This window comes from Ectothiorhodospira lacustris, from assembly GCF_022227845.1.
Taxonomy (GTDB): domain Bacteria; phylum Pseudomonadota; class Gammaproteobacteria; order Ectothiorhodospirales; family Ectothiorhodospiraceae; genus Ectothiorhodospira; species Ectothiorhodospira lacustris.
Genome location: NZ_JAJNQN010000023.1, coordinates 1 through 55,936, shown reverse-complemented (window position 1 = coordinate 55,936; position 55,936 = coordinate 1). Strand labels below are relative to the sequence as shown.

The window sequence follows — 55,936 nt, the reverse complement described above, 5'->3', positions numbered from 1 at the left end:
CGCACCGCCCGGGTCAGCGGGCCATCCGCCCAGCGCGTCTCGCCGTCGATCAGCAGGTGGCGGCCGGTCAGGTCGGCGGCGGTCAGGTCATCATGGCAGGAGACAGTAAACAGCGGCCGCCCGAGCCGGGCGGCCATGTGCGCCACGAAGCGGGTCTTGCCGCAGCCGGTCGGCCCCTTGAGCAGCAAGGGTAGACACTGCTCAAAAGCCTTTTCAAACAGTGTGCATTCATAGCCGGTTTCACGGTAGAACGGGATCCCGTTATCCGCTGCGGGCTGCGCGAGCTCGGTACTCATGGATTGCCTTTGACGCCACCCCCGGCAGCCAGGTGCGGGGCACCGGCGGGCAATTGCTCGCGCGCGGGCCCAAGCATCGCGTAGATGTACATCAGCACCGCGATGGCCACGACCACGCCGGCCCCAAGGCGCATGGTATAGAACAGGCCCAGGTCGTCCTGGACATCCATGTAGCGCTGACCGACCACACGCTGCATGTGGGTCTGGATCACGCCGGCGAAGGTGAGGACAAAGGTCATGAACGCCATGCCGCTGGTCATCAGCCAGAAGCTCCACATGTTGAGCACTTGGTTATACGGCTGCTTGCCGCGAAGCTGCGGCAGGGCGTAGGAAAAGATCGCCAGGTTGAGCATCACGTAGGCGCCGAAGAACGCCAAATGAGCGTGGGCCGCGGTGATCTGCGTGCCGTGACTGTAATAGTTGACGAACGACAGGGTGTGCATGAAACCCCAGACGCCGGCGCCGAAGAACGCCATCACTGCGCAGCCCAGTGTCCACAGGATGGCTGACTTGTTGGGATGGTTCCGGCTGCCGCGCCAGAACATGTAGAAGACGAAGATCACCATGGCAAACAATGGCAACACTTCCAGCGCCGAGAAGAAACTGCCAACAGGCTGCCAATAGCCCGGCAGGCCGATCCAGTAGTAGTGGTGGCCGGTCCCCAGCAGCCCGGAAAACAGCACCAGCCCGACGATGACATACAGCCATTTCTCGATGATCTCGCGGTCGACGCCGGTCATCTTGATCACGAGATAAGCCAGCAGCGAGGCCATGATCAGGCCCCACACGCCCTCGACCCACAGGTGTATCACGTACCACCAGTACATCTTGTCCAGGGACAGGTTGGCCGGGTTGTAGAACGCGAACAGCCAGAAGATGGCCGCCAGCCACAACCCCATCATCAACACCACCGAAATGGCGGTCCTGCGACCGTTGATCAGCGTCATGGTGCCGTTGTAGAGAAACATCAGAAACGAGATGGTCATCAGGATCTTGACCCACAACGGCTGTTCCAGGAACTCGCGCCCCTCATGGATCCCGAACTGGTAACCCACCAGCGCCGCGGCACCGGCAAAGACAAAAAGCCCGAGCTGGACATAGGCCAGATTCGGGCTATAGATCTCGGTTTCCGCCTCTTCCGGCAGGAGGTAATAGGTTGCGCCGAAGAAACCGATCAGCAGCCACACGATCAGCAGGTTGGTGTGGCTCATGCGAACGATGTGAAACGGCATGGCTTCGCTGAGCAGGTTGGGCCAGACGTAGATGGCGCCGGCGACCACACCGAAGATGACCTGCGCGGCAAACAGCACCAGCGCGGCAATAAAGAATGGATAGGCGACTTTCTGGGTTTGATACCTCATTTCCTGCCCCCCTGGGTGCGGTGAGATTCTCGTCAGCGCTCAACCGGAAATATTCGGCGGCCAGCCCTGCGTATCGATTCGGCTGGTCCATTCCAGGAAGTCGATCAACGCATCCAATTCTTCTTCGGTGAAATCGTACCCCGGCATCTGTCGTCGTCCCTCGATGCCGGTCGGCTGGATCCGCATCCAGATCTTCAGTGCATTGCGCGCACCGGCTGGGCTGTGTTCGCCACCGTAACGCTTCCACACGTTTCCGAGTTCGGGCGCAAAGTAGGCCCCCTCACCGAGCAGACTATGGCAGTTGATGCAGGAATTCTGTTCCCAGATATGTTTGCCATGCTTGACCGAATCAGTCAGACCGGCATGGTCGGTGGATGTCGTGACGACGTAGTAGTGGCTATGCGCGGTCAGGCCGATGAAGACCAGGAAGAAGAACAGCGACCCGCCGAAGAAGATGTTGCGAGCGGCATTTCGAGTGAGACCCTCAATCATGTCCGACTCCCGTGGGGCATGAGTTCGTAGCAACGCCTCAGCGCCGCAGGCTTTGCAGACGGCGAATCGGGGACATAGGAGACAATGTGCGTGGTGCACTGTCCGGGACATGGCGTCATTGTCAAGCGCATTCCACACAATGCTCTGGTGCATTGTCTGTGCGTTACACCACAGAACCGGCCGTTTCAGGAAGCCTGCCTGCATCTCCGTGGTGGCACGATCGTCGCGGTGTGACAGATGATCGGCACCCAGCAGGCATTCAGGGCACCTGATGGCATTCATCCATGAATTTTGAGCCCTTCCGCATTCCATGACGGCGTCCATCGAGGGGATATGTCCCGCAGGGGAGTCACCCCGGCCTGCCACAACCCGGTGAGCAGAAGACAGGTGTCCACCACATGAGGGAACGGTCTACACTCACCCGAGGCGTCCATGAAAAGCCCTTGGCTGGAGAATCGGGATCAAGGATGAACCAAGATCAAGCGTATTGCCAAGCGGCGCGGGTGTGAGTGGTGATGAAGAGGTGAAGTCCCTGGGGCGACTCCCCCCGGCTATCGGGCGCAGTGCGGGATTGAAACAATTTGCCTTATTGGAAGGTTAGGTCGGTCAACAGGGTGGGGGTGCCGATCCGGGTGCGAGGCCGATTGTGCCCCCGGCGGCGTGGGGATTCTGTAGGGGGAGTGGAGGACGTGCGGATGCGCATAGACAATTTCCGGAAGCAGTCCCATGATCCGGCTTGGCTTGGCTTGGCTTGGCTTGGCTTGGCTTGGCTTGGCTTGGCGACAAGATCAGACCTCACCTGAGGTGCTATCCCGTGAACACTCGCCAGCAAATCCCTTGGGAACGGCCATGAAGCTTGCCCAATTTCTCCAGACGCAAATGGATCGGTTGCTTGAAGACTGGGAAGAGGCCGCGCTGGAACTCGCCCGGGAATCTTTAGGCGAAGAAAGCATCTCCCTGAGGGACCATGCCCGGGAGATGCTGCAGTTCATCATCCAGGACCTGTTGACGGCCCAGACCACGGAAGAGTCGACCCGCAAGTCCCTTGGCAACGCCGTAATCCCCGTTTCCTTCGCCGGTGAGCAACATGGCCTTGGCCGCCTGGAGCAGGGCATGACCCTCCTACAGGTCATACTGGAACTGCGGGCGCTGCGGGAGCGAGTAACCCGGCTCTGGGGCGATGAGCAGCAGGGCCTCACCACCGAGGACATCTACGATCTGGTGCGTTTCAACGAGGCCATCGACCAGTTGATCGCCAACTCGGTGTCGAGCTATTCCGCTCGCAAAGACCAGGACAAACGCCTGTTCGAAGCCGTACTGAACGTCTCCCCCGACCCCTTCGCCCTATTCGATCCCGACGGCAAGCTCCTGGTCCTTAACAAGCCGATGGCCAATCTGGTCGGTACGCCGGCCCAGGACCACGTTGGCAAAACTGCGCTTGAGTTGGGTCTGGCCTTTGCTACCCAGGTACACGATGCGATTGCCGCAACCGTTGCCACCAGTCAGCCCCAGCGCGGGGATTTTCATGGCCATTTGCCGTCAGGCCGAGAATTGTACTTTGACTCACAATTTATCCCGGTGTGTAACGACCGGGATGAAGTGGAAGCCGTCGCCCTGATGTCACGGAACATCACTGCGCGCAAAAAGGCCGAACATCAGGTCTGGCGAAGCGCTAATTTCGATTCGCTCACGGGCATCCCCAATCGGCGTCTGTTCCAGGATCGGCTCGGGCAGTGCTTGCTGGAGGCCGAACGAGGTGATCGCTCCTTTGCGCTGCTGTTCATTGACCTGGACCGCTTCAAGGAGGCCAATGACCGGCTGGGCCATAAGGCCGGCGACCGCCTGCTGGAGCAGGTGGCCAAGCGGTTAGCCAAAAACGTCCGGACCGTGGATACCGTGGCTCGTCTCGGCGGAGACGAATTCACCGTCATTCTCAAAAACACTGGCAGGGAAGGTGCCATGAGGGCGGCCAAGGCACTGCTGGCCGATCTTGAACGGGCGTTTGACGTGGATTCCCAACGAGTTCACCTTTCCGGTAGCATCGGCCTGACCCTGTTCCCCGATGATGGCAAGGATGGCGACCAGTTGATGCACAATGCCGATCAGGCCATGTACGCCGCCAAGAAGCAGGGGGGCCACCAGATTCAGATCTATCAGTCCTGGATGGAGCCGAACGAGTCAGAGCGCATGCGGCTGCACAGGGAACTGGGCGATGCCATCAGGGAGGACCAACTAGAGGTTTACTACCAGCCCATCATTGACATCCGCACGGGAGCCATATCCAGGGCGGAGGCCTTGCTCCGATGGAATCATCCGGACAAGGGGCAACTCACTCCGGCCACCTTTCTCATCATTGCCGAACCCGACGGCATGATGGACAGTATCAATAGCTATGTCCTGAAGCAGGCTGTGACCTGCTCGCTCCGGTGGCGCAACCAGGAGGACGAGCCCTTTCCGATCCACATTAACGAGTCACCCGCCTCCTTTTTCACCCCAACCCTCGTGGAACAATGGTGGGCGCGGTTGATGGAAAGTGATCTCGAGGGCAGCCGGATCACCATTGAACTGACCCCCATTTCCCTGAGCAACCTCGTCGCCTGCGGTATCGATCCGGTCGAGAGCTGTGGTTTGGCAGATTTGCGGCTACGCTTGGCTATCGACGATTTTGGCATTGAGCCGTTCTCCATCGCCGCGCTTCAAGACTGCCAAGTGGGTAGTATCAAGGTGGGCAGGACACTGATCAATAAGACCGGCCAGGATGGTGATGCCGACCGCATACTGAAGGCCATTATCGGTATGGCTCACGCCATAGACATTCAGGTGGTTGCTGAGGGTGTGGAAAGGGAGGCACAGTTGCAATTCCTGGCCCGTGAGGGCTGCGACTACGCCCAGGGCTACCTGTTTTCCAAACCCCTATGCCAGGACGATTTCGAGGCATTGCTAGGACGGCTCCGTCAGTAAAGGCGCTACTACTCGTGATGGCGCGTTTTATGGTGTCAATAATTCGACGGCACGAGCCCCAGTGCTGGCTTGTGTAAAGTTGCGGGTTAACCATGCGACGTTTGGGCGGCGGGCGGTTTGGAACAATGTTTGTGCAGAAACGCAGGCACTTGTTCTGGTGGCAATGGCCGGCTGATCAGGAAGTCCTGCAACTCGTCGCAGTGCTAACGCCTCAAGGAAGCCGCCTGATCCTCGGTCTCCACGCCCTCGGCGATGACCTTCACATCCAGTGAATGAGCAAGAGAAGTGATCGTCGAGACGATGCTCATCCCCTTGGGGGCCACCGCCATCGTGGCAATAAACGATCGATCGATCTTCAGTGCAGTGAGTATCCGTCCGGTAGCCCCCGATATCCGCCCCTTCGTCGCAGGAGGCCACCGTGGGCCTCAAGAATGGTCGAATCCGTCACCGCTTCAGCTTCCGCATTCGGCTCGTGACGATCGCTCAAGCCCGACACGCTTCCGGTCTTTCGGTGTCCCCAGGGCGGCCGGCGAGTGAAGTCATACTCAATTGGCTCATTCCGAGTATGGCAGGCATCCCGCGTTATGCCCGACTAGAATTGTAGGTTAAAGGCCTTGCAACAGCTTTCCCTCGCCCTTTCATTTCCGCCTGGACACCTGAAGAGCGACTGGGGCGACCGCTGTCGCTGCGGTAGCATGCATTGGACCTTGGGCCGGACGGAAAAACGGTGTTTATTCGTCCTGTACTCCGGCTTGAGATTCCGATAGCCCCAGGTAAACCGGGCCTTGAGGGCGTACAATGGAGAGATTTACCCCGCTATGGGGTCGCGAGGTTTCCAGTGACCAGCAGCCGCTTGCAAACCAAGGCCATGGGTGCCCTGCTCGTGGTCATGCTCGCCATGATGCTGGTCATCGGTCTGTCCAGCATGGCGCTGATCCGGGATTTCTCCATGCGCTCGGCCACCGAGCACACCCGCACGGCGGCGGAGATGATCCGTGTCTCCCTCACCGAGGCCATGCTCAATGGCACCATTGACCGGCGGGCCTCCATGCTGCGGCGGTTGGCGGAGGTGAACAGCCTTAACGAGGTGCGGGTGATCCGTGGGGAACGGGTCATCGCACAGCACGGCGAAGGCCTGCCGATGGAGACCCAGGCCGATGATATCGACCGCCGGGTGCTGGCCAGTGGCGAGCCTTACTTCGGGTTGATCGGCGGACTGCTCGGCGATGAGTTCCGGGCCACGATTCCCTACATCGCTTCCTCCAATGGAGACATCAACTGCATGGCCTGCCATCAGGCCCCTGAGGGTGTCGCCCTGGGCGCTGTCACACTGACTGTCTCCGTGGACCACATGAAGACCGCCGGCATAGGCGCGGCCCTGTTCCTGGTGGTCATCATGGGCCTGTTCGCCGTGCTGTCCATGATCTTTCTGGGGCGTCTGCTTCGTCCTCTGGTGGAGACCACCCAAGAGGTTCGCAAGGCCGCCAGCCTGGCCAGCGGTGGAGACTTCAGTCAACGGGTGCGCAGTCGCAGCCGTGACGAGATCGGGCAGATCGCGAACCACTTCAACCAGATGGCCGACGCCATCACCCACAAGTTGACCGAGATCCGCGACCATGTGGCCCAGTTGGTCAATACCATTCCGGACCCCAAGGCCAATCTGCTGGAGGAGACCGCCGCCACGGTCTCGGGCCTGGTGAAGGTGGCCCAGTTCAAGCAGGCCATCGAGGAGGACCAGAACACCGAGGAGGTGTTCGTCCGCATCAGTGAGGTCCTGCACACCGAATTCGGCATGGAGCATTTCTCCATCTATCAGGTGGACCGGGACAAGCGCTTGATGGATACGGTGATCGTGGACGGGGTGACTCGCGACGACATTCGTTGGTGCCACCCCGACATCCTGGAACACTGCACCACCTGCCGGGCCGTGCGCACCGGTCATGCCATCGATGGCGTCGAGAACCGCCACCTGTGCCGTGCCTTCGCCAGCGAGGCCTTGGCCGACGGGTACAGCTATCTGTGCCTGCCCATCATCCAGTCCGGCGGCGTGGGCAGCGTGGTGCAATTGGTGGTGGCGCCCCAGAACATCCCGGCGCTGATCCGTGCCCGCCCCTTGATCAGCGCCTATCTGCGGGAAGCGGCGCCGGTGCTTCAGGCCAAGGGCCTGATGGCCAGCCTGAGGGAATCCAGCCTCAAGGACGCCATGACCGGCCTGCACAACCGCCGTTTTCTGGAGGAGTATTCCGACAGCCTGGTGGCCCAGTGCAAGCGCCGTCAGATGCCCATGACGCTGCTGATGCTGGACTTGGATTATTTCAAGACCGTGAATGACACCTACGGGCACGATGTGGGCGACGAAATACTGCGGGAACTGGCCCAGATTTTCCAGGCCCACCTGCGCGAATCCGATCTGGTCATCCGCTACGGCGGCGAGGAATTCATGATCATCCTCCTGGACACCGGCGCCGAGGCGGCGATGGATGTGGCCAACAAGATCCGCCGGGCCGTGGAGGCTCACCCCTTCAAGGTGGCCGGCGGCGAGCTCCACAAGACCCTCTCCATCGGCCTTGCCGCCTACCCGGACGACGCCCAGGCCTTCTGGCAGGTGCTCAAATACGCCGACGTGGCCCTATACGCGGCCAAGGAGAACGGTCGCAATCAGGTGGTACGCTTTGCGCCGGAGATGTGGCCGTCGGGTGGTGAGTATTGATTGAACATCGGCAAGCCAGAGAAACATTCGCCAACCACGGCGCGTCCGGCCGCGGCACGCGAAGCCCGGATGTGGCAGGCCAGAAACAGCGTTGCAGGAATTATAGAACTCATCCGCCGATGCGTACGGTTCCTCCTGGGTGATTCTCCGGCCGTGCATCATCACCCCATGCTTAATTTTCCCGGCGCCTTGGGTTACATTGCCTCCACCACCCAAGGAAGCAAACCGAATAACGTTATCTCCGCCCGGTCCCTGTCGGGCGCGGGGATGGCCGACAATAACGAGGCAAAGACCCATGGCAAAACCTGATCTGATCGCGCCCTCCATCCTCTCCGCCGACTTCGCCCGGCTGGGTGAGGAAGTCACTCAGGTGCTGGCCGCCGGTGCGGACATCGTCCATTTCGATGTGATGGACAACCACTATGTCCCCAACCTGACCATCGGCCCCCTGGTGTGCGAGGCCCTGCGCAAGCACGGCGTCACTGCGCCCATCGATGTGCATCTCATGGTCAAGCCGGTGGACCGCATCATCCCCGATTTTGCCAAGGCCGGTGCCGACTACATCACCTTTCATCCCGAGGCCTCCGAGCACATCGACCGCACCCTGCAGTTGATCCGCAGCGAGGGCTGCAAGGCCGGCCTGGTGTTCAATCCCGCCACCCCGCTGTCCCACCTGGACTACGTGATGGACAAGGTGGACATGATCCTGCTCATGTCCGTGAACCCGGGCTTCGGCGGCCAGAGCTTCATTCCCGCCACGTTGGCAAAGCTCAAGGAGGCCCGCCGCCGCATCGATGAGTCCGGGCTGGATATCCGTCTGGAGGTCGACGGCGGTGTGAAGGTGGACAACATCGCTAAGATCAAGGCCGCCGGTGCCGATACCTTCGTGGCCGGCTCCGCCATCTTCGGCGCCGCCCGGAAGGAAGACCCGAGCCGCTATGACAGTATCATCGCCGCCATGCGGGCTGAATTGGCCAAGGTATGAAGCCCATGACGATTCCGCAGCCCAAGATGGTGCTCATCGACCTGGACGGTACCCTGGTGGACAGCGTGCCGGACCTGAGTTTCAGCGTGGACCGTATGATGGAGGCCTTGGGCATGCCCGTGCGGGGCGAGGCCAAGGTGCGCCTCTGGGTGGGTAACGGGGTGGAGCGCCTGGTCAAGCGCGCCCTTACCGGCGACATGGAGGCCGAGCCCGCCGCGGATCTCTACGAACGGGCGCTGGCCCTGTTCATGGAGATCTACCGGGACAACAACACCGGCCGCAGCCGGCTCTATCCCGGCGTGCGCGAAGGTCTGGAGGTCCTGGCACAGTCCGGCCTGCGGCTGGGCTGCGTGACCAACAAGCCAGCCCGGTTCACGGCGCCCCTGCTGCGGGCCATGGAGATCGATCACTTTTTCGAACTGGTGGTGGCCGGCGATACCCTGCCGCAGAAGAAGCCCGATCCGGCGCCTCTGCTGTATGCCGCCCATCAGTTTGACGTCCATCCCAAGGATGCCCTCATGGTGGGGGATTCCCGCAGCGACGTGAAGGCCGCCCGTGCCGCCGGATTTGGCATTGTGTGCGTCACTTATGGTTATAATCACGGCCAGGATATCCGGGAGCAGAAGCCGGATTCGGTCATCGACAGCCTCGATCAACTGCCGGGGCTCATGGAGCAGATAGCCTGATGCCTGGGATTCTCATTCTAGTCCGGTCGACGCGATGGCGTGGGTGACAGCAGCCTGTCCACCCACTGTGCCGACCTGTCCACCGGAAATGTCCCATGAGTCCCGAACAATTCGATGATCTGATCCGCCAGGGTTACAACCGCATCCCCCTGGTCCGCGAGGTCCTGGCCGATCTCGACACCCCCCTGAGCACCTACCTGAAGCTGGGTTCCGGTCCCTATTCCTACCTGTTGGAGTCCGTCCAGGGGGGCGAGAAATGGGGCCGTTATTCCTTCGTCGGTCTGCCCGCCCGTACCGTGGTACGGGTCTGCGGGCATCAGATCTGCGTGGAGGAGTCCGGCCAGGTGGTGGAAGAGATCCGGGTGGACGATCCGCTGGCTTGGATCGAGACCTTCCAGACCCGCTTCCGGGTGCCTGATCTGGCGGATCAACCCCGTTTCACCGGGGGGCTCGTGGGTTATTTCGGTTACGACACCATACGCTACATCGAGCCCCGCCTGGGGGGCGTTGAGAAGCCTGACCCCCTGGGTGTGCCCGACATCCTGCTCATGGTCTCCGACGAGGTGGTGGTCTACGACAACCTGGCGGGACGGCTTTACCTGGTGGTCCATGCCGGTGCCGGGGAACGTGAGTCCGCCGAGCGACGCCTGGAGGAACTGCACGAAAAACTGCGCCGGATCACCCATCTGCCGCCGGTCCACCCCGCGCCCCGCAAGGTCAGCGAGTCGGACTTCATCTCCGGCTTTACCGAGGATGGCTTCAAGGCGGCGGTGGATCGCTGCAAGCAGTACATCGTCGATGGAGATGTAATGCAGGTGGTGCTGTCCCAGCGCCTCTCCATTCCCTACGGTGCCCGCCCCCTGGATCTCTATCGGGCTTTGCGCAGTCTCAATCCTTCCCCCTACATGTTCTACCTGGACCTGGGCGATCACCACGTGGTGGGCTCCTCCCCGGAGATTTTGGTGCGCCTGGAGGACGAGGTGGTCACGGTGAGACCCATTGCCGGCACCCGCCCCCGCGGCGAGGATGAGGCCGATGACCGGGCCCTGGAGCAGGACCTGCTCGCCGATCCCAAGGAAATCGCCGAACACCTCATGCTCATCGACCTGGGCCGCAATGACGCCGGTCGCGTCTCCCGCATCGGTAGCGTCCAACTCACCGAGCGCATGGTGGTGGAACGCTACTCCCACGTCATGCACATCGTCTCCAACGTGGTGGGCCGGCTGCGGCCCGGCATGACCGCCATGGACGTGCTGCGGGCCACCTTCCCGGCGGGTACCGTGAGCGGTGCCCCCAAGATCCGCGCCATGGAGATCATCGACGAACTGGAGCCGGTGAAACGGGGCATCTACTCCGGTGCCGTGGGCTACCTGTCCTGGCAGGGCAACATGGACACCGCCATCGCCATCCGCACCGCCGTGATCAAAGACCAGATCCTGCATATCCAGGCCGGCGCCGGCGTGGTCCATGATTCCGTGCCCGACAACGAATGGGCCGAGACCATGAACAAGGGCCGTGCCGTGTTCCGTGCCGTGGCCATGGCGGAGTCGGGGCTGGAGATCCAGCCCGCCTCGATGCGCGGCAAGGGCCGATCCTGATACCGCTGTCGCCGCCCTTTCCATCTCCCGGCCAACCTACTGGGGTACGGCACACATGCTGCTGATGATCGACAACTACGATTCCTTCACCTACAACCTGGTCCAGTATCTGGGCGAGTTGGGGGCCGATGTGGAGGTGCGGCGCAACGACGCCATCACCCTGGACGAGATCGAGGCCCTGGCCCCGGCGCGGATCTTCATCTCCCCGGGCCCTTGTGCCCCGGATCAGGCGGGCATCTCCCTGGCCGCCATCCGTCGTTTTGCCGGCAGGGTCCCCATCCTGGGGGTCTGCCTGGGGCACCAGTCCATCGGCCAGGCCTTCGGCGGCCGCATCGTGCATGCCCGGGAGATCATGCACGGTAAGACTTCCATGATCCATCACAAGGACATGGGGGTGTTCCGGGGGCTGGCCAATCCCTTCGAGGCCACCCGTTACCACTCCCTGGTGATCGAAAAGGCCTCCCTCCCGGACTGCCTGGAGGTCACTGCCTGGACCGAGACCCCGGCTGGGGCGCTGGACGAGATCATGGGGGTGCGCCACCGCACCCTGGACGTGGAAGGGGTTCAGTTTCACCCGGAATCCATCTTGACCCAGCATGGCCACGACCTGCTGAGAAACTTTCTGGAGGCCCCGGCCCGGGTTGACCCATCCTCGGGTGGCCGCAACAATCCAACGACACACGACGACAGGGGGCGGGCTACACCATGAACATGCAGGAAGCCATTCGCGCAGTCACTGAACATCGCGACCTTTCCGGACCCGAGATGGTCCACGTCATGCGCCGGATCATGACCGGCGAGGCCACCCCCGCCCAGATGGGCGGCTTCCTGGTCGGGCTGCGCATGAAAGGGGAGACGGTGGATGAAGTGGCCGCCGCCGCCTCGGTGATGCGTGAATTGGCCACCCGGGTCGATGTGGAAGCCGAGCACCTGGTGGATACCTGCGGCACGGGGGGTGACGCCTCCGGCAGTTTCAACATCTCCACCGCCTCCGCCTTCGTGGTGGCGGCCGCCGGTGGGCGGGTGGCCAAGCACGGTAACCGCTCCGTTTCCAGCAAGTCCGGCAGTGCCGACGTGCTGGAGGCCGCCGGGGTCAACCTGGAACTGGCTCCGGAGCAGGTGGCCCAGTGCATCAACCAGGTGGGCGTGGGTTTCCTGTTCGCCCCCAAGCACCACGGCGCCATGAAGCACGCGGTGGGTCCCCGGCGGGAGATGGGCGTGCGCACCCTGTTCAACGTGCTGGGACCGTTGACCAATCCGGCCGGCGCCCCCAATCAGGTGCTGGGGGTGTTCAGCACCCACTGGCTGGAGCCTCTGGCCCAGGTGCTCAGGCTGCTGGGTAGCCGGCATGTGATGGTGGTGCATGCGGAGGACGGCCTGGACGAGATCAGTATCGGCGCACCCACCCGGGTGGCGGAGCTGCGCGGCGGCGAGGTGACCACCTGCATCATCGCCCCTGAACAGTTCGGCATGCGGCGTACCCCCCTGGATGCCGTCCGGGTGGGCAGTGCCGAAGAGAGCCTGGCCCTGATCCGTCGGGTCTTTGCCGGTGAGCCGGGACCTGCGCGGGACATCGTCATGCTCAATGCCGGGGCCGCCATCCATGTGGCGGGCCTGGCGGATTCCATGGCGGCGGGGGTTCAGCGTGCGGGCGAGGTGATCGACAGTGGGGCTGCTGCGGCCCGCATGGACGAGTTGGCCCGTGTCTCCCAATCCCTGAAGGCGTGAACCCCATGACCGATACCCCTGATATTCTCAAGAAGATCCTGGCCCGCAAGCGCGAAGAGGTGGATGAGCGCAGTGCCCGGACCTCCCTGGAGGATCTGGCTCGTTTCGTGGACGCCGCCCCGGCGGTGCGTCCCTTCCTGCAGGCCCTGGAGGATAGGGTGAACGCGGGACGGCCTGCGGTGATCGCCGAGATCAAGAAGGCCAGCCCCAGCAAGGGCGTGCTGCGGGAGGACTTTGATCCCGTGGCCATTGCCCGCACCTATGCGCAGCACGGCGCCGCCTGTCTGTCGGTGCTGACGGATCGTGACTTCTTCCAGGGGCATGAGGCCTATCTGGAAGATGCCCGTGCCGCCTGTACCTTGCCGGTGCTGCGCAAGGACTTCATCATCGACCCCTATCAGGTCTACGAGGCCCGGGTGATGGGGGCCGATTGCGTGCTCCTGATTGTGTCCGCCCTGGACGACGCCCGGCTCTCCGAGTTGCTCAAGCTCTCCCATGATCTGGGCATGAACGTCCTGGTGGAAGTCCATGATGCCCATGAGCTGGCGCGTGCCCTGGCCCTGGATGTCTGCATCATCGGCATCAACAATCGCAGCCTGCGAACCTTCGAAACCCGCCTGGAGACCACGCTGGATCTGCTGGCGGCCATCCCGAAGAACCGTCTGGTGGTGACGGAGAGCGGTATCCACACCCCCGAGGACGTAGCCCGCATGCGCCGGGCCGGGGTGCATGCCTTCCTGGTGGGCGAAGCCCTGGTCAAGGCGCCGGACCCCGGCCTCCAGCTACGCGCCCTGTTCGATGCCTGATCCGAGGGCCGTGCTAGACTCGCTGTTGCAGGCTACATAACAACAAGGCTGGGTTTTCCCGCCACGATCAGGAGGTTTTGATGGCTCGTTACACTCTTGTTCCCTCCCATGCCCTCACCGATGACGCGGTGGTGCATCGTTTCCGTCAGGGGTTGCCGCAGCGGGTCACCCTGGAAGACCCGGCCGTGGATGTGATGACGGACTTTCGCCGGGTGGAGGCCGTGACCGTCTCTCCCGAAACCGCCATGGATGCCGCGCTGCAGAAGATGATCCACTCCGGGGTGCGTCTCTTGATCGTGGTCTCCGATGACGACCAGATCCAGGGTGTGGTCACCGCCCGTGACATCATGGGTGAGCGCCCGGTGAAGGTGGTGTCCGATGAGCGCATTGCCCACAACGAGCTGTCGGTGAAGCATGTGATGACCCACCGCAACGACATCAGCGCCATCGATCATTACGACGTGGTGCTGGCACGGGTCGGGGATGTCGTCACCACCTTGCGGGAGGCTGGACGTCAGCATGGCTTGGTGGTGGAGTTCGAGAGCGGGCGGGAAGTGGTGCGGGGCGTGTTTTCGCTGACTCAGATCGGGCGCCAGCTGGGGGTGGAGATCTCTGCCGAGGGGCCGGTGCAGAGTTTTGCCCAGATCGAGAAGCTGCTGAATCGATAGCACAAATGAAGAACCCCGCCAATGGCGGGGTTCCTGTCTGCGGATTCGGTGTATACCAACCCGACGGATCGAGTACGATCCATGCGGATCAGGATCCAGCCATCCCTGACTTCAGGCGGGCTTGACGTTGGAAGCCGCCAGACCTTTCGGAGTTTTCTGGGTTTCGAAACTCACCTTCTGGCCTTCGGCCAAGGTCTTGAAACCACCGCCTTCGATTGCGGAGAAGTGGACAAAGATATCTTTGCCACCGTCGTCGGGCGTGATGAAACCAAAGCCCTTGCCTTCATTGAACCACTTCACGGTACCAGTCAGCACTGCGTATTACCTCGTAGGAAAAAATATACTCGCAGCGTTCCTGCCGTACCCGGCGGCGGTAGAGGCCTTGAGAATACAGGCTGACTTCCGTGCATGGCGAATAACAGGGCGACTGCGCCTCTCATCATACGCCCGGCCTTGGCGGGGCGCCATCACTAATTTGCCTTTATTCCGTTTCAATTTCTTGATATTTGTCCGGAAATTGCAAACTCCGTCACAAATAGGGCAATCGACCATGCGCTCCCCGCTTCATAAGGAAACGTAGCCATGCCGCCATCTCCTTCTCTGCATCGCCACCTGATCTGCCTGGAAGCCCATGATGTTTCAAGGATTCAGGCCGCGCAGTGGTGTGCAGCCCTGCCTGCCGACGCCCGCGTGGTCTGGGTCGGGGGGCGACTCCCGGTTGCCGTCGAGCATGTTCCGTTACCCCAGGCCGACAGCCTGCTGGGCAGGGATCTGGACGCCCTGGTCTTCGATGCCGTCGACGGGCTGTCCGCCGATGCCCTGGGCGCCGCCTCCGGGGCGGTGAGGGGTGGGGGTGTCCTGTTGCTGATTCTGCCTGCTTCGGAAGGTGCTCCGGCGTCTCTGTTTCTGCACCGTCTCCGGCAGCAACTCCATTGTGCCGATGTGCCGATCATGGGGCCGGACGCGGCCTTGCCATCGTGGCCTGTGCCGAAGGCCCGCTCCCCTCACGTGCCGGCCGAGGACCCCTGTCTGACCGAGGATCAGCGCGATGCCGTACAGGCACTGCAAACTCTCACTGCGGGCAGAACACCGACGGCGCTGGTGGTCATGGCCGATCGCGGTCGGGGCAAAACCGCCGCCCTGGGTATCGCCGCAGCACGACTCATGATGGCCTCCCGGCCAAGCGGCGATGGTGTCCATATCGGTGTGACGGCGCCCCGGCTCTCGGCCCTGGGGCCGCTGTTCGAGCAGGCCGTACGGTTACTCCCGGACGCAGTGGAGCGAGGGCCGGGCCGGCTGCGCCTGGGGTCGTCAACGCTGCAGTATTTCCCGCCCGATAGCATCCCCGAGCCGGTCCCGGGTCTGATGCTGGTGGATGAGGCTGCAGGCATCCCCGTGCAGTGGCTGAATCAGTGGCTGGAGGCCTGTCTGGCGGCCGGCTGTCCAATGGCCTTCACGGGTACCGTCCACGGCTATGAGGGGGGCGGGCGGGGGTTTGCCGTGCGCTTTCTCCGCATCCTTGCGCAGCGCGTGCCCGATACCCGTCACCTGCATCTGGAAACCCCGGCGCGCTGGGCCGCGGATGATCCGCTGGAAGCCCTCATGGCCCGCTGCCTGTTGCTGGACGCGCAAGCGGTGCCGGATGCGTCCATGGCCGGTGCCCGGCCTGAGGCCTGTGGGCTGAAGCCGTGGTCCCGTGAGCGCCTGGCCGGGGATGAAGTTTTGCTGAGAGAGATCTTCGGCCTGCTGACCCTGGCCCATTACCGCACCCGTCCGTCGGATCTGCAACGGATGCTTGACGATCCTGGTCTGCGGGTGGTCACCTGGGTATATCAGGGGCGGGTGGCCGCCGTGGCCCTGGTGGCGGATGAAGGTGAACTGGACGCGGGACTGTGCCGGGCCGTATGGCAGGGCGAGCGCCGCCCTCAGGGGCATTTTCTGCCCGTGAGCCTGATGCTGTACGGGGGCATGCCGCCCGAGGGCGGCCGGCTGCGTTATCGGCGCGTGGTACGCATCGCCGTTCATCCTGCCGCTCAGGGGCGCGGATTGGGCCGTGCACTGGTGCAGTGCCTGGTGGAGAAGGCACGCGAAGACGGTATCGACCTGGTCGGAGCCGGCTTCGGCGGCACGACTTCATTGCTGCGTTTCTGGTCCGGGCAGGGGTTCATGCCCGTGCGGGTGGGGGTGAAGCCGGAGGTGAGCAGCGGCGGCTGGGCCGTGACCGTGCTGCAGGCGTTGACCGCAGAGGGGCAGGGGATGCTGGATCAGGTTCAGGCCGAGTTTGGCCGCGCGCTGCCCCTGCTGTTGTCCGATCCCCTGCGGACGATGGCCCCGGACCTGGCGGCCTCCCTGTTCCATGGCCTGGACATCCCTCCGTTATCCCGTGAGGATCGCAGGGTGTTCGCCGCCTTCGCCCATGGTCGGCGGGTCCATGAGGCCTGCCTACCTGCCTTGCGTGCAGGGGTGATCCGCGGCCTGGCGGGGGCCGCCGCACCCCTGGAGGGCGCCGGTACGGTGGAGCGGGATGCCCTGGTGATGCGGGTGGTCCAGCAGCGCCCCTGGGAGGAGGTGGCCCGGTATCTGGGGGTGTCCGGCCGCAAGCCGGTGATCGCGGTGCTGCGGCGTGCCGTCGCCTGTCTGCCGGTCGGGTGAATGGCTGATTTTCCCTTGCGATCTTCGTCATGTCTGCCTAATATCAGGCTCAAGCTCTCAACAAAACCTGAGCAATCCAGACACATGATTCACAGCGTAGTCAGCTTCCTGGTACTGGTAGTCGTGGACACACCACGGCCCGGGGGCTTATTGCGCTGACGATCCAGCAACACTGATCAGAATCCAAAAAACCCCGGGCCTGAAAACCCGGGGTTTTTTATTGTTCATTTTTCGCCCGCAAACAGACCGCCACCGCAGGAGATACCGGCCATGCCAGCCGACGCCGACACCGCCTCACCCCACCGATCGCCGGACGGCCGCCCCGGAAACGGCGCCTGGGCCGTTCTGGAGGTGCTCAAGCGCCATCAGGTAGAGACGGTGTTCGGCTATCCCGGCGGCGCCATCATGCCCCTTTACGACGCCATGGCCCAGGATGCCTCGCCCATCCGCCATATTCTCACCCGCCACGAACAGGGGGCGGCGTTTGCCGCCAACGGCTATGCCCGTGCCTCCGGGCGCCTGGGTGTCTGCATCGCCACTTCAGGACCCGGGGCCACCAATCTCATCACTGCCGTGGCCGATGCCCACATGGACTCCATTCCCCTGCTGGTGATTACCGGTCAGGTGCCCACGAGCCTCCTGGGCACCGATGCCTTCCAGGAGACCGATGTGCTGGGCCTGAGCCTGCCGATCACCAAGCATAGCTATCTGGTGCGCCATGTGGGTGAGCTGGAAGCGGTCCTCGAAGAGGCCATTCACCTGGCCCAGGAGGGGCGTCCCGGGCCGGTGTGGGTGGATATCCCCAAGGATGTGCAACTTGCGTCTGTCAGGTTGTCCGGTTTCGTCCCGGGCGTGAAGGCAGCCGGCGAGGCCGGTACGCCGGACGAGGATGCGTTGGAGCGTGCCCACGAGCTGCTGGCCGCCGCCCGGCGTCCGGTGATCTATGCCGGTGGCGGTGTCGCCCTGGGCCATGCGGTGCCGGCGTTCCGTGATTTTGTCGCCCGTACCGGTGCGCCGGTGGTGACCACCCTGAAAGGGATCGGTCTGTTGTCACCCGATGATCCCCGCAACCTGGGCATGTTGGGCATGCATGGCGCCCCCTGCGCCAACCGGGCGGTGCAGGCCGCGGATTTGCTGGTGGTGGTGGGTGCCCGTTTCGATGACCGGGCTACCGGCCGCCTGGCGGCATTCGCCCCCGAGGCTCAGGTGATCCACCTGGATGTGGACCCGGCGGAAATGGCCAAGCTGCGGCCTCCCGAAGTGGCCCTGGTGGGGGACCTCAATCATCTGCTGCCGCGGTTGGCCCGGCCGCTGGCCATCGAGGCCTGGCGTGACCAATGTGCCCGATCTCGGCAGACAGAGGGGTTCAGGCTGCCGCCGCAGCGGCCCGAGGGTGGTTTTCCGGCCCTGCGGTTCCTGGATGCCCTGTCCCGTCGGGCCGGGGATCAGACCTATGTGGCCTGTGATGTGGGGCAGCACCAGATGTGGGTGGCCCAGTACTACGGTTTCAGCCATCCTCGCCGCCACCTGACCAGCGGCGGCCTGGGGGCTATGGGTTTCGGCCTGCCGGCGGCCATCGGCGCCCAGCTGGCCCATCCCGACGCTCGGGTGGTTAACGTCAGCGGTGATGGTTCCTTCATGATGAACGTGCAGGAGCTGGCCACCCTGGGCCGCTACGGGTTGCCGGTGAAGATCGTGCTGTTCGACAACCAGTACCTGGGTATGGTGCGTCAGCAGCAGGCGCTGTTCTACGAGGGTCGTCTGTCCTCGGTGGATCTTTCCGACAACCCGGATTTCGTTCAGGTGGCCCAGGCCTTCGGTATTCCGGCCCGCCGCTTTGAGGGGGCGGATGCCATGGAGGCGGCCATCCGGGCCTGCCTGGAAACCCCCGGGCCGCTGCTTTTGCACCTGCCCATTGAGCGTGAACAGAATGTCTGGCCCATCGTCGGGCCCGGCATGTCCAATGACCAGATGATTCAGGAGGACGTGGCATGAGCCATCAGTTCCAGTTGTTCGCCCGCCCCGCCGAGGGCAGCCTTGAGCGGATCCTGCGTACCGTGCGTGCCCGTGGGTTCGAGGTGCAGGACATGAGCGTGCGCCTGGAAGGCGGGCGTTACCATGTGCGCCTGCGGGTCGGCGGGCAGCGGGATCCGGGGATGCTGGCCCGTCAGCTGGAGAAGCTGTGGGATGTGGAGCACCTGGCGGCCCTGCAGGCGGCGCCGGAGGCCCGCGAGCCCATGGGTAGTCGGGTGAGCGCGGCATAGTGGGGGCATATCTCCGCCCCGTTGCCGAGGGCGCTGGGGCGGGGGCGGCGACTCAGGCCTTCACCCGCCCCAGCGGGTCATCGGGGTCCACCTCGTCCCGGAACGGTTTCTTGCGGTCGATGTGGGTGTACTGGTAGACGTTCCCCATCCAGTTGTTGATCACCGCCTCGGCGGTATCATGCCAGGTGTTGTCCAGGTGCTCGCAGATCAGCTGTTCCGGAAAGTCCGGCGGCGCGGTATCCCGTTGCAGGGCCAGGTCCAGGCGGTCCCGGTATTCTTCCAGGATGGCCTGGCTGCGGGGGCAGAAGTAATTGTCCACGAAGGGTGGATAGTCCTTGCGCTCGCCCCGGGCATAGCGGGCCACCTCCCGCTTGTATTCCTTGAGCAGACTGATGATGTCGTACTCCGGATGTCCCTGGAAGAAGACGATACGGAATTCGTCTTCGCTCACCGCCAGATGCACTCCGGCTTCATCACTTTCCACCAGCACCTTCAGGCCCGCAGTCTCGAACTGCTGCCGGGAGATGTGATTGAAGCGCGAATGAGGGACATCGAAGCGGGTGTTGACCCCGGCCACCAGGGGATGGGTGCGCTCCACCACCCGATGGGGGTAGACCCCCCAGCGTTTGGAGGGTAGGGGGCTGCGGGTCTGGCCGTAGCGGAACTGCATCACCGCATGGGTGGCCAGGCAGGAGCACAAGGTGGAGGTGACGTTGGCGTAGGCCCAGTCGATGACTTGGGCCAGAGGTTCCCAGAAGGGCTCCAGGGACAGGTCCGGCTGGGTGACGTTGGCCCCGGTGATGATGAGGGCGTCCAGCCCCTGCTCCTGGATCTTTTCCAGCGGCTCGTAGTAACGGGCCACATGCGCCTGCCCCTGGGGACCCCGCTCCAGGGCGTCCAGGGTGAAGGGGTGGATGTAAAACTGGGCGATCTGGTTGCTTTCCCCCACCAGGCGGCAGAACTGGCGCTCCGTGGCCGCCAGGGCGGCATCGGGCATCATGTTCAGCAGCCCGATGTGCATGGCGCGGATGTCCTGCTTCAGGGCGTAGTCCGAGGGCAGTACCGTCTGGCCTTCCTGCTTGAGACGCGAGAAGGTGGGCAGTTCCGAGTGGGCAACGAGCGGCATGGCGGGTGTCCTGACTGCGTATGTGATGAGGGATGGCGAATGCCGTGGCTTCAGCGCTCCGGGCGCTGGCTATCCAGCGCCTGTTCGATCAGACGGTTGAAATCGGCCTCGGTGCGTACTTGTGCGATCTCGTCGGAGCTGATGGTATAACCGTGGCGCCGGGTGAGGGCCTCGTAGCGGGGCAGGCGGTCCCGGAACAGGCGCGGGAACATCCAGCGCACGAAATCGTCCGGGTCGATCTGGGCTACGTATTCCAGCTGATTCTCCGCCAGATAACGGGCCAGCTCCCGGTCCAGGAAGTCTTCCCGATAATAGAGGGGCTTGGGGCTTTCCTCGGCACGGCGGATCAGATCCTGTTCGTTGGCTTCGGTGGCCTTGATGTAGATGATCAGGGTGTGTTCCGCCAGCAGTTCCATGACCCCGGGGTCATCCAACTCGCAGACGCTGCCGCCGGCATCGTTGATGACGTTATCAAAACCGTAGATATCCTGGGCCTTGAGGATGAATTCGGGCACGTCGCGCATGGCGGCCACTTCGGCGTCATGGTGCAGGCGCTGGCGGCGCTTGAATTCCTGCAGGGAGAGTCCGCCCCGCTCCGGGTTGCCCAGCTTGCCGAGGAAGCTGGAGACCGGCTGCAGGTTGTCCACCGACAGGTTGTTGACGATGCTGATGGAATCGGAGCGCAGCAGTTCCTTGAGGAAGGGAATGTGCATCACCTGGCGCTTGATGTTGTCCAGGATCGGCTCATCCAGATAGCGGCTGCCGATGCGGTAGTCCCCGGAGAAATGGAACCAGTGGGCGCGGCGGAGCTGATGGGCGAGGCGGGTCTTGCCCACGCCGGACATGCCCAGCAGGGTGATGGACTTGTTCTTCCAGTGCCGGTATTCGGAGGCCGTGAGTCTCAAGGGGGGGTCCGTCATGAGTGGGTGATCAGGCCGTATTTTACGGGATTACGCCTGCGGAGTGGCTACCATCCCCGCCCAATCCCCGGGCCGCCCTGCGTTACAATGGGATTTTACTTTCCGGATGCTTCCATGCCTCTGCTCGTCTTTCGCAACATCAAACTCGGTTTTGGCCGACATCAGCTGCTGGACGGTGTGGATCTGTCCATTGAGCCGGGAGAACGCCTGTGTCTGGTGGGGCGCAACGGCGTGGGCAAGTCCACCTTCATGCGCCTGATCACCGGGGAGATGCAGGCCGATGACGGTGAGATCGTCTGCCGGGACGGCCTCAGGGTGGCCATGCTGGAACAGGCGGTGCCGGAGGGGCTGGAGGGCAGTGTCTTCGACGTGGTGGCCGATGGCCTGGGCAATGTGGGTGAGCTGGTGCGGCGGTACCACCGGCTGGTGCATGACCTGGGGGAGCGTCCCGACGATCCCCTGGCACTGCAGGCCCTGGAGCGGTGCCAGCATGAACTGGAGGCAGTGGGCGGCTGGACCCTGGAGCAGCGGGTGGAGACGGTGCTGTCCCGTCTGGAGCTACAGGGGGGGGCACCCTTCGACAGTCTCTCCGGCGGCCTCAAGCGCCGTGTGCTGCTGGCCCGCGCCCTGGTGACGGCGCCGGATCTTTTATTGTTGGACGAGCCGACCAACCATCTGGATGTGGACGCCATCCAGTGGCTGGAAGGCTTCCTGTTGGGGTTCGAGGGCAGCCTGCTGTTCATCACCCATGACCGGGCCTTCCTGCGCCGCCTGGCGACCCGGATCATCGAGCTGGATCGGGGGCGGCTCACCAGCTGGCCCGGTGACTATGACACCTATCTGCAGCGCAAGGCCGAGGCCCTGGAGGCCGAGGAACGCCAGAACGCCTTGTTCGACAAGAAGCTGGCCCAGGAGGAGGTCTGGATTCGCCAGGGGATCAAGGCCCGGCGAACCCGTAACGAAGGCCGGGTGCGCGCCCTCAAGGCCCTGCGGGCCGAGCGGTCCGAGCGTCGGGAGCGTCTGGGCACTGCCCGCCTGCAGACCCAGTCGGCGGCACCCTCCGGTCGCATCGTGGCCGAAGCCGAGAACCTGTGCTTCAGCTACGGGGGCAAGCCGGTGATCCGGGACTTCTCCAGCCTGATCCTGCGCGGTGACAAGGTGGGCATCATCGGCCCCAACGGCGTCGGCAAGACCACTTTGCTGCGGCTCTTGCTGGGGCAGTTGCAGCCCGATGCGGGCACGGTGCGCCTGGGGACCCACCTGGAAGTGGCCTACTTCGATCAGCATCGGGCCGCACTGGACGAGGAGGCCAGCGTGGTGGACAACGTGGGCGAAGGACGCGACCGGGTCACCGTGGGTGGCGAGAGTCGTCATGTGCTGTCCTGGCTGCAGGATTTTTTGTTCGAGCCGGCCCGCGCCCGCCAGCCGGTGAAGGCCCTTTCCGGTGGTGAGCGCAATCGGCTGCTGTTGGCGAAGCTGTTCACCCGGCCTGCCAATGTGCTGGTACTGGACGAGCCCACCAATGACCTGGATGCGGATACCCTGGAGATGCTGGAGTCCCGTCTGGTGGAGTTCGACGGCACGGTGCTGTTGGTGAGCCACGACCGGGACTTCCTGGACAACGTGGCCACCAGCGTGATTGCCTGGGAAGGGGAGGGCCGATTCGAGGAGTATGTCGGCGGGTACGGCGACTGGATGCGTCAGCGTCCGGTATCTCGAGTGCAGGTGGCCGAGCCTGCACGACCGGTAGCCGCGCCCAAATCTGCGCCGAAGCCGAAAGCGGCAAAACTCGGTTACAAGGAGCAGCGGGAACTGGAGGCGTTGCCTCGGCAAATAGAGGTCCTGGAGGATGCGCTGGCAAAGATCCAGACCGCCTTGGGTGACCCGGCCTTCTACCAGCGGGGTGGCGACGAGATCGCCGCCATGCAGGCGGCATTGACGGGTAAGGAGGCGGAACTCAATGCCGCCTATGCTCGCTGGGAAGACCTTGAAGGTCGTACAAAGGGATAGTGTTGTTCTGCACTCACCGGTATCAGGCCGATTTTTGTTCCAGCGCGTTCGCGTCCGGGTCAAACCTGAGCTTGTCGCCACAACTACGGCAATAGTAGATCCGCTCTCCCTGCTGGGCGTTGCGGTGTCGCCTCACCCCCAGTGCATAGACCCGGCAGGTGCAGCGATAGGGATAGGTCGGTGCCCGCCGGATGGGGATCAGGCTGAGGTCGGTATCATGGGTGACCCGGGGTTCAAATCCCAGCCGGGTCATCACTTCCCGCCATTCCGGGCCATGGGGGCGCCGGCGTCCGGGACCCAGGCCGAAGCGACGGTAGATCACGCTGTGGGCCACCTCGTGGGCAACGGTGTCCGGGAAATGATTGCGCCAGTCCAGGGCAAAGATATGCGGATTGAAGCGCAGCGATTCCCGGCCGGCCGTCACCCGCCATTGCCCCGCAGCCCTTCCACGCAGGTCCAGGCGCACCTCCGGAGGTGTTTCCGGAAGCCGGTAGAGCCGTGCCGCACGGGCATACAGTTCCCGGGCCTTGTCCTGAATGGCTTGCTGTTGTTCGGGTTTAAGGGGCATGGCTGGTCGTTCTTCAGGTCGGCATGAAGGGGGATTGTGAAGTCAGGGGGGGAGGATCGCAACGGCAGCTTTGGACGCCGCACGGGTCTTTCATGGGCCGAATGCGTACTGTCGATGCTTTTCAGCGCATGGCGCATATGCCGGTCATGCACTATTAATTTAGTTTTTGAAGATAATGTCGTAGCCCGGGCGGCATCAGGCTCATCTGTTTGAGCACACGGCGGTTTTGACATTTTCAATGGGGTCGCGGAAAATGCCGCCACTCAGGAAGAGTCCTTTCCGGCTTTACAAATCATGTATGCCTAAAGTGCATCGGGTTTTTTGGAACCCGATGCACTTTTTGTTTTCAAAAAAATCGAATTAAAGATCTCATTTGCAGGAGTTGTAAGAATGAACAAGACTTTGGACAGCATGTCTGCCGAAGAACTCTATGAGCTGGCCCGTCAGCGGGAAGCGCAGGAGAAAGAGCACGCGGCACAGGAGCGCCGTGAACAGCTGGAAGCCCTGCAGGTCCGGCGCAAGGACATGATGGCCCGTCAAGCGGCCGAGTTGGCGGCCATCGACAAGGATATCCAGGCATTGGGCGGGCGTACGGCGCCACGCCGCAAGGCTACGGCGAAGGGTGGCGAGGGCCGTGGTAACGGCAATCCCAATTTGAGTCGCATGGTGGTTGAGATCATCAATGAGCAGGGCGAGATGAGTACCAAGGCTTTGAAGAGCCGACTGGCGTCCCAGGGTGTCGAAACCCGCAACATCAGTCAGACCCTGGCCTACCTCAAGCGCAACGGTCGCCTGCGCAACACCGGGCGGGGAATCTACGCCGCCGCCTGAGGCGGGTGGTGGATAGTTGTTCATGCCGTGGGCGCCCGGTCCCGGGCGCCCCGTGAGGGACGCTTCACGGCGTCGAGACCGCCGGCGGCATATTTTTTTGTCTTTCATGCACCGTCTTTTCCTTCCCGCTCGATTTCGGCAACGATTTGATGCAAGGGAAAAAAAACCATTTTTGCCACGGGGCTTTCCCCGTTTATAGGCTCGGGGGCGTGCATAACGCTATAGCATGTGAGCCGCTAAGCGGATAGACTGGCTCCTGTGTAGTGGTGCAGGTTGTCCGTTTAACGTCGGCATGGGAACCGCTGCATGAAGCTGTAGTTAACTTGAAAGATCAGATTGAGGTTTAGTCAATGTCTACCGGTACTGTTAAGTGGTTCAATGAAACGAAGGGTTTTGGCTTTATCGCCCCTGCAGACGGCGGTGCCGACGTGTTCGTGCATTATTCGGCCATCAACTCCGATGGCTTCAAGACCCTGGCCGAAGGCCAGAAGGTCAACTACCAGGTTCAGCAGGGTCCCAAGGGCCTGCAGGCCGTCAATGTGACCCTCGACGCCTGAGTTCTGTCCTTGCCTGAGCTGGGGCCTGCATCTTGCGGGTCCCAGCTTTTTTTATTGCTTCCTTTTGCTTTTTCCGGCCCATCGGCATGGGCCGCCGGTAGCTGACGCCGGACCTCTCTGACGCGCATTTGGACAGGGATGTTCTCCCGTATCCTGAAAAGCAGCGAGGGCGCTTCCTTGCGCCCTCTGTGTCATTCCGTGCCCTTAGTGATCGTTGGCGGCGCCGGCCCCATGGGCGTGGCCGTGGTCCAGCTCTTCGGGGGTGGCGTCCCGTACCTCATGGATCTTCACCTGGAAATTCAGGGTGACGCCCGCCAGCGGGTGGTTGGCATCGATCACCACGTCATCCCCGTCAATGGCGGTGATGGTGACCACCTGCATGCCGCCGTTGTCGCCGCCGGCATGGAACTGCATCCCCACTTCCAACTCCTCCACCCCCTGGAACTGGCTGCGGTTGAGGGTGTGAACGAGGCTGTCGTCCCGTTCTCCATAGGCCTGTTCCGGGGCCACTTTCACTTCCAGTTCATCACCGGCCTGCTTGCCTTCCAGGGCCTTTTCCAGGCCGGGAATGATGTTGCTGGCGCCGTGGAGATACGCGAAGGGCGCCTGTTCGGATGACTGGTCGATCACACGGCCTTCTTCGTCGGTGAGCGTGTACGCGATGCTGACTACCTTGTTGCTGCCGATCTGCATGAGGCCGGTCCTCTAGGTCTTTGAATGAAGTGCCAGTTTAGCGTGCCTGACACGTATAGATCACCTGCGGGACTCAAGAACCCCGTCAATCCAGATGCAATTGCCCCGATTTCACCCCCATGGCCAGCTCTCCCTGCAACCATTGCTGCAGGGTCTTTCCTGCCAGGCGGGCACGCCAGCCCTTGAGCAGGGCACATTCGGGATCGCCGGCGACCAAATTTTCCACATCCTTGCGGGTGGCGATGGCCGCTGGGCTGATATCGTTTTGCTGGGCCTGATGGCGCAGCAGCCCCATGGCCACGTCCGCCAGGGCCTCCTGGGCAGGGGACAGCTGGACTCGGGGGGGCAGTACGGGCCATGCTTCCTGTGGGCACGCCAGGCCTGCCCGTACCAGGTCCAGCAGGGTTTGGCCGTGACGGCGCAGGGTCTGTTCCTGCAGGCCGCGGATACGCTCCAAGTCTGCCTGGGTGGCGGGCTTGCGGCGAGCCAGGTCCAGGATCACCTCATCCTGCAGCAGCCAGCGGCGGGGGCGGTCTGCCCGCATGGCCTCCTGCTCGCGCCAGCGCGCCAGCTCCCGGGCGATGGCCGGCTGGACGCCGCGCAGGGTGTTGATACCCTTGAGGCGGCGCCACATGGTGTCCGGGGCGGGTTCGTAGCTGGCCGGGTTGGTGAGGCGCCGGAAGTCCTCTTCCAGCCAGGACAGGCGGCCGCTGCGCTCCAGTGAGGCATGGATCAGCGGGTAGGCCTGGGCCAGATAGCGGACATCATCCGCGGCATAGGCCAGTTGCTGAGGGTCCAGGGGCCGCCGGGCCCAGTCGGTCCGGGAATGGCCCTTTTCCAGGTCCACCTGCAGCACGGCCTGGATCAGCTTGCCGTAGCCGATCTGGTCGCCGTGTCCCAGCAGGGAAGCGGCCACCTGGGTGTCGAATATGGGCGCGGGTACGGTCCCGTCCCGATGGTAGAAGATCTCCAGGTCCTGTCCTGCGGCATGCAGGACCTTGAGCAGGTCGGGCCGCTGGAGCAGCCGGGTGAGCGGTGTCAGATCTTCCAACACCAGAGGATCGATACAGGCCACCAAGTTCAGCGTGGCAACCTGGATCAGACAGAGCTGGGGATAGTAGGTCTTTTCGCGGATGAACTCCGTATCCAGGGCAAGCCACGAGCAGGTTTCCAGTTCGCGGCAAAGGGCTTCGAGTGCCTCGGGGGTATCGATAAAGCGTGCATGGTCCATGGCTGAGTCACGGTCTCCTGCCGGAGGGGCGGGTGGCTGTCTCCGGTCTGTGGGCTTGGCCTGGCGGGCCTTCGGGGCGATAGTATACCGTTGACAACGCGACCTTCCCTCGGTTGCACAAGGATCCTGCCCATGTCTTTGCATCGATGGTTGTTCCGTACCCTGTGGTTCATCGCCCTGTGCCTGCCCTTGCCGTCATGGTCCGGGCAGGAGTGGCTGGCGCCCCATCTGCAGGGTCACCCCCTGGCGGGGCAGCGCTGGTCTCACCATGATCCGGTCCGGGATGCCGAGACGGATCTGATCGGCGATCTGCGCCGGGCGGATTTCCTGCTGCTGGGGGAGGTCCATGGCAATCCGGATCATCACCGCCTGCAACAAATCCTGGTGGAGGCCATGACCGATCTTGAGCCGGCCCTGGTGTTCGAGATCTTCGACCTGGAGGATCAGTCGGCCATCGATGCCTATCGGGCCGAGGGGGGACGCGATGCGGATGTGCTGGCGGAACGGGCCGGGGTGAGTGGGCGGCAATGGCCTTGGGACGAATACCGGGGCCTGGTGCAGCATGCCCTGGACCATGATCTGCCGATCATCGCGGGCAACCTTTCCGGCGGCGCGGCCCTGGCGGTGGCTCGTGAGGGCTTCCAGGTCCTTGATGAGAATCCGGCTGCGCTGGGACTGGACGAGCCATTGCCCGGGCCGGCCCTGTCGGCCCTGACCCGACGCATTCTGGAGGGGCACTGCGGCTACCTGCCCGAGTCTCGGGCGGCGGGCATGGTCAAGGCTCAGCGCGCCCGGGATGCCTACATGGCCCGGCGCATGGCATCGGTTACGGGGCGGCCGGTCATCCTCATTGCCGGCAGCGGCCATGCCCGGCTGGACCATGGTGTGCCCCTGTACCTGCAGCGTCAGGTACCGGAGCGGATGGTGCTGAGTCTCGCCTTTGTGGAGGTGAGGGAAGGATCTGCGTCGATCACTGAGTATGAGCCCGCCTCGCCCCTGGCCCATCACTGGGTCTGGTTCACGCCGAGATTGCGCATCACCGATCCCTGCGACGACTTTCGCGAACAGCTGGAACGGATGCGGTCGGGCTGACGGCGTCTGCTCAAGCCAGACTCAGGCACCAGCGGCGGCGGATTCGCCGCAGGAGCACGAAGATCAGCGGCCACAGCAAGATGCTGCCGGCCACCGGGGCCCAGTACAGCCAGGTGCCCGGTGCGTGTCCCGTGATGCCGTAGACCCACAGGACCATCAGCTTGAACAGGGCCAGCAGTGCGCCGACGGTGATGGCCTGTTGCCACAGGGGATAGACCCGGATCCGCTGATGCACACGGATGCTGATCCAGGCGATCAGCGCCATGGCCAGGGCATGCTGGCCCAGCAGGGCCCCTTTGGTGACATCCAGCAGCAGGCCGAGGATCCAGGCGGTGCCGACACCCACCCGCCGGGGCAGGGCCATGTTCCAGTAGATGACCGTCATGGCCACCCATTCCGGACGCCAGTGGATGGCCCAGTCCGGCAGCGGCAGGATGGTCAGTACAAAGGCCGCAAGGATGGTCAGCGGAATGACCAATAGCAGACCGCGGAGCTTATCCATGGTCCTCCTCCGTGGCTACCGGGGTGTCTGACTCCGCCGGTGGTGTCGGCGCGGTGGATCCTTCCCTGTCGGCGGGCCACAACAGCAGCACCTCCCGGGACCGGTCCAGTCGGGCCATGGGGCGTGCCTCCACTACGGCGAAGGGTTCGCCGGAGGGACGTTCGACCCGGGTGATTTTCGCCACCGGATAGTCGGCGGGGAAACGCCCGCCCAGCCCCGAGGTGCTGATGATGTCGCCGGGCTCGATGTCTTCGCTGGGGGGGATGAATCGCAGCGTCAGGCGCTCCGGATGGCCGGTGCCGATCGCCAGCGTGCGCAGGCCGGTGCGATTGACCTGGACGGGCAGGGCATGGCTGGGGTCCGAGATCAGCAGGGCGACGCTGTGCACGGCATTGACTTCCAGGATCTGTCCCACCACGCCGGCGGCGTTGATCAGCGGTTGTCCTGTATAGACACCGTGAAAATGTCCCTTGTTGACCAGGACCTGCTGCCGGAAGGGGTCCAGGTCCACGGACAGCAGCTCGGCAATCACCACCTGTTCCCGCAGTCGCGAAGAGGTGTCCAGCAGTTCCCGCAGGCGGGCATTTTCCGTTTCCAGGGCCTCAAAGCGCAGCAACAGGCTGCGCATCCTGAATTGCTCTTCACGCAGGGTGCGATTTTCGGCAATCAGGGTCTGATGGGTGGAAAACTGTTCCATCAACCAGTCGCCGGCCCGTACCGGCAGGTCCGCCAGGTACTGCACGGGATATACCAGCAGGGCCAGGGTGGTTCTGGCCTGCTGTAGATGGTCGTGGCGGTGATCCAGGGTCATGATCACCAGGGACAGGATCACGCACAGCGTCAGCCGGAAGGCGGGAGACGGCCCCAGGTTGAAGAGCGGCTGTTTGATAGCAGGCCCTCCTGCGGCAATGAATCCATGGGGTGCTACGAGGCGGACCCGCCAGGGGCCGCCCGGTTGCGGGGGTCTGTGTGAGTGCCGGTGACCGGCGCTATTCGATGGACAGGAAGTCGGCGCCGTGATCGTCCAGCATCTCGAGCACCTTGCCGCCGCCGCGGGCGACACAGGTGAGGGGGTCGTCGGCCACTACCACGGGGATGCCGGTTTCCTCCATCAGCAGGCGGTCCAGGTCCCTCAGCAGGGCGCCGCCGCCGGTGAGTACGATACCCCGTTCGGCCACGTCGGAGCCCAGCTCCGGTGGCGTCTGTTCCAGCGCCGTGCGCACGGCACTGACGATCCCATGCAGGGGTTCCTGGAGGGATTCCAGGATCTCGTTGCTGTTGAGGGTGAAGGCCCGGGGTACACCCTCGGCCAGGTTGCGGCCCTTGACCTCGATCTCCAGCAGTTCCTTGCCTGGATAAGCGGAGCCGATCTCGTGCTTGATGCGCTCGGCCGTGGCCTCACCGATGAGGATGCCGTAGTTGCGGCGCACATAGGAAATGATGGCGTCGTCGAAGGTATCCCCGCCGATGCGCACGGAGGCGGAATAGACGATGCCGTTGAGGGACATGACCGCCACCTCGGAGGTGCCGCCGCCGATGTCCAGCACCATGGCACCGCGGGCCTCGTCTACCGGGATGCCTGCGCCCACGGCAGCGGCCATCGGTTCTTCCATCAGGTAGACCTTGCGGGCGCCGGCCCCGGCGGCGGACTCGCGGATGGCGCGCCGCTCCACCTGGGTCGCACCGCAGGGTACGCAGACCAGTACCCGTGGGCTGGGCCGGAACAGGTGGTTGCTGTGCACTTTGCGGATGAAGTGCTGCAGCATCTTCTCGGTGGTGGTGAAATCGGCGATGACCCCGTCCTTCATGGGCCGGATCGCCTGAATGTTTTCCGGGGTGCGGCCGATCATCTTTTTGGCCGCCGTGCCCACCGCCTCGATGGAGCGGGGGCCACCGGGCCCGCGATCCTGGCGGATGGCCACGACGGAGGGCTCGTTGAGCACGATACCCTTGCCACGCATGTAGATCAGCGTATTGGCGGTACCAAGATCAATGGAGATATCGTTGGAAAGGAGACCGAGTATGCGGCTGAGCATGATGGTTTTGGGGCGTCGCCTGCGAAAGGCGCTACTCTAGCAACCGGGGGAGGCTTTGGGCAAGGCATGGACTATGCTACTTTAATCGGCTTAACAACGAATATCGGAAAACATTCCGGAGCGCGCCATGTCCCTGTCACAAGAACAGGTCAAGAAGATCGCTTATCTGGCACGTCTGAACGTGCAGGAAGAGGACCTGGGTATTTATGCCCGCACCCTGTCGGACATCCTGGACTTCGTGGAGCAGATGGACGGTGTGGATACCGAGGGTGTCGAGCCCATGGCTCACCCCCTGGAACTGTCTCAGCGCCTGCGGTCCGATGCGCCCACCGAGTCGGATCAGCGGGCGCATTTCCAGCGTATCGCCCCGGCGGTGGAAGACGGCCTCTATCTGGTACCCAAGGTCATAGAATGATCAGGGACGGTCTCCCGCTGCCGCCCGCCTGACCTGTCCAACGGCCCCAAACACGGAATTTCCCATGCACGACAAGACCATCGCTGAACTCGCCACGGCCCTCCGGGGCGGCGAAGTGTCCAGTGTTGAACTCACCGAGCACTATCTGCGGCGTATCGAATCCCTGGATGGCTGTCTGAACAGCCTGATCACCGTCACGGCGGAGCAGGCCCTGGAGACGGCCCGGGCTGCCGACGACGCCCGGGTCCGGGGCGAGGCCGGTCCGTTGACCGGTGTGCCCATCGTTCACAAGGACATCTTCTGCACCCAGGGTGTACGCACCTCCTGCGCCTCCCGCATGCTGGACAACTTCATCTCCCCCTATGATGCCGGGGTGGTGGAGCGCTTCAAGGCCGCCGGCTGCCCGGTGCTCGGCAAGACCAACATGGATGAGTTCGCCATGGGGTCTTCCAACGAAACCAGTTTCTATGGTCCGGTGAACAACCCCTGGGATACCGAACGGGTGCCCGGCGGTTCATCCGGCGGCTCCGCTGCCGCGGTGGCGGCGCGTCTGGCCCCGGGGGCGACGGGGACCGATACCGGCGGCTCCATCCGTCAGCCGGCCGCCCTCACCGGCATCACCGGCCTCAAGCCCACCTATGGACGGGTCTCTCGCTGGGGCATGATCGCCTTTGCCTCCAGTCTGGACCAGGGGGGTCCCATGGCCCGCACCGCCGAGGACTGCGGCCTGATGCTCAACGTCATGGCCGGTTTCGACGCGCGGGATTCCACCAGCCTGGAGCGCCCGGCGGAAGACTTCAATGCCTGTCTCAACAGCACCCTCAGGGGCCTGAAGATCGGTCTGCCCCGCGAGTTTTTCGGCGAGGGCATGGATCCGGGCGTGGCCCGCGTGATCAATGAGGCGATTGATTTCTACCGGAAGCTGGGTGCCGAGTTCGTGGACGTGGATCTGCCTCACTCCGGTCTGTCGGTGCCGGTTTACTACGTGGTGGCGCCGGCGGAGTGTTCCTCCAACCTGGCCCGCTTTGACGGGGTGCGCTACGGTCACCGTTGCGAGGCGCCCAAGGATCTGATGGATCTTTACATGCGTTCGCGGGGGGAAGGGTTCGGGGCTGAGGTGCAGCGTCGCATCATGGTGGGCACCTACGCCCTATCGGCGGGGTATTTCGATGCCTATTATCTTAAGGCCCAGAAGATCCGACGCTTGATCGCCGATGATTTCCGCAATGCCTTCGAGCAGGTGGACGTCATCCTGGCTCCTGCCACGCCGACCACCGCGTTCCGTCTGGGCGAGAAGACCGCCGACCCGGTGACCATGTACCTGTCGGACATCTATACCATCGCCGTCAACCTGGCCGGGTTGCCGGCCATGTCCCTGCCCGCCGGGTTTGCAGAGGGACTGCCCGTGGGCATGCAGCTGATCGGCAACTACTTTGACGAGGCTCGCCTGCTGGGGGTGGCGCACCAGTACCAGATGGGTACCGAGTGGCATCAGATGGCCCCCGCGGGCTTTGAATAACTGTTTAGCAGACCTGGGGTCTCATAATGATGGAATGGGAAACGGTCATCGGGCTTGAAATCCACGCCCAGCTGTCCACGAAGTCCAAGATCTTTTCCGGCGCCTCCACCGCCTACGGGGCCGAGCCCAATACCCAGGCCTGTGCGGTGGATCTGGGGCTGCCTGGGGTGCTGCCGGTGCTGAACCGGGAGGTGGTGCGCATGGCCGCCAAGTTTGGCTTGGCCATCGGTGCGCCCATTGCGCCCCGTTCGATCTTCGCCCGCAAGAACTACTTCTATCCGGATCTGCCCAAGGGTTACCAGATCTCCCAGTACGAGCTGCCCGTGGTCGGTCGCGGTCAGGTGGAGATCGAGTTGGAGGACGGCGCGACCCGCACCATCGGCGTCACCCGGGCCCACCTGGAAGAAGATGCGGGCAAGAGTCTGCACGAGGACTACCACGGCATGACCGGGGTGGACCTGAACCGTGCCGGCACCCCGCTGCTGGAGATCGTCTCCGAGCCGGACATGCGCTGCGCCCGCGAGGCGGTGGCCTACATGAAGAAGATCCATGCCCTGGTGCGCTATCTGGAGATCTGTGACGGCAACATGCAGGAAGGTTCCTTCCGCTGTGACGCCAATGTCTCCATCCGCCGCAAGGGCACCGACAAGCTCGGCACCCGGGCCGAGATCAAGAATCTGAACTCCTTCCGGTTCCTGGAGCGCGCCATCAACTACGAGGTGGAACGCCAGATCGACATCCTGGAAGGGGGCGGTGCGGTGGTGCAGGAGACCCGCCTGTTCGATCCCGACAAGGGAGAGACCCGCTCCATGCGCTCCAAGGAAGAGGCCAATGACTACCGTTACTTCCCTGACCCGGATTTGTTGCCCCTGGACATCCAGGCCGATTTCATCGAGCAGGTCCGGGCTTCCCTGCCCGAACTGCCGGATGAGAAGAAGCACCGTTTCATGAACGAGTACGGCCTGTCTGCCTATGACGCCGGGGTACTCACCGCCAGTCGCGAGATGGCCGAGTACTTCGAGCAGGTGGCGGCCGCCCTGTCAGGCCAGGCCAAGCTGGCAGCCAACTGGGTGATGGGTGAACTGACCGGTGCCCTCAACCGGGAGAACCGTGAGATCGGCAACAGCCCCGTGTCTGCCAAGGCGCTGGGCGGGTTGCTGCTGCGGATTCAGGACAACACCATCTCCGGCAAGATCGCCAAGGAGGTCTTCGAGGCCATGTGGGCCGGCGAGGGTGATGCGGACCAGGTGATCGAACGCAAGGGATTGAAGCAGATCACCGATACCGGTGCCATCGAGCAGGTGATCGACCAAGTGATTGCCGAGAATCCTTCCCAACTGGAACAGTATCGCAGCGGCAAGGACAAGCTATTCGGCTTCTTCGTCGGGCAGGTCATGAAACGCACCGGCGGCAAGGCCAACCCTGCGCAGGTGAACGAGTTGCTCAAGCAGAAGCTGTCCTGACTCGCGGAAAGCTTTCCCCCTCAGGAGAGAGGGATGGTCACGCCACCCAGGCGCCTCAACCAGGATCAAGCCCCTCTCCCCTTGGGGGAGCGGGGTTGGGGTGAGGGGAGAGGTGCCAACCGGCGGGATGCGGTAGCCCGTCACCCCCCCTCGCCGCAGACGGTGCAGCCCGGGTCCTTCCTGACCCGGATGCTGCGCCACTCCATCACCAGGGCATCCAGCAGCAACAGCCGTCCCCGTACCGTGGGCAGGCCCAGCAGCAGTTTCAGGGCCTCGGTGGCCTGCAGCGACCCCATCACCCCCGGCAGACTGGCCAGAACCCCGTTGCGGCTGCAGGTCTCGGCGGCCTCATCGCCTTCCCCATAGAGACACTGGTAGCAAGGGCTGTCCGCCACCCGGGGTTCGAACACCGACAGTTGTCCCTCCAGCCGGATCACCGCCGCCGACACCAGCGGGGTGCCCGTGGCCACACAGGCCCGGTTGACCGCGAAGCGGGTGGCAAAGTTGTCGGAGCAGTCCAGCGCCACATCCACGCCGTCCATGACCCGCGCCAGGGCGTCGCCTTCCAGCGCCTGATCGATGCACGTCACCTGCACCAGGGGATTGATCCCGGTGATGGATTCTGCGGCCGAGACCACCTTGGAGCGGCCGATGCGGTCCGTGCGGTGAATGATCTGGCGTTGCAGGTTGGACAGATCCACCCGGTCAAAATCCACCAGGGTGAGCCGGCCCACGCCGGCGGCGGCCAGGTACAGGGCCACGGGACTGCCCAGACCGCCCAGGCCGATGATCAGGGCATGGGACCGCCCCAGCCGTTCCTGACCCTCGTAGCCCACCTGAGGCAGGAGGATCTGGCGGCTGTAGCGCAGCAGGGTCTCGTCATCCATGGTCGGGTTGTGCCTGCGTGCCGGTATCCAGACCATAGGCAGCCGCCTGCCGGTCCGCATGATAGGACGAGCGCACCATGGGGCCGCTGGCCACCTGGGAGAAACCCAGCGCGTAGGCCGCTTCGGCCAGGCGATCGAACTCCTCCGGGGTGACGAACCGGCTCACCGGCAGATGGTGTCGGGAAGGCTGCAGGTACTGGCCCAGGGTGAGCATCTCGCAGTCATGGTCCCTGAGGTCCTTGAGCGTGGCCTCCACTTCCGCCGAATCCTCACCCAGGCCCAGCATGAGTCCCGATTTGGTGGGGATGTCCGGGTGCCGGGCCTTGAAGGCCTTGAGCAGTGCCAGGGACCAGGCGTAGTCGGCACCGGGCCGGACCTGGCGGTAGAGCCGCGGGACGGTCTCCAGGTTATGGTTGAAGACATCCGGTGGGGTCTGAGCCAGGATCTCCAGGGCGATCTCCATGCGGCCGCGAAAGTCCGGCACCAGGGTCTCGATGCGGGTATCCGGGCACAGGGCTCGGGTTTCACGGATACAGTCGACGAAATGGGCGGCACCCCCGTCCCGCAGGTCGTCCCGGTCCACCGAGGTGATGACCACGTAGCGCAGGCCCATGGCTTGCACCGTGCGGGCCAGATTCACGGGTTCTTCCGGATCCAGGGGGTTGGGGCGGCCGTGGGCCACGTCGCAGAAAGGGCAGCGCCGGGTGCAGATGTCCCCCATGATGATAAAGGTGGCCGTGCCGTGGCCGAAGCACTCCCCCAGGTTGGGGCAGGCCGCTTCCTCGCAGACGGTGTGCAGATGGCTGTCCCGCAGTACGCGCTTGAGGCGCTGAACCTCCGGGCCGCCCTGGGCGCGGGCCCGAATCCAGGGCGGCTTGCGCTGGACCCGAGTGGTGGGGGTCACCTTGACCGGGATGCGGGCCACCTTGTCGGCGGCGCGCAGCTTTTCACCCTGGATTGGGCGATGAGGGGTATGGCTCATGCTGTGTCCTGTCGTCCTGTACGGCTGAGGGAGCGTGACGGGCTCGGGGCCGCTTCAGCCCACGGCCACACCCTTGAAAAAATCCATGACCTCGCGGACTTCCTCCTCGGCTTCGCGGATGACGTCGATTTTCATATCGGCGTCAGGCTCGGGGAGCCCCAGCTTTTCGTAGGCGGATACCTGGTGATAGCGCGGGGTATCGCTTTCGTTGCGGTCATGGGCCCTGCGGTAGAGGTCGGCGACCTGGACGACGTCACAGTAATCCGGGGTGCTGTGACCGTTACGATCCAGATTGCCGCACTCCCGCACCACCAGGCAGATGTCCGGACCCAATCCCCAGTAATTGATGACCAGTTCTCCCACCACCGGGTGCAGGCGGGTGAGGATGCTGTCCACCTCGGTATCGGTAATGTCCCCATACCTGCGCCCGATATGGTCCAGCAGGGGTACCATGCCGACCTGATAGAGCAGCCCTGCAAGCATGGCATGCTCCGGGTCGAAACGCCGGGTATGGCGGGCCAGCACGTAGCTCAGGGCGGAGACATGGACGCTGCGGTCCCAGAGTGCCTTCATCCGTTGCTTCAGGCCGGGTACGTCCGTCCTGAAGACCTGTTTCATGGCGATGCTGATGACCAGCTGGCGAGTGACGTCAAAGCCCAGTCTCACGATGGCATCACGCACGCTGCCGACCGGGCTTGCCCCGCCGTAGAGGGCGCTGTTGGCGGCCTTGACCAGGCCGCCGGTCACGGCCAGATCCATCTGGATGATCCGCGACAGCCGGTAGGCATCGGCATCAGGGGCGTTGATCGCCCCCTGGATCTTGAGGGCCACCTCCGGCATGGCCGGCAGGTCCAGGCGGCCGGTGACGATGTTCTGGTAGATCTTGGCGAAAAGGGCGCTTTCCGTGGGGCTGAGGATGGTTTCTTCCACCTCGAAATTCGCCTCCCGCTGCTGCTGACCGAGGGATTCGTACATGTTGCGGTCAATGCGCAGGATCTGAGCCTGCGTGGCGCATACCGCAAAATCCCGCAGGTTTTGCCCGCTGAACAGCGGTTGCTTCGCCCGGGGGCTGCCTGCCTCGATCAGCGTCGGTTTGTCACTGGCCACGAAGGTGAAGCGTCCTTCCAGGGCGTAGATCATCCAGCGGTTTTCTTCTGCGGCGGTGATCCGCGTACCCGCCTTTAGGGTTGCCACGGTGGCTTTGCTGGCCAGGCTGCGGCGGGCTTGTTCTCCCAGTTCCTGCAATGGCTGCAGGTCGGCCAGGGTATCTGCAGAGATGCTGTCAGCCATGGAGTATGTTCCTGAGTGCGGCGATTTCCTGTTCGGTTTCCTTGAGCAATCCCAGGCTCATATCTTCATCAATGGGACCCAGGTCCAGTTTCCGGAAGGCGGGAACCTGGTCGAGGGGCGGCAACGTCTCGCCCTGACCGGCGCCCTGCTTGCTGAGCAGCCGCGACACGATCACCAGATCGCAGTAGTCACCGGGGTTCGGGTGTTCCCGTTGCCAGTTGCCCGCATGTTCCGCCACGCTCACCAGCTCGGGGTCCATGCCCCAGTAGTTCAGTACCATGACGCCGGTCATGCCGCGCAGTTTGGTGATGGTGTGCTCCAGCTGCTCATCGTTAAGATGGATCTTGTGCCGGTCCAGATAGTTCAGTATCGGGATGGTGCCGATCTCGTGCATCAGGCCGGCCAGCTGGGCACGGTCCGGGTCGAAACCCTTGAGGTGTCTGCCCAGCACGTAGGCGATTGCGGAGATATCGACGCTGCGGTCCCACAGTTCGTGCATGTGCTGACGGGTTCTGGGAGAGCGGGCCTGGAAGGCCTGCCGCATGGCAATGTTGAACGCCAGTTTCTGGGTGGCATTGAAGCCCAGGCGTATGACCGCGTCGCGGATGTTGTTAATGGGCTTGCCGGCCCTGAACAGGGGGCTGTTGGTGGCGTGCATGATGGCGCCCGCCACTACCGGATCGGTCTGGATCACCTGGGTGATCTCGGTGACCCCGATGTCCGGGTCCTGGGCCATGCGCTGGATGCGCATGGCCACTTCGGGCATCGGCGGCAGCTCCAGGCGGCCATTGATCGTGGCTTGGTAGAGGTCTCGGAAGATGGAGCCCTGGGTTTCGTCCACATCCACGTCCACCACCTCGACACCGGCCGTGCGTTCCCGGCTCAGCAGGGCGGCGAAGATCTGTCGGCTGACGCGCAGGAGAATACAGTCGGTTTCCGCAACGGCAAACTCCCCCTGATGCCGGTCGGAGAACAGGGGTTGGCAGGCCCGCTCCATCCCGCCGCGCACCTCTTCGGGCACACCACGGGACACCAGGCTCAGGCGACCGGACAGCAGGTACACCAGGTCCGTCGCATCATGGCCGGGGCTGAGCTTATTGCCGGCGCGCAGGACTCCCTTGCGCAAATGGATCCTGAGCTGGTTGCGCCCGGCTTCGGAAAGCTCGTTGATGGGAACGAGATCCTCGAAGCGGGGGGCATCGGTGCTGGCTGCCATGGTGACGTGATTCCTGATGGCGGATTGGACGCGGACCGGGCCGGTAGCCGCATTCAGCCGGCGGCCGCCAGGGCCTGGTCCAGGTCTGCAAGGATATCATCCACGTGTTCGATGCCAATGGAAAGCCTGACCATGTCCTCGGAAACACCGGCCTTTTGCAGCTCTTCCGGCGACAGTTGGCGATGGGTGGTGGTGGCCGGGTGGCAGGCCAGGGTCTTCGTGTCGCCGATGTTCACCAGGCGCACGGCCAGGTTCAGGGCGTCGATGAAGCGGGCACCCGCCTCGCGGCCACCCTTGATGCCGAAGGACAGGATGCTGGCGGCGCGGCCGTCCATATACTTTTGCGCCAGGGCATGATCCGGATGGTCCTCCAGACCGGCAAAGCGTACCCAGCTCACGTTCGGGTGTTCCTTGAGGAAACGGGCCACCGCCATGGCGTTGTCGCAGTGCCGGTCCATACGCACCGCGAGGGTTTCGATGCCCTGCAGGATCAGGAAACTGTTGAATGGGGACAGGGCCGCGCCCATGTTGCGCAGGGGCACGACCCGGGCGCGGCCGATGTAGGCGGCGGCACCGAAGGCCTCGGTGTAGACCACGCCATGGTAGGACCGGTCCGGTTCGCACAGGCGAATGAAGCGGTCCTTGTGCTCGGCCCAGGGGAAGTTGCCCGAATCGACGATGGCTCCGGCCACGGTGGTGCCGTGTCCGCCCATGTACTTGGTGAGGGCGTGCACTACGATGTCGGCGCCGTGCTCGAAGGGGCGGCACAGGTAGGGGGTGGCGACGGTACTGTCCACGATCAGCGGCACGCCATGGGCGTGGGCCATGTCCGCCAGGGCTTGCAGGTCGGCCACGTTGCCGGCCGGGTTGCCGATGGATTCACAGAACACCGCCCGAGTGTTGTCGTCCATCAATGCGCGCATGCCGTCCAGGTCGCCGGGGGCGGCAAAGCGGACCTCGATGCCGTAACGGGGCAGGGTGTGGGCGAACAGGTTGTAGGTGCCGCCGTAAAGGGTGCTGGTGGTGACGATGTTATGTCCCGCCTCGGCGATGGTCATGATGGCGTAGGTGATGGCGGCCATGCCCGAGGCCAGGGCCAGGGCGCCCACCCCGCCTTCCAGGGCGGCCAGGCGCTTTTCCAGGACGTCCGTGGTGGGGTTCATGATGCGGGTGTAGATGTTGCCCGCCACCTTCAGGTCGAACAGGTCCGCCCCATGCTGGGTGTCGTCGAAGGCATAGGACGTGGTCTGGTAGATGGGCACGGCCACGGCCTTGGTGGTGGGGTCGGGGCTGAAGCCGGCGTGAATGGCCTGGGTCTCGAATTTCATGGGGGGTTTCCGTAGGTTCTGCGGCGTCGGTGAAATCAGGCGTTCGGATGCTTCTGCGCCCATTCCTCAGGGGTCATGGGGCGGATGGACAGGGCGTGCAGGGCACCACTGGTGATTTCCTGTCTGACGGTGGCATTGACCATCTGTTCCCGCTTGAGGCGGCTGAGTCCGGCGAAGGACGCGCAGACGACCACGGCCTCGAAATGGCCTTCCTGACCGCTGACGGTGACTTGGGCGTCGGGCAGTCCGGCGGCGATGAGCGTTTGTACCTGTTCTGGAGTCATGACTTGATCAATGGCAATCAGTGGTTCAGGGTCCCTGATCATAACGGATCGGGGTTCGGGACGTCAGTCGTCGTCGGCGCTCCAGTCGGCGGGGGCTTCCCCGGGATGAAGATAGTGACGGATGACGGCCAGCTGGGTCTCCAGGACGTGAGTCATGCTCGGTGACATCAACCGCTCACGATCCACGCCCTCCACCCAGCCGTAAAGGGAATGACGCAGGTCTTCCAGGTCATTGACGTTGACATGGATATCGTGGATGACCCGGGCGTATTCGTTCAGGTTGGGATGCAGTTGCAGGGCCTCGAAGAGGGTCCCGAGTGCCTGCAGCAGGGTGCGAGCCTGCGGCGGCAGGCCGAGCGCTTCCGGTGTCAGTGCAGGGGCCTGCACCTCGGGGTCCACCCAGACCTTGAAACTCATCTGCCGCAGGCTGTGGAACAGGGGCTCGTCGGAGATGAGAAAGATCAGCAGATGACCCGGATGGGCCTTGAGGGGGAGATCGCCGGCATACCAGAACCCGGTGCGGATGAATTCCGCCAGTCGCAGATGCTCGGCAAAGGGCGCCCGGTGGAGCTGGTCCAGGATCAGCAGGGCCGGCTCTCCTTCGCTGCGGGCGCAGGCCTCGCCCAGGATCCGGTCCACAGGATCCGCCGGGTATTCTCCGGCGCCTTCCTCATCCGGATCGACCGGGATGCGCACGGGGGCTTCCGGTCGCGGCGGGGTGTATTCGTGGTACAGGATATGCTCGAAAGCCAGTGCCTGTCCAAGGGCGTGGGCGAAGGCCGCACGGCGTCGCCCGCTGGTGCCCTCGATGTTGAGGCAGCGCAGGTGCTCCACCCGGGCGGAGAGCAGGCATCGCACCGGATAGCTGTAATCCTCGTTGGCGATGAAGCCGAATTCGGCCAATCGATGTCTGAGGGAGATCATGAGGGTTCGTCAGGTTGTGGATTCAGCGCTTTTCGAGCAGTGTCTTCAGTTCACTCCGCAACTGATCCGTCGCCGGGCGGGACTGTTCGAAGATGCTCTCGAAGCGATGGAACTCCAGTACCCGCACATTGCTGATTTTCGGTCGGATCAGGATGTCCGGCCGGACCCGTCTGAGCTTTTCCTCCAGGATCGAGAACTGCATGATCTGGAAGGTGTTGAAGCTGTTGTCGAAATAGGACGGGTTGCCGTTGCCGCCCCCATTGTCACTGCCATTGCCGGGCTCGCGCATGCCCAGTACGTCCACGGCGATGGTGATGTCGCAATCCTCCAGCAGCAGGTCGTAGGGGACGGGATTGGTCAGGCCGCCGTCCACCAGAACCTTGTCGCCCAGGCTGACCGGACTGAACAGTCCCGGCATGGCCATGCTGCCCTGAACCGCGGGCCAGATCTCGCCGCTGTCAAAGACCGCCATGCGCCGTTCCCAGAAGTTGGTGGCAACCACCTGCAGGGGTATCTTGAGTTCCTCGAAGCGGTTGACGCCGGCGGTCTCGCCGAGAAATTTGACGAAGGCGTCCGATTTCATCAGCCCGCCCTTGGCGCCAAAGGGCTCCACGAATTTGATCCAGCGGGTCCATTCCCGGTTCAGCAGGGAATCGAACCAGGATTCGTCGTGGGCCACCGTGAGGGTGTCGATGGCATCGTGAATATCTCCGGACGACAGGCCCGCCGCGTAGAGCGCCCCCATGATGGCGCCGATACTGGAGCCGGCGATCCGGTGCGGGGTCACGCCCAGTTCTTCCAGCACTTCGAAGACGAGGACATGGGCCAGGCCACGGGCGCCACCGCTTCCCAGCGCGAGGCCGACGCGAGGTGCATGGGCCGCGCCGGCCGGGCCGGGCAAGCCGGAAAGCGCGGGGACGAGGGCGCCGGCAACCAGGGTCTTGAGGGCGCGACGACGGCCGGGGTCGATGACAGCAGTCATGGGTAAGCGCTCCGTTTGCAAAATGCTTGTACCGATCATACCGTGTCCTATCGCCGATGCCGAAGCGGACCCGCTGCCGGTCGTCGGCCCGATTGCCTGCCAAGTCCGCGGAGAGACGCATGGCTCTGGAACTGTTGCTGATGCCCCCCGCAAGCCCCTTGATCCTCGTGGTGACGGGGTTGTTGTTCCGGCGCACATGGATGGGGAGGGGGCTGGTCGTGCTGGGCTTGTTGCTCCTTTACGTGGCCTCACTGCCGATGGTGTCCCATGCCCTGACCGGCGCCCTGGAAGAGCGTGCCCGGGCCGTGGAGGTCGCCCCGGCCCCGGCCCGCGTCATCATCATCCTGGCTGGGGGGCGGCGAGTGGATGCCCCCGAATACGGCGCCGACACGGTGAACCACTTTTCCCTGGAACGGGCCAGGTACGGTGCCTGGGTGCACCGGCAAACCGGTCTGCCGATCCTGGTCAGTGGCGGTCGGGTGGGGGGCGATGAACCTCTGAGCGAGGCGGAGCTGATGCAGCAGGTGCTCACCGAGGAATGGGGCGTCCCCGTACGCTGGGTGGAGGATCGAAGTCGCAACACCTGTGAGAATGCCTTGTTCAGCGCCGAGTTGCTGCGGGCCGAGGGGATCGAGCACGCCGTTCTGGTCACTCACGCCGTGCATGTGCCCCGGGCCCGCTGGTGCTTCGAGCAGACGGGGTTGACCGTGTCCGCCATGCCCACCTATTCCCGCCGCCCGGATCAGCAGGCGGCGGCCGGGTTCGACGGGCGCGGCCTGATTCCCCAGTCAGCGGCCCTGGAGCGCACCCGTTTTGCCCTGCATGAGTATCTGGGCATGGTCTGGTATCGGTTCAGGTATCGCTGAGCACTGGTTTCAATCGTCGGCGTTCGTCGAGAACTCACCGGACTGCACGGCGCCCACCAGCCGGTGCACCAGATCCCGCCATGCCACCTGACGGGTGAAGCCCACCACCTGAATCCGTGGCAGCCCCGCCCCCTGGACGATGAAGTACCCCCCCGTGGGCGCCGGCGCCACTCCGCTCATCTCGCACACGTCTCCCCGCAATCGGCAGGACAGGCCCAGCTGCCGGTAAGCGAAGGACTCGAAGAAGCGCAGGAAGCCGGTGCCCAGCACCCCGCCCACCCCGCCGCCCAGACTCACCAGATTGTCCACCGCCCGCTGGCTGATGCGGCGCCGGAACGTGCCTTCCAGCGGGGTGTACAGGGCGGCGTCGAAGTGGACCGGTTCCCAGTTCACCAGCACCAGGTCATGCACATGACCCTGCAGCCGTCCCTCGATCCTGCCGAAGGCAAAGGTGCCGGTGAGGGCAGCCAGGTCCAGATGGTTGATGTCCATGTCGCCGGACAGCACCGGTGCCACCCCGAAGGGGTCTTGCAGACGCAGGTTGCGCATCATGATCAGCCCGTCGAAGGCATGGATCAGGAGTCGCCCGCCGACACTCAGTTCGCCCCCCTGGTAACGCACCTGGGGGATGACCCCGGCCAGGGTGCCCGTGAACAGGGGGCGGTCCACCGCGGCGGCCAGCAGTTCCATGGCGATGGGGGTGATCCGGCCATCGAACACCACCACCGGGTCACCGCCGGAGAGGGACTGTGCCTTGAGTGTCTCCACCTCCAGCGCCCCGTCCAGGATGGGTATCCGGGCCGGCTCCAGCAGGCGCAGGCCGTCCTGCTCCAGTTGCAGGCGCAGGCGGGCGTTTCCCAGGGGGATGCCGTAGACATGCCCGCCCAAAAAGCCCAGGCTGCTGGCGGGCGGGGTTTCCTCTGCAGCCCACAGGAAACGGCCGTCCATGCCGTAGAGGCCCAGGCGGCCCAGGCGGTCATCCAGATGCACGTCCACGGCGGTCAGCACCGCTCGGGATAACTCGCCCTCCCTGACCTGCAGCAGGGCCGAGACCAACCCCAGGGTCTCCAGGTCTTCCAGTACCGTGCCGTAGAGGAAGGGCTGGAGAAAGGTCTCATAGAGGACCGGGAGGCGCCCCCGGCTCAGGATCAGGTCGGCCTCCCGCAGGGGCTGAGCCTGCCGGGTATCCAGGCGCAGCCTGCCCACCACCTGCAGTGCCTCTCCCCAGGTCAGGTCCAGCTGCTCCACCTGCAGATCGCCGGATTCCGAGGCTCCGCGAAAGGACAGCCCCAGTCGGCCGGGGGCCTCGCGGGAGGCCTCGGCGTAGACCGGATGGACGTAGCCGCCTCCTTCGGTCCACGCCAGGTCCAGCCGACCCTGCCAGCGCCCGGCCTGTTGCCGGGCCTCCAGCTCAAGGTCCACGGACAGGTCTTCCCCCGCCAGCATGCCGTCGGCCCCGGCAAAGGCGCCGGATCGCCAGGACACTCGGGCAGAAAGATGCTGCAGACCGTCATCACCACCGGCCGCCCGGAGGCGGCCGGACAGGGCGCCCCGCAACAGGGCACCATCCAGGGGGGAATCCTGAGTGGAAGGAGACAGAGTCATGATCAGGGGCAGCAGCCCCTCTGCGGGCAGGTTCTGCAGGGTCATCGTGGCCTGCCATTGCTCAGGACCCTGCAGCAGACGCACCTGGAACCGGCCCATCGATTCCAGGGTGAGGGTCAGATCCAGGTCCAGACGTCCGTCCAGGCGCAGGGTCATGCGGCCCGTGCCGGTGCCCTGTCCCAGGTCCGGGTGGCGCCACATCACCCGGACCTGGGGGCAGTCCAGGGTGATGTTGTCCAGCCCGCCGCCCTGGCAGTGCAGCCGGACCTGTCGCAATGTCCCCAGTGGTTCCGGGAGCCGGAGGCGTTCCACCTGGAGGTCCAGGGCATCCCGCTGCCCCAGGCTCAGGTCCAGGCTGACACCTTCCATGGACCAGCCCTCACCCTGGATGTCCCCGATGCCCAGGCGCAGGCCGTCCAGGGCCAGGGCCGGGCCGGACAGGCCCGCGGCCAGCAGGATCAGGACTGGGAGGAGAAGGCGTCGCAAGGTGCTTGGGGCGTCTGCAGGTCCATGTACCGTACCACCAGGCCCAGGTCGTAATTCCCCTCGGGCAGGGGGATCCGGACCCGGTAGCCCGCACCCGGTGCCTCCGGCATCGCGTCTCCCGCGAGGCTGAACAGGGCTCCCAGGACCAGTTCGCGACTGCCCGCCGGGGTCATCACCTCCAGGCGATCTCCCACCGCGAACTTGTTTTTCACCTCGACCTCCGCCAGTCCGGTGTCGGGGTCAAAACCCAGGATCTCCCCCACGAACAGCTGCCGGGAGGATTCCGAATGTCCCCGGGCGTAATTCTGCGCCGTCCGGTCCCGTGCCCGGGTCAGGAAGCCGTCCGTATAGCCCCGGTTGGCCAGTCCTTCCAGATGATCCAGCAATCGCGGATCGAAGTCTCGTCCCGCCGCCGCATCGTCGATGGCGCGGCGATACACCTGGGTGGTGCGGGCAGCGTAATAGTGGGACTTGGTCCGGCCCTCGATCTTCAGGGCATCCACCCCGATCCGGGCCAGCCGCTGTACATGCTCCACCGCCCGCAGGTCCATGGAATTGAGGATATAGGTGCCGTGTTCATCCTCCTCCACCGGCATGAGCTGTCCGGGCCGTTCCCCTTCCTCCAGCAGGAATGCCTTGTTTGCCAGGGGATGACGTCCTCCGGTTGCCTCCTCGACCGGCTGCAGGTCCCCGGTGGCATCGGTCCGGGCGGGGTGCAGGCGGTAGCGCCACCGACAGGAATTGGTGCAGGCCCCCTGATTGGCATCCCGGTGATTGAAGTAGCCCGACAGCAGGCAGCGCCCGGAATAGGCGATGCACATGGCCCCGTGCACCATCACCTCCAGTTCCATGTCCGGGCAGTCCTGACGGATGCGGCTGATCTCCTCCAGGGACAGCTCCCGGGACAGGATCACCCGAGACAGACCCAGCCCCTGCCAGAAGCGAACCGAGGCCTGGTTCACTGTGTTGGCCTGCACCGACAGGTGCACCGGGATCTCCGGCCAGGTCTCCCGCACCATCAGGATCAGGCCCGGGTCCGACATGATCAGGGCATCCGGCGCCAGGGCCACCACCGGACTCAGGTCCCTGAGGAAGGTCTGCACCTTGGCGGGATGGGCGGCAATGTTGGTGGCCAGGAAAAAGCGTCGGCCCGCGGCGTGAGTGGCCTCGATCCCGGCCTGCAGTTGCTCCAGGGTGGAAAAGTCATTGTTGCGCACCCGCAGGGAGTAGCGGGGCAGGCCGGCGTATACCGCATCGGCACCATAGGCCAGGGCATAGTGCAGGTTTTTCAGGGTGCCGGCGGGGGCGAGGAGTTCGGGGGTCTTCATGGAGAAATGATACTCCAAGGCGATTCAGTCTTCCCGAGTCCCTTGGTGTAGAATCCCAGGATTACACTCTGAAACCCCGAGGAAGGCTTGATGTCCCAGGTGTCCCGCGCGCAGGTTGAAACGGCTCTCAAGGAGATCCAGGATCCCTACATGGACAAGGACCTGATGTCCGCCAAGGCCGTCAAGGATATCCAGGTGGAAGGCGACAAGGTCAGTATCCAGCTGACCCTGGGCTATGCCGCCGCCGGCTGGCACGGTGCGCTTACGCAGGCCGTGACGGAACGGGTGGGGCGCATCGAGGGTGTCGGCGCGGTGGCGGTGCAGGTGGAGACCCGCATCGTCTCCCATGCGGTACAGAAAAACCTCAAACCCCTTCAGGGGATCAAGAACATCATCGCCGTGGCCTCCGGCAAGGGTGGGGTGGGCAAGTCCACTACCGCCGCCAACCTGGCCCTGGCCCTGGCGGGCGAGGGGGCCAGCGTGGGCCTCCTGGACGCCGATATCTACGGCCCCAGCCAGCCCCGCATGCTGGGCATTTCCGGCAAGCCGGAGACGCGCGACGGCAAGACTATGGAGCCGATGGAAAACCACGGTATCCAGGCCATGTCCATCGGCTTTCTCATCGACGAGGACACGCCGATGATCTGGCGTGGCCCCATGGTCACCCAGGCCCTGGAGCAGTTGCTGCGGGACACCAACTGGAAGGCGCTGGATTATCTGGTCATCGACCTGCCGCCGGGCACCGGCGACACCCAGCTCACCCTGGCCCAGAAGATCCCGGTGAGCGGTGCCGTCATCGTCACCACCCCCCAGGACATCGCCCTGCTGGATGCCCGCAAGGGTCTGAAGATGTTCGAGAAGGTGGACGTGCCGGTGCTGGGCGTGGTGGAGAACATGAGCATCCACATCTGCTCCAATTGCGGTCACGAGGAATACATCTTCGGCCAGGGCGGCGGTGAGCGCATGGCCCGGGACTACGGCGTGGAGTTCCTCGGCGCCCTGCCGCTGGATATCCAGATCCGTGAGCAGGCCGACGGCGGCCGCCCCACCGTGATCGCCCAGCCCGACAGCCGCATCGCCGAGATCTACCGGGAGATCGCCCGCCGCACCGCCGCACGCCTGGCCGCCCAGGCCCGGGACTACAGCGCCAAGTTCCCCAACATCGTCATCCAGTAAAAGGCAGGTCGTTTCATGTCGATCAAATCGGACAAGTGGATCCGCCGCATGGCGGCGCAGGGCATGATCGAACCCTTCGAGCCGGGACAGGTGAGGTATGCCGGGGAGGAGCGCATCATCTCCTACGGCACCTCCAGCTACGGCTATGACGTGCGCTGCGCCGACGAATTCAAGGTGTTCACCAACATCAACTCCACCATCGTGGACCCCAAGTCTTTCGACGAACGCAGTTTCGTGGACGTGAAGTCGGATGTCTGCATCATCCCCCCCAACTCCTTCGCCCTGGCGCGGACGGTGGAGTATTTCCGGATTCCTCGCAATGTGCTGACCATCTGTCTGGGCAAGAGCACCTATGCCCGCTGCGGCATCATTGTGAATGTTACCCCTCTGGAGCCGGAGTGGGAGGGACATGTGACCCTGGAGTTTTCCAATACCACCCCCCTGCCGGCGCGGATCTATGCCAATGAAGGGGTGGCGCAGATGTTGTTCCTGGAGTCCGACGAGGTCTGCGAGACCTCCTACAAGGACCGGGGCGGCAAGTACCAGGGGCAGCGGGGCGTGACGTTGCCCAAGACCTGAGCGGCCCCCGGCCGCGAATGGCGAGGTTGACCGGCGGCACCGGCCAAGACTGATTCCAGGGCATGACAGCGCCCGCCAATTCATGTTTAATGGCGGCTTTCCCGGCGAGCCCACGCCGCGGTTTCGGGCGTCGGGTCGCGGCCCCGACCCCGGGCCGCAAGCCAAGAGGTAGCTTGAAGATGCAGCAACAGACGGCCGACCACCACGCAGACCCCGTGGTGGGCTACAGCCTACACAACCGCCGTTACCTGAACGTCACCAACCGCTGCACCCTGCGCTGCGCCTTTTGCCCCAAGTTCAACAAGACCTGGGCGGTGCAGGGGTACCCCCTGCGGCTGTACCAGGAACCCACGGTGGCGCAGATGCTGGATGCGGTGGGTGATCCGAAGGATCACGAGGCCGTGGTCTTCTGTGGTCTGGGCGAACCCACCCTGCGGCTGGACGCCATCCTGGCCGTGGCCCGGCAGCTCAAGGCCCGGGGCGCACCCGCCATCCGCATCAACACCGACGGCCTGGCCAATCTGGTCCACGGTCGGGACGTGACCCCGGAGATGGCCGGCTGCATCGATGCCCTGTCCGTCTCCCTCAATGCCCAGGACGCCTTCACCTACGAGCGGCACTGCCGGCCCAAGCTGCCCGGCGCCTATCCGGCCGTGCTGGATTTCGTCCGTGCCGCCCGCGCCCATGTCCCCCAGGTCACCGTCACCGCCGTCGACGGCCTGCCGGGGGTGGACATCGAGGCCTGTGAAGGCCTTGCCCGGGAACTGGGGGTGGATTTCCGTCGCCGCTTCCTGGACCAGGTGGGCTGACCATGTCCACCCTCACCGACCACGTCAACACCCTGGGCAGCCACCTGCGGGCACGGTATGGCCAGCGGGTGCACAAGCTCACCGTGAGCGCCGGTTTCATCTGCCCGAACATGGACGGCACCAAGGGCCGTGGTGGCTGCAGCTTCTGCAACAACGCCAGTTTCGCCCCCCAGGGGCAGGACGGCGGCGCCGTGCGCCGACAGCTGGCGGAGGGCAGGGACGTGGTGGCCCGGCGCACCGGTGCGCGCCTGCATCTGGCCTATTTTCAGGCCTATACCAACACCTATGCCGAGGTCACCCGCCTCAAGGCCCTCTACGATGCCGCCCTGGAGCAGCCGGGAGTGGTGGGGCTGTCCATCGGTACCCGGCCCGATTGCGTGCCCGACGAGGTGCTGGATCTCTTGGTGTCCTACCAGGAACAGGGCCATACCCTGTGGCTGGAGCTGGGCCTGCAGTCCGCCTTCGACGAGACCCTGGTTCGGGTCAACCGGGGTCACGGCTTTGCCGAATATCAGGACGCCGTCCGGCGTGCCCGCGGCCGGGGCCTGTCCGTCTGCACCCACCTGATCATCGGCCTGCCCGGCGAGACCCCCTGGCATCAGCGGGAAACCCTCTCCCGGGTCTTGAATGAAGGCACCGATGGCCTCAAGCTTCACCCCCTGCATGTGGTCCGGGGTACCCGCCTGTCCCGCCAGTGGCGGGCCGGTGAATACCGGCCCTGGACCCTGAACGAATACGTGAACACGGCGGTGGACATGATCGAGATGACCCCGCCTGAGGTGGTGTTCCATCGCCTGACCGCCACGGCCCGCAAGCCCCTGCTGCTGGCACCGGACTGGTGCGGCAGCAAGTGGACGGTGATCAACGCCATCGAACAGGAGCTGACACGGCGAGGGACCCGGCAGGGTGCGCGTCCCTTACATTCAGACAGTCACCTTCCAGGAACCCAGGAGAGTTGTTGATGAACCCAGATCGTATGGAGCTGGTCTGTCCGGCGGGCGGCTTCCCGGCGCTCCGGGCAGCCGTGGACAACGGCGCCGATGCCGTTTATCTGAGCCTGCGCGGCGAGACCAATGCCCGTAACTTCCCGGGCCTGAATTTTGATCGCAAGGCCCTGCAAAAGGGCATTGCCTATGCCCGGGGCAAGGGCGTGAAGGTCTACATGGCCCTCAATACCTATCCCCAGCCGGATATCTGGGCCGCCGCCACCCAAGCGGTGGATGTGGCCGCCGAGGAGGGCGTAAATGCCGTCATCCTCGCCGACATGGGCCTGCTGCGCTACGCCGCCGATACCCACCAGGACCTCACCCTGCACCTGTCGGTTCAGGGGTCCGCCACCACCGCCGATGCCCTGAACTTCTACCATGAGCGCTACGGCGTGGTACGGGCGGTGCTGCCCCGGGTACTGTCCATGTCCCAGGTGTCCCAGGTGATCGAGCGGGCCAAGCTGGACATCGAGGTGTTCGGCTTCGGCAGCCTCTGCGTAATGGTGGAGGGCCGCTGCATGCTGTCCTCCTATGCCACCGGCGACTCCCCCAATACCAAGGGGGCCTGCTCCCCCGCTCACGCGGTGCGCTGGATCGAGACTGGCCGTGGCCGCGAGGCGCGTCTGAACGGCGTGCTCATCGATACCTTCAAGCCGGGCGAGAGCGCCGGCTATCCGGTCATCTGCAAGGGCCGCTATCAGGTGGGCAACTGCGACGACACCATCTATGCCATTGAGGAACCCACCAGCCTGAGCACCCTGGACATCCTGTCCGATCTGCTCAAGATCGGCGTCAAGGCCATCAAGCTGGAAGGCCGTCAGCGCAGCCCCGCCTATGTGGGCCAGGCCACGCGCGTCATGCGCCAGGCCCTGGATGCCTGTCACGCCAACCCCGATGCCTATACCCCGCGGCCGGAATGGGCCTCCCAGCTCGCCGGCATGTCCGAAGGACGCACCCAGACCCTGGGTGCCTTGCACAGAGCCTGGCAATGAAACTTTCCCTGGGACCCATTCAGTATTACTGGCCCCGCGAGCGGGTCATGGAATTCTACGCCGCCGTCGAACAGTGGCCGGTGGACATCGTCTACCTGGGCGAGACGGTCTGTTCCAAGCGTCGTGAACTGCGCGCCGCCGACTGGCTGGAGGTGGCCGACCGTCTGGCGGCCGCCGGCAAGACCGTGGTCATGTCCACCCTGGCCCTGATGGAGGCGGAATCCGAGCGCCTGGCCCTGGAGCGTCTGGTACAGAACGGGCGCTTCATGATCGAGGCCAACGATGCCACTTCCCTGGGTCTGTCCCAGGGCAAGCCTTTCGTCGCCGGCCCCAACATCAACACCTACAATCCCGGTACCCTGCGCGAGTTGCGCGACATCGGTGCCGTGCGCTGGGTGATGCCCGTGGAGCTGTCCCGGCATATCCTGGAAGGCATGCACAAGGCCCGGCCCGACGGGCTGGAAACCGAGGTACTGGTGTTCGGTCGTCTGCCTCTGGCCTTCTCCGCTCGCTGCTTCACCGCCCGTGCCCGCAACCTGCCCAAGGACAGCTGCGAGCTGGCCTGCCTGGACTATCCGGCGGGCCTGCCCCTGGCGACCCAGGACGGCAGCGGCTTCCTCACCATCAACGGCATCCAGCTGCAGTCCGCCGACCCCAACAACCTCATCGGGGTCATGCCCGAGCTGCGGGCCATGGGGATCGACGTGGTCCGTGTCTCACCGGAACCGGAAGGTACTGAGGCCGTGGCCAGAGCCTTCCGTGGCTGCATCGACGGCAGCCTCACCCCGCGCCAGGCCCTGGACGCCATGAAGCCCCTGTTCCCCCGTTTCTGTGACGGCTACTGGGAAGGTGACGCCGGCATGAACTGGCGGGAGAGTGTATCGGCATGACGGTTCGGCCCTGCCGGGTCTGGACCGAGGGCATCGCGCCGGGGATCGAGCAGGTGGCTCGGGACCATCGCCATCTGGCGGGTTCCGTGGCGGCCGACGAGGCCCGGCTGCGATTCCACCGTTATGAACCCACCGCGAGCCTGGGTCGTCACGAGGCCGTCTGTCACGGGGTGCGCATCGCCTACTGTGACCAGGCGGGTATTCCCGTGGTGCGTCGGCTCACCGGCGGTGGTGCCCTTTATCTGGCCCCGGGCCAGTGCTGCCTGAGTCTGACCCTGCCCCGCCGCTGGCTGGGGGAGGGCGATACCCTGACGGCGCTGATGGCCCGGCTCAACCGGGCCCTGGTGCGCGCCCTGGTGGACCTGGGCATTCCCGCCCATACCACCTTTCCCAATGACCTGGAAGTGTCCGGGCGCAAGCTGGGGGCGGGTTTTCTGGCCATTGAGGCCGAGGCCATCCTCTACCAGGCTGTGATCCTGGAAACCCTGGATACGGAAGTCCTGCTCAAGGTGTTGCGGGCGCCCCGGGAAAAGCTCAGCGCCCAGGGCATTCTCAGTGCCCGCAATCGTTTCATCACCCTGGGGGAACTGCCGGTCACGGATCCGGACATGGAAGCCCTGAAGGCGGCCGCCGCCCGCTCCCTGCTCGGGGAACTGGCACTGACGGCCATCGAGGGCGTGCCGGACCTGGTGCAGGAACAGGCGCAGGGATCATGGCCGCCGCCATCCGTGGACCCCGCCCTGGATGAGGACTGGTCGGCAACGGCGGATGAAAGCTGGCAGGCCTTCCTGCCTACGCCCGGGGGGATCCTGCAGTTGCGCCTGGTGCCGGACGACACCGGCCGGATGATCCGGGCGGCCCAATTCTCCGGCGCGGTGCATGTGGCGCCGCCCGATCTGTTTCTCTCCCTGGCCGAGACCCTGGCCGGTGCGCCCATGGCAGCGGCTGAAGTGCGCATGATCCGCCGTCTGCGGGCCGAGGACGTCCAGCTCCCGGGATTCGGTCCCGATGAATTGTGCCGGCTGCTGCGTCTGGCCCTGGGGCGGCGTGCCGAACAGGGGCTGGGTCTGAGTGCGGGGCAGGCCAACCGCCTCATGGTGCATCGGCCCGGCGGCGTGGAAGAGGTGAAGGATATCCTTGGCCGGGCCTCGGTCCTGCTGGTACCTTACTGTGCCAAACCTGCCTGGTGCGACTGGCGCCACGAGGACGCCTGTCCCGAGTGTGGCGGTTGCGATGTGGGGGAGGCCTATCGTCTGGCCCGGGAGCGGGGCATGAAGGTGGTGACCATCACCCGCTACGAGCATCTGTGCCAGGTGCTGGAGCGGATGCAGGCGGAGGGTGAGTCGGCCTATGTAGGGATGTGCTGTCGGGATTTTTATCAGAAGCGTATCCACGCCTTTCGTGCCGCCGGCATCCCGGCGGTACTCATGGACATCACCGGCGCCAACTGCTACGACCTGAACCAGGAAGAGGCCGCCTACGCCGGCGAGTTCACTGCCGAGGCGGCGCTGGACATGGGGCTGGTGGAGAAGGTGATGGTGTGGGTGCCGAAGAAACCGGCGGATTGATGCCGTTGTTTCCGTCGCTCTCCCTCCCCCTCAATCCTTTTCGCCCGGCCCTTCTGCAGGCAGGAACAGGGCCACCAGATCGTTCAGGAATTGCCGCCCGGTTGCGGTTGCCACCAAACGTGCCGGGTCATCTTCCAGCAGTCCCCGGGCCACCGCCTCCGACCTTGCCGGTTCCAGGGCCTCCAGCCCCAAGCCCGTATGGCGGGTGAACAGGGTTGACGGCACGCCCTCCACCAGTCGCAGGCCATTGAGCATGAACTCGAATGCCGTCTCCTGCGGACCCAGTATCCGCTCGCCGTTCAGCGCCCGCCCGGCCCGTGCCCCCGCCATGAAGGCTGCGGGCTGGCGGTGACGCCATCGACGCAGGATGCGTCCCTCCGCCGGTAGCGTGAGCTTGCCGTGGGCCCCGGCGCCGATGCCCAGATAATCCCCGAACCGCCAATAGTTGAGATTGTGTCGGCACTGTCGCCCATTCCCGGCATAGGCTGAGACCTCGTAGTGCACAAACCCCCGGGATGCCAGGCGGGCCTGACCTTCGGTCATCATGGCCCACTGGGTGTCCTCGTCGGGCAGGGCGGGGGGCGCGGCGGCAAAGGCCGTGTTGGGCTCCAGGGTCAGTTCATACCAGCTCAGATGTTCCGGCCCCAGATCCAGGGCCGTGTCCAGGTCGGCCATGGCCTGGGCCACCGTCTGGCCGGGTAGGCCGAACATCAGGTCCAGGTTCAGATTCTCGAATCCCGCCGCCCGTGCCGTCGCCACCGCCGCTCGGGCCTCCCGTCCCGTGTGGATGCGGCCCAGAGCCCCGAGCAGGGCATCGTCAAAGCTCTGGATACCCATGGACAGGCGGTTCACCCCCGCCGCCCGGTAGCCCTCGAACCGGGCCTGCTCCACGGTGCCGGGGTTGGCTTCCAGGGTGATCTCCGCATAGGGACGGCAGATGAGGCGGGCACGGATCGCCGACAGCAGGTGTTCGACGGCCTCGGGACTCAGCAGGCTGGGGGTGCCGCCGCCGATGAAGATGCTGTCGATGCACCGTCCCCAGACCATGGGCAGTTCCGTCTCCAGGTCCGTGATCAGGGCCTCCACATAGGCCTGTTCGGGAATCTTGTCGGCGGCATGGGAGTTGAAGTCGCAGTAGGGGCACTTGCGCACACACCAGGGGATGTGCACATACAGGGTCAGAGGGGGGGGAGGCTGGGCAGAGAGCATGGGATTCCATCTTGCGGCGGCAAGGTTCGGTCTCAAGTGTGCCGCACCCGGTTACCTTTTGTAATCCTCCAGGGAAATGCTGAGCAGGCCCCTCGCCGTCATTCCCGCGAAGGTGGGCGTTTCGGCAAGTTCCCCATTGTCACTCCCGCGAAGACGGGCGTCTCGGCAAGTTTTCCACCGTCACTCCCGCGAAGGTGGGAGTCCATGGTTTACGGTCTGCGAATGGATTCCCGCTGGCGCGGGAATGACGGGTTCGGATTATCCCTAAAGTCTCACCCATGCCTGCCGATAAACCCATCAGGCCCATAGTATCCGGCACAGGTGGTCCATGATCCCGCCCGTCTCCACTCCCGTCCTTCAGCCCACCACCCGATCTGCCGCGCCGGTGCCGGCCGTGCCGGACGGGGAGGCCGCAGGTGTCCTGGCCGACAAGGAAACCCGGCTCAACGAACATCAGGACTATCGCATCATTCGGCAGGTTCTGTTGCGGGATCAGCCGAAGCTCGAAGCCGGGGCCGGTGCTTCCCCGGAGGCCTCATCTTCTTCCTCCGAGCCGGCATCTCCCTCCGGGTCACCCGCGTCCGGGGCGGCCCCCGACCGTGGTGTGGAACTCCAGTGGCAGCAACTGGGCGTCTCCCGGCTGGACGTGAACATCCGGGGCACAGAGACCGGCGAGGCGGTGCGCATCCGCTTTGAATCCGTGCGCATGGAGCGTCTGCAGATCAGTCTGGGCGGGGCGCCGCAGCAGGCCGATCCCTTGGTGCTGGACCTGGGCGGCGAGGGCATCACCACCACCGGGGTGGATCGCGGTGCGCGCTTCGACATCACCGGCGACGGGCGGCAGGAGCAGGTCAGCTTCGTCGCCGGCAACAGCTGGTTCCTGGCCCTGGACCGCAACGACAACGGTGTCATTGATGATGGCCGGGAACTGTTCGGGGATCAGCACGGTGCCGCCCACGGCTTCGAGGAGCTGGCCAAGTTCGATGATAACGGCGACGGCGTGATCAACGCCCAGGACAGCGTGTTCGAGCGTCTGCGCCTGTTCCAGATGGGTGCGGACGGCAGCCAGCGGCTCAAGACCCTGGAGGAGGCGGGCGTGGCCGCCATTCACCTGGGCTATGATCAGACCGCCCGGGCGCTGAATGCCTATGACGTGGTGGCCCAGCAGGGGCAGTTTGAGCGGACCGACGGCAGCAGGGGCGAGGCCTCCGACGTGCTGTTGGGCTATCGTGACTTGACCGCCTGAGAGAAACACTGAACAAGACGCCCCCGCCGCTCCTTGCAGAGGCGGGCGTCCCGGAAGTCCCCCACCGTCACCTCCCGCGAAAGCGGGAGTCCATGGTTTACGGTCTGCGAATGGATTCCCGCTTTCGCGGGAA

53 protein-coding genes (1 of these 53 cut by a window edge) are annotated in these 55,936 nt (G+C 64.3%); 29 read left to right on the top strand and 24 right to left on the bottom strand.

What is annotated here, in order from left to right; translation table 11 throughout:
- The 3 genes in view from LQ956_RS14365 to LQ956_RS14355 are tightly spaced (at most 39 nt apart) and all read right to left on the bottom strand, a layout consistent with a single transcriptional unit that may run on beyond the window.
- Positions 1 to 296: the beginning of a CbbQ/NirQ/NorQ/GpvN family protein gene (locus tag LQ956_RS14365; RefSeq protein WP_238630264.1), read on the bottom strand. The gene continues 514 nt to the left of window position 1, outside the view; only the first 296 of its 810 coding nucleotides appear in the window; it begins with the start codon at positions 294 to 296; its stop codon lies beyond the left edge, outside the window.
- Complete coding sequence (locus tag LQ956_RS14360) at positions 293 to 1,657, bottom strand: cbb3-type cytochrome c oxidase subunit I (RefSeq protein ID WP_238630265.1); 1,365 nt, start codon at positions 1,655 to 1,657, stop codon at positions 293 to 295. The genes LQ956_RS14365 and LQ956_RS14360 overlap by 4 nt, the downstream gene beginning before the upstream one ends.
- A 39-nt stretch (positions 1,658 to 1,696) precedes the next feature.
- Entirely contained in the window at positions 1,697 to 2,149 is a 453-nt protein-coding gene (locus LQ956_RS14355) for a c-type cytochrome (protein ID WP_238623265.1), read from the bottom strand.
- A 726-nt stretch (positions 2,150 to 2,875) separates the two neighbouring features.
- Between LQ956_RS14355 and LQ956_RS14350 the strand changes: the two genes are divergently transcribed.
- On the top strand, positions 2,876 to 5,110 hold the full coding sequence (locus tag LQ956_RS14350) for a putative bifunctional diguanylate cyclase/phosphodiesterase (RefSeq protein WP_238630266.1): 2,235 nt from the start codon (positions 2,876 to 2,878) through the stop codon (positions 5,108 to 5,110).
- 203 nt (positions 5,111 to 5,313) lie between these two features.
- Here the strand turns inward: LQ956_RS14350 and LQ956_RS14345 are convergent, their stop codons facing one another.
- Positions 5,314 to 5,463: an EAL domain-containing protein gene (locus LQ956_RS14345; RefSeq protein WP_347402225.1), complete on the bottom strand. Its 150-nt coding sequence runs from the start codon at positions 5,461 to 5,463 to the stop codon at positions 5,314 to 5,316.
- A gap of 485 nt (positions 5,464 to 5,948) precedes the next feature.
- On the opposite strand from LQ956_RS14345, the gene LQ956_RS14340 reads away from it, so the two are divergent.
- The 9 genes from LQ956_RS14340 to LQ956_RS14300 all read left to right on the top strand — a co-directional run bounded on the left by LQ956_RS14340 (position 5,949) and on the right by LQ956_RS14300 (position 14,291).
- Positions 5,949 to 7,820: a sensor domain-containing diguanylate cyclase gene (locus LQ956_RS14340; protein WP_238623023.1), complete on the top strand. Its 1,872-nt coding sequence runs from the start codon at positions 5,949 to 5,951 to the stop codon at positions 7,818 to 7,820.
- The gene (locus LQ956_RS14335) at positions 7,821 to 8,129 is read left to right on the top strand and encodes a hypothetical protein (protein WP_238630268.1); all 309 of its coding nucleotides are present in this window, start codon (positions 7,821 to 7,823) and stop codon (positions 8,127 to 8,129) included.
- The gene (rpe, locus tag LQ956_RS14330; RefSeq protein ID WP_238630269.1) at positions 8,116 to 8,805 is read left to right on the top strand and encodes a ribulose-phosphate 3-epimerase; all 690 of its coding nucleotides are present in this window, start codon (positions 8,116 to 8,118) and stop codon (positions 8,803 to 8,805) included. Before LQ956_RS14335 ends, rpe begins: the two co-directional genes overlap by 14 nt.
- A 5-nt stretch (positions 8,806 to 8,810) precedes the next feature.
- Positions 8,811 to 9,491, top strand: coding sequence for a phosphoglycolate phosphatase (locus tag LQ956_RS14325; RefSeq protein WP_238623026.1), 681 nt, complete (start codon positions 8,811 to 8,813; stop codon positions 9,489 to 9,491).
- 95 nt (positions 9,492 to 9,586) lie between these two features.
- The gene (gene trpE / locus LQ956_RS14320; protein ID WP_238623027.1) at positions 9,587 to 11,089 is read left to right on the top strand and encodes an anthranilate synthase component I; all 1,503 of its coding nucleotides are present in this window, start codon (positions 9,587 to 9,589) and stop codon (positions 11,087 to 11,089) included.
- 55 nt (positions 11,090 to 11,144) lie between these two features.
- A complete protein-coding gene (locus LQ956_RS14315; RefSeq protein ID WP_238623028.1) occupies positions 11,145 to 11,798 on the top strand; it encodes an aminodeoxychorismate/anthranilate synthase component II in 654 nt (217 codons plus the stop codon).
- Positions 11,795 to 12,817: an anthranilate phosphoribosyltransferase gene (trpD, locus tag LQ956_RS14310; RefSeq protein WP_238623029.1), complete on the top strand. Its 1,023-nt coding sequence runs from the start codon at positions 11,795 to 11,797 to the stop codon at positions 12,815 to 12,817. The genes LQ956_RS14315 and trpD overlap by 4 nt, the downstream gene beginning before the upstream one ends.
- A gap of 5 nt (positions 12,818 to 12,822) precedes the next feature.
- On the top strand, positions 12,823 to 13,623 hold the full coding sequence (gene trpC / locus LQ956_RS14305) for an indole-3-glycerol phosphate synthase TrpC (RefSeq protein WP_238623030.1): 801 nt from the start codon (positions 12,823 to 12,825) through the stop codon (positions 13,621 to 13,623).
- Positions 13,624 to 13,703: 80 nt separating this feature from the next.
- Positions 13,704 to 14,291 (top strand): CBS domain-containing protein, encoded by a 588-nt coding sequence (locus tag LQ956_RS14300; protein WP_238623031.1) that lies wholly within the window; start codon positions 13,704 to 13,706, stop codon positions 14,289 to 14,291.
- 111 nt (positions 14,292 to 14,402) lie between these two features.
- On the opposite strand, the gene LQ956_RS14295 is transcribed toward LQ956_RS14300, so the two are convergent.
- The gene (locus tag LQ956_RS14295) at positions 14,403 to 14,606 is read right to left on the bottom strand and encodes a cold-shock protein (protein ID WP_238623032.1); all 204 of its coding nucleotides are present in this window, start codon (positions 14,604 to 14,606) and stop codon (positions 14,403 to 14,405) included.
- 267 nt (positions 14,607 to 14,873) lie between these two features.
- Between LQ956_RS14295 and LQ956_RS14290 the strand changes: the two genes are divergently transcribed.
- From LQ956_RS14290 to LQ956_RS14280, 3 genes are all read left to right on the top strand, one after another.
- Positions 14,874 to 16,943, top strand: coding sequence for a tRNA(Met) cytidine acetyltransferase TmcA (locus tag LQ956_RS14290; RefSeq protein WP_238630270.1), 2,070 nt, complete (start codon positions 14,874 to 14,876; stop codon positions 16,941 to 16,943).
- 270 nt (positions 16,944 to 17,213) lie between these two features.
- Positions 17,214 to 18,938, top strand: a complete 1,725-nt coding sequence (gene ilvG, locus LQ956_RS14285; RefSeq protein WP_238630271.1) for an acetolactate synthase 2 catalytic subunit — start codon at positions 17,214 to 17,216, stop codon at positions 18,936 to 18,938.
- Entirely contained in the window at positions 18,935 to 19,207 is a 273-nt protein-coding gene (locus LQ956_RS14280; protein ID WP_238623035.1) for an ACT domain-containing protein, read from the top strand. The genes ilvG and LQ956_RS14280 overlap by 4 nt, the downstream gene beginning before the upstream one ends.
- 52 nt (positions 19,208 to 19,259) lie before the next feature.
- Here LQ956_RS14280 and metA read toward each other — a convergent pair whose 3' ends face one another.
- Positions 19,260 to 20,333, bottom strand: a complete 1,074-nt coding sequence (gene metA, locus LQ956_RS14275) for a homoserine O-succinyltransferase MetA (protein ID WP_238623036.1) — start codon at positions 20,331 to 20,333, stop codon at positions 19,260 to 19,262.
- Between the two features lie 50 nt (positions 20,334 to 20,383).
- On the bottom strand, positions 20,384 to 21,238 hold the full coding sequence (locus LQ956_RS14270) for an ATPase (protein WP_238630280.1): 855 nt from the start codon (positions 21,236 to 21,238) through the stop codon (positions 20,384 to 20,386).
- A 129-nt stretch (positions 21,239 to 21,367) separates the two neighbouring features.
- Here LQ956_RS14270 and LQ956_RS14265 point away from each other — a divergent pair, with 129 nt between their 5' ends.
- Positions 21,368 to 23,263 carry an ATP-binding cassette domain-containing protein gene (locus LQ956_RS14265; protein ID WP_238630272.1) on the top strand — a complete coding sequence of 632 codons (1,896 nt, stop codon included), beginning with the start codon at positions 21,368 to 21,370 and terminating at the stop codon, positions 23,261 to 23,263.
- 22 nt (positions 23,264 to 23,285) lie between these two features.
- On the opposite strand, the gene LQ956_RS14260 is transcribed toward LQ956_RS14265, so the two are convergent.
- A complete protein-coding gene (locus LQ956_RS14260; protein ID WP_238630273.1) occupies positions 23,286 to 23,831 on the bottom strand; it encodes a SprT family zinc-dependent metalloprotease in 546 nt (181 codons plus the stop codon).
- A gap of 390 nt (positions 23,832 to 24,221) precedes the next feature.
- Here LQ956_RS14260 and LQ956_RS14255 point away from each other — a divergent pair, with 390 nt between their 5' ends.
- Positions 24,222 to 24,662 (top strand): hypothetical protein, encoded by a 441-nt coding sequence (locus tag LQ956_RS14255; protein ID WP_238622240.1) that lies wholly within the window; start codon positions 24,222 to 24,224, stop codon positions 24,660 to 24,662.
- 350 nt (positions 24,663 to 25,012) lie between these two features.
- The gene (cspE, locus tag LQ956_RS14250; RefSeq protein WP_238622241.1) at positions 25,013 to 25,219 is read left to right on the top strand and encodes a transcription antiterminator/RNA stability regulator CspE; all 207 of its coding nucleotides are present in this window, start codon (positions 25,013 to 25,015) and stop codon (positions 25,217 to 25,219) included.
- Positions 25,220 to 25,423: 204 nt separating this feature from the next.
- Here cspE and LQ956_RS14245 read toward each other — a convergent pair whose 3' ends face one another.
- Both LQ956_RS14245 and rnd read right to left on the bottom strand, forming a co-directional pair.
- Positions 25,424 to 25,912 carry an FKBP-type peptidyl-prolyl cis-trans isomerase gene (locus tag LQ956_RS14245; RefSeq protein ID WP_238622242.1) on the bottom strand — a complete coding sequence of 163 codons (489 nt, stop codon included), beginning with the start codon at positions 25,910 to 25,912 and terminating at the stop codon, positions 25,424 to 25,426.
- An 85-nt stretch (positions 25,913 to 25,997) separates the two neighbouring features.
- Complete coding sequence (gene rnd / locus LQ956_RS14240; RefSeq protein ID WP_238630274.1) at positions 25,998 to 27,143, bottom strand: ribonuclease D; 1,146 nt, start codon at positions 27,141 to 27,143, stop codon at positions 25,998 to 26,000.
- A gap of 132 nt (positions 27,144 to 27,275) precedes the next feature.
- Here rnd and LQ956_RS14235 point away from each other — a divergent pair, with 132 nt between their 5' ends.
- Complete coding sequence (locus tag LQ956_RS14235) at positions 27,276 to 28,235, top strand: ChaN family lipoprotein (RefSeq protein WP_238622244.1); 960 nt, start codon at positions 27,276 to 27,278, stop codon at positions 28,233 to 28,235.
- Positions 28,236 to 28,245: 10 nt separating this feature from the next.
- On the opposite strand, the gene mreD is transcribed toward LQ956_RS14235, so the two are convergent.
- The 3 genes from mreD to LQ956_RS14220 form a co-directional block, all read right to left on the bottom strand.
- The gene (mreD, locus tag LQ956_RS14230; protein ID WP_238622245.1) at positions 28,246 to 28,737 is read right to left on the bottom strand and encodes a rod shape-determining protein MreD; all 492 of its coding nucleotides are present in this window, start codon (positions 28,735 to 28,737) and stop codon (positions 28,246 to 28,248) included.
- Positions 28,730 to 29,605, bottom strand: a complete 876-nt coding sequence (gene mreC, locus LQ956_RS14225) for a rod shape-determining protein MreC (RefSeq protein WP_255722560.1) — start codon at positions 29,603 to 29,605, stop codon at positions 28,730 to 28,732. The genes mreD and mreC overlap by 8 nt, the downstream gene beginning before the upstream one ends.
- A 121-nt stretch (positions 29,606 to 29,726) precedes the next feature.
- A complete protein-coding gene (locus LQ956_RS14220) occupies positions 29,727 to 30,773 on the bottom strand; it encodes a rod shape-determining protein (RefSeq protein ID WP_238622247.1) in 1,047 nt (348 codons plus the stop codon).
- Between the two features lie 127 nt (positions 30,774 to 30,900).
- Here LQ956_RS14220 and gatC point away from each other — a divergent pair, with 127 nt between their 5' ends.
- From gatC to gatB, 3 genes are all read left to right on the top strand, one after another.
- A complete protein-coding gene (gene gatC / locus LQ956_RS14215; RefSeq protein WP_238622248.1) occupies positions 30,901 to 31,188 on the top strand; it encodes an Asp-tRNA(Asn)/Glu-tRNA(Gln) amidotransferase subunit GatC in 288 nt (95 codons plus the stop codon).
- A 64-nt stretch (positions 31,189 to 31,252) separates the two neighbouring features.
- The gene (gatA, locus tag LQ956_RS14210) at positions 31,253 to 32,707 is read left to right on the top strand and encodes an Asp-tRNA(Asn)/Glu-tRNA(Gln) amidotransferase subunit GatA (protein WP_238622249.1); all 1,455 of its coding nucleotides are present in this window, start codon (positions 31,253 to 31,255) and stop codon (positions 32,705 to 32,707) included.
- A 29-nt stretch (positions 32,708 to 32,736) separates the two neighbouring features.
- Positions 32,737 to 34,170, top strand: a complete 1,434-nt coding sequence (gatB, locus tag LQ956_RS14205) for an Asp-tRNA(Asn)/Glu-tRNA(Gln) amidotransferase subunit GatB (protein WP_238630281.1) — start codon at positions 32,737 to 32,739, stop codon at positions 34,168 to 34,170.
- 140 nt (positions 34,171 to 34,310) lie between these two features.
- On the opposite strand, the gene LQ956_RS14200 is transcribed toward gatB, so the two are convergent.
- From LQ956_RS14200 to LQ956_RS14165, 8 genes are all read right to left on the bottom strand, one after another.
- Complete coding sequence (locus LQ956_RS14200) at positions 34,311 to 35,057, bottom strand: HesA/MoeB/ThiF family protein (RefSeq protein WP_238622250.1); 747 nt, start codon at positions 35,055 to 35,057, stop codon at positions 34,311 to 34,313.
- Complete coding sequence (lipA, locus tag LQ956_RS14195) at positions 35,050 to 36,039, bottom strand: lipoyl synthase (RefSeq protein ID WP_238622251.1); 990 nt, start codon at positions 36,037 to 36,039, stop codon at positions 35,050 to 35,052. The genes LQ956_RS14200 and lipA overlap by 8 nt, the downstream gene beginning before the upstream one ends.
- Before the next feature lie 54 nt (positions 36,040 to 36,093).
- Positions 36,094 to 37,329: an HDOD domain-containing protein gene (locus LQ956_RS14190; protein WP_238622252.1), complete on the bottom strand. Its 1,236-nt coding sequence runs from the start codon at positions 37,327 to 37,329 to the stop codon at positions 36,094 to 36,096.
- The gene (locus LQ956_RS14185) at positions 37,322 to 38,545 is read right to left on the bottom strand and encodes an HDOD domain-containing protein (protein ID WP_238622253.1); all 1,224 of its coding nucleotides are present in this window, start codon (positions 38,543 to 38,545) and stop codon (positions 37,322 to 37,324) included. The genes LQ956_RS14190 and LQ956_RS14185 overlap by 8 nt, the downstream gene beginning before the upstream one ends.
- Positions 38,546 to 38,598: 53 nt before the next feature.
- The gene (locus tag LQ956_RS14180; protein WP_238622254.1) at positions 38,599 to 39,873 is read right to left on the bottom strand and encodes a bifunctional O-acetylhomoserine aminocarboxypropyltransferase/cysteine synthase; all 1,275 of its coding nucleotides are present in this window, start codon (positions 39,871 to 39,873) and stop codon (positions 38,599 to 38,601) included.
- A gap of 35 nt (positions 39,874 to 39,908) precedes the next feature.
- Positions 39,909 to 40,157 carry a BolA family protein gene (locus LQ956_RS14175; protein ID WP_238622255.1) on the bottom strand — a complete coding sequence of 83 codons (249 nt, stop codon included), beginning with the start codon at positions 40,155 to 40,157 and terminating at the stop codon, positions 39,909 to 39,911.
- A 63-nt stretch (positions 40,158 to 40,220) separates the two neighbouring features.
- Complete coding sequence (locus LQ956_RS14170) at positions 40,221 to 41,081, bottom strand: hypothetical protein (protein ID WP_238622256.1); 861 nt, start codon at positions 41,079 to 41,081, stop codon at positions 40,221 to 40,223.
- A 22-nt stretch (positions 41,082 to 41,103) separates the two neighbouring features.
- Positions 41,104 to 42,063, bottom strand: coding sequence for a patatin-like phospholipase family protein (locus tag LQ956_RS14165; protein ID WP_238622257.1), 960 nt, complete (start codon positions 42,061 to 42,063; stop codon positions 41,104 to 41,106).
- Between the two features lie 119 nt (positions 42,064 to 42,182).
- Between LQ956_RS14165 and LQ956_RS14160 the strand changes: the two genes are divergently transcribed.
- Positions 42,183 to 42,929 (top strand): YdcF family protein, encoded by a 747-nt coding sequence (locus tag LQ956_RS14160; RefSeq protein WP_238622258.1) that lies wholly within the window; start codon positions 42,183 to 42,185, stop codon positions 42,927 to 42,929.
- Positions 42,930 to 42,938: 9 nt separating this feature from the next.
- Here LQ956_RS14160 and LQ956_RS14155 read toward each other — a convergent pair whose 3' ends face one another.
- Both LQ956_RS14155 and trhP read right to left on the bottom strand, forming a co-directional pair.
- The gene (locus LQ956_RS14155) at positions 42,939 to 45,020 is read right to left on the bottom strand and encodes a hypothetical protein (protein ID WP_238622259.1); all 2,082 of its coding nucleotides are present in this window, start codon (positions 45,018 to 45,020) and stop codon (positions 42,939 to 42,941) included.
- On the bottom strand, positions 44,993 to 46,348 hold the full coding sequence (gene trhP, locus LQ956_RS14150) for a prephenate-dependent tRNA uridine(34) hydroxylase TrhP (protein ID WP_238630275.1): 1,356 nt from the start codon (positions 46,346 to 46,348) through the stop codon (positions 44,993 to 44,995). Before trhP ends, LQ956_RS14155 begins: the two co-directional genes overlap by 28 nt.
- 90 nt (positions 46,349 to 46,438) lie before the next feature.
- Between trhP and apbC the strand changes: the two genes are divergently transcribed.
- The 7 genes from apbC (at position 46,439) to LQ956_RS14115 (ending at position 53,348) form a co-directional block, all read left to right on the top strand.
- The gene (apbC, locus tag LQ956_RS14145) at positions 46,439 to 47,524 is read left to right on the top strand and encodes an iron-sulfur cluster carrier protein ApbC (RefSeq protein WP_238630276.1); all 1,086 of its coding nucleotides are present in this window, start codon (positions 46,439 to 46,441) and stop codon (positions 47,522 to 47,524) included.
- Between the two features lie 15 nt (positions 47,525 to 47,539).
- The gene (dcd, locus tag LQ956_RS14140) at positions 47,540 to 48,103 is read left to right on the top strand and encodes a dCTP deaminase (protein WP_200175672.1); all 564 of its coding nucleotides are present in this window, start codon (positions 47,540 to 47,542) and stop codon (positions 48,101 to 48,103) included.
- A gap of 179 nt (positions 48,104 to 48,282) precedes the next feature.
- Complete coding sequence (locus LQ956_RS14135; protein ID WP_238630277.1) at positions 48,283 to 48,912, top strand: TatD family nuclease-associated radical SAM protein; 630 nt, start codon at positions 48,283 to 48,285, stop codon at positions 48,910 to 48,912.
- A gap of 2 nt (positions 48,913 to 48,914) precedes the next feature.
- A complete protein-coding gene (gene mnmL / locus LQ956_RS14130) occupies positions 48,915 to 49,874 on the top strand; it encodes a tRNA modification radical SAM protein MnmL/YtqA (RefSeq protein ID WP_238622263.1) in 960 nt (319 codons plus the stop codon).
- A gap of 14 nt (positions 49,875 to 49,888) precedes the next feature.
- Complete coding sequence (gene ubiU, locus LQ956_RS14125; protein WP_430733431.1) at positions 49,889 to 50,890, top strand: ubiquinone anaerobic biosynthesis protein UbiU; 1,002 nt, start codon at positions 49,889 to 49,891, stop codon at positions 50,888 to 50,890.
- Positions 50,887 to 51,780, top strand: coding sequence for a ubiquinone anaerobic biosynthesis protein UbiV (ubiV, locus tag LQ956_RS14120; RefSeq protein ID WP_238622265.1), 894 nt, complete (start codon positions 50,887 to 50,889; stop codon positions 51,778 to 51,780). The genes ubiU and ubiV overlap by 4 nt, the downstream gene beginning before the upstream one ends.
- Positions 51,777 to 53,348: a lipoyl protein ligase domain-containing protein gene (locus LQ956_RS14115; protein ID WP_238630279.1), complete on the top strand. Its 1,572-nt coding sequence runs from the start codon at positions 51,777 to 51,779 to the stop codon at positions 53,346 to 53,348. Before ubiV ends, LQ956_RS14115 begins: the two co-directional genes overlap by 4 nt.
- A gap of 30 nt (positions 53,349 to 53,378) precedes the next feature.
- Here the strand turns inward: LQ956_RS14115 and hemW are convergent, their stop codons facing one another.
- The gene (hemW, locus tag LQ956_RS14110) at positions 53,379 to 54,557 is read right to left on the bottom strand and encodes a radical SAM family heme chaperone HemW (RefSeq protein ID WP_238622267.1); all 1,179 of its coding nucleotides are present in this window, start codon (positions 54,555 to 54,557) and stop codon (positions 53,379 to 53,381) included.
- Positions 54,558 to 54,885: 328 nt separating this feature from the next.
- Between hemW and LQ956_RS14105 the strand changes: the two genes are divergently transcribed.
- A complete protein-coding gene (locus LQ956_RS14105) occupies positions 54,886 to 55,803 on the top strand; it encodes a hypothetical protein (RefSeq protein ID WP_238622268.1) in 918 nt (305 codons plus the stop codon).
- Positions 55,804 to 55,936: the final 133 nt, after the last annotated feature.

Excerpts from the sequence above, each read along its gene's own strand:
- LQ956_RS14280 (WP_238623035.1), top strand. The coding sequence starts at position 18,935 with ATGAGCCATCAGTTCCAGTTGTTCGCCCGCCCCGCCGAGGGCAGCCTT.
- metA (WP_238623036.1), bottom strand. The coding sequence starts at position 20,333 with ATGCCGCTCGTTGCCCACTCGGAACTGCCCACCTTCTCGCGTCTCAAG.
- LQ956_RS14255 (WP_238622240.1), top strand. The coding sequence starts at position 24,222 with ATGAACAAGACTTTGGACAGCATGTCTGCCGAAGAACTCTATGAGCTG.
- ilvG (WP_238630271.1), top strand. The coding sequence starts at position 17,214 with ATGCCAGCCGACGCCGACACCGCCTCACCCCACCGATCGCCGGACGGC.
- LQ956_RS14175 (WP_238622255.1), bottom strand. The coding sequence starts at position 40,157 with ATGACTCCAGAACAGGTACAAACGCTCATCGCCGCCGGACTGCCCGAC.
- mnmL (WP_238622263.1), top strand. The coding sequence starts at position 48,915 with ATGTCCACCCTCACCGACCACGTCAACACCCTGGGCAGCCACCTGCGG.
- LQ956_RS14220 (WP_238622247.1), bottom strand. The coding sequence starts at position 30,773 with ATGCTCAGCCGCATACTCGGTCTCCTTTCCAACGATATCTCCATTGAT.
- LQ956_RS14190 (WP_238622252.1), bottom strand. The coding sequence starts at position 37,329 with ATGGCTGACAGCATCTCTGCAGATACCCTGGCCGACCTGCAGCCATTG.
- LQ956_RS14355 (WP_238623265.1), bottom strand. The coding sequence starts at position 2,149 with ATGATTGAGGGTCTCACTCGAAATGCCGCTCGCAACATCTTCTTCGGC.
- LQ956_RS14290 (WP_238630270.1), top strand. The coding sequence starts at position 14,874 with ATGCCGCCATCTCCTTCTCTGCATCGCCACCTGATCTGCCTGGAAGCC.
- LQ956_RS14235 (WP_238622244.1), top strand. The coding sequence starts at position 27,276 with ATGTCTTTGCATCGATGGTTGTTCCGTACCCTGTGGTTCATCGCCCTG.
- LQ956_RS14260 (WP_238630273.1), bottom strand. The coding sequence starts at position 23,831 with ATGCCCCTTAAACCCGAACAACAGCAAGCCATTCAGGACAAGGCCCGG.
- ubiV (WP_238622265.1), top strand. The coding sequence starts at position 50,887 with ATGAAACTTTCCCTGGGACCCATTCAGTATTACTGGCCCCGCGAGCGG.
- LQ956_RS14185 (WP_238622253.1), bottom strand. The coding sequence starts at position 38,545 with ATGGCAGCCAGCACCGATGCCCCCCGCTTCGAGGATCTCGTTCCCATC.
- gatC (WP_238622248.1), top strand. The coding sequence starts at position 30,901 with ATGTCCCTGTCACAAGAACAGGTCAAGAAGATCGCTTATCTGGCACGT.
- LQ956_RS14265 (WP_238630272.1), top strand. The coding sequence starts at position 21,368 with ATGCCTCTGCTCGTCTTTCGCAACATCAAACTCGGTTTTGGCCGACAT.
- hemW (WP_238622267.1), bottom strand. The coding sequence starts at position 54,557 with ATGCTCTCTGCCCAGCCTCCCCCCCCTCTGACCCTGTATGTGCACATC.
- trpD (WP_238623029.1), top strand. The coding sequence starts at position 11,795 with ATGAACATGCAGGAAGCCATTCGCGCAGTCACTGAACATCGCGACCTT.
- cspE (WP_238622241.1), top strand. The coding sequence starts at position 25,013 with ATGTCTACCGGTACTGTTAAGTGGTTCAATGAAACGAAGGGTTTTGGC.
- ubiU (WP_430733431.1), top strand. The coding sequence starts at position 49,889 with ATGGAGCTGGTCTGTCCGGCGGGCGGCTTCCCGGCGCTCCGGGCAGCC.
- mreD (WP_238622245.1), bottom strand. The coding sequence starts at position 28,737 with ATGGATAAGCTCCGCGGTCTGCTATTGGTCATTCCGCTGACCATCCTT.
- LQ956_RS14160 (WP_238622258.1), top strand. The coding sequence starts at position 42,183 with ATGGCTCTGGAACTGTTGCTGATGCCCCCCGCAAGCCCCTTGATCCTC.
- rnd (WP_238630274.1), bottom strand. The coding sequence starts at position 27,143 with ATGGACCATGCACGCTTTATCGATACCCCCGAGGCACTCGAAGCCCTT.
- LQ956_RS14325 (WP_238623026.1), top strand. The coding sequence starts at position 8,811 with ATGACGATTCCGCAGCCCAAGATGGTGCTCATCGACCTGGACGGTACC.
- LQ956_RS14300 (WP_238623031.1), top strand. The coding sequence starts at position 13,704 with ATGGCTCGTTACACTCTTGTTCCCTCCCATGCCCTCACCGATGACGCG.
- trpC (WP_238623030.1), top strand. The coding sequence starts at position 12,823 with ATGACCGATACCCCTGATATTCTCAAGAAGATCCTGGCCCGCAAGCGC.
- LQ956_RS14200 (WP_238622250.1), bottom strand. The coding sequence starts at position 35,057 with ATGGATGACGAGACCCTGCTGCGCTACAGCCGCCAGATCCTCCTGCCT.
- LQ956_RS14315 (WP_238623028.1), top strand. The coding sequence starts at position 11,145 with ATGCTGCTGATGATCGACAACTACGATTCCTTCACCTACAACCTGGTC.
- LQ956_RS14360 (WP_238630265.1), bottom strand. The coding sequence starts at position 1,657 with ATGAGGTATCAAACCCAGAAAGTCGCCTATCCATTCTTTATTGCCGCG.
- LQ956_RS14105 (WP_238622268.1), top strand. The coding sequence starts at position 54,886 with ATGATCCCGCCCGTCTCCACTCCCGTCCTTCAGCCCACCACCCGATCT.
- LQ956_RS14165 (WP_238622257.1), bottom strand. The coding sequence starts at position 42,063 with ATGACTGCTGTCATCGACCCCGGCCGTCGTCGCGCCCTCAAGACCCTG.
- LQ956_RS14135 (WP_238630277.1), top strand. The coding sequence starts at position 48,283 with ATGCAGCAACAGACGGCCGACCACCACGCAGACCCCGTGGTGGGCTAC.
- lipA (WP_238622251.1), bottom strand. The coding sequence starts at position 36,039 with ATGAGCCATACCCCTCATCGCCCAATCCAGGGTGAAAAGCTGCGCGCC.
- trpE (WP_238623027.1), top strand. The coding sequence starts at position 9,587 with ATGAGTCCCGAACAATTCGATGATCTGATCCGCCAGGGTTACAACCGC.
- LQ956_RS14170 (WP_238622256.1), bottom strand. The coding sequence starts at position 41,081 with ATGATCTCCCTCAGACATCGATTGGCCGAATTCGGCTTCATCGCCAAC.
- LQ956_RS14115 (WP_238630279.1), top strand. The coding sequence starts at position 51,777 with ATGACGGTTCGGCCCTGCCGGGTCTGGACCGAGGGCATCGCGCCGGGG.
- gatB (WP_238630281.1), top strand. The coding sequence starts at position 32,737 with ATGGAATGGGAAACGGTCATCGGGCTTGAAATCCACGCCCAGCTGTCC.
- gatA (WP_238622249.1), top strand. The coding sequence starts at position 31,253 with ATGCACGACAAGACCATCGCTGAACTCGCCACGGCCCTCCGGGGCGGC.
- apbC (WP_238630276.1), top strand. The coding sequence starts at position 46,439 with ATGTCCCAGGTGTCCCGCGCGCAGGTTGAAACGGCTCTCAAGGAGATC.
- LQ956_RS14245 (WP_238622242.1), bottom strand. The coding sequence starts at position 25,912 with ATGCAGATCGGCAGCAACAAGGTAGTCAGCATCGCGTACACGCTCACC.
- dcd (WP_200175672.1), top strand. The coding sequence starts at position 47,540 with ATGTCGATCAAATCGGACAAGTGGATCCGCCGCATGGCGGCGCAGGGC.
- LQ956_RS14350 (WP_238630266.1), top strand. The coding sequence starts at position 2,876 with ATGATCCGGCTTGGCTTGGCTTGGCTTGGCTTGGCTTGGCTTGGCTTG.
- trhP (WP_238630275.1), bottom strand. The coding sequence starts at position 46,348 with ATGAAGACCCCCGAACTCCTCGCCCCCGCCGGCACCCTGAAAAACCTG.
- rpe (WP_238630269.1), top strand. The coding sequence starts at position 8,116 with ATGGCAAAACCTGATCTGATCGCGCCCTCCATCCTCTCCGCCGACTTC.
- LQ956_RS14180 (WP_238622254.1), bottom strand. The coding sequence starts at position 39,873 with ATGAAATTCGAGACCCAGGCCATTCACGCCGGCTTCAGCCCCGACCCC.